57 protein-coding genes, 1 tRNA gene, 1 other RNA gene and 2 pseudogenes are annotated in these 57,025 nt (G+C 41.7%); 33 read left to right on the forward strand and 28 right to left on the reverse strand.

The window, feature by feature from the left end; all coding sequences use genetic code 11:
* The 9 genes and pseudogenes from HWQ43_RS00775 to HWQ43_RS00815 all read left to right on the forward strand — a co-directional run.
* Positions 1-450: ATP-binding protein (locus tag HWQ43_RS00775; protein ID WP_292728914.1), on the forward strand; the 450-nt coding region annotated here is incomplete at its 5' end.
* Between the two features lie 74 nt (positions 451-524).
* Positions 525-1,175: a response regulator transcription factor gene (locus HWQ43_RS00780; protein ID WP_292728916.1), complete on the forward strand. Its 651-nt coding sequence runs from the start codon at positions 525-527 to the stop codon at positions 1,173-1,175.
* Between the two features lie 413 nt (positions 1,176-1,588).
* Positions 1,589-3,094, forward strand: coding sequence for a GMC family oxidoreductase N-terminal domain-containing protein (locus HWQ43_RS00785; RefSeq protein WP_292728918.1), 1,506 nt, complete (start codon positions 1,589-1,591; stop codon positions 3,092-3,094).
* Between the two features lie 68 nt (positions 3,095-3,162).
* On the forward strand, positions 3,163-3,570 hold the full coding sequence (locus HWQ43_RS00790) for a hypothetical protein (protein WP_292728920.1): 408 nt from the start codon (positions 3,163-3,165) through the stop codon (positions 3,568-3,570).
* A 151-nt stretch (positions 3,571-3,721) separates the two neighbouring features.
* Complete coding sequence (locus HWQ43_RS00795; protein ID WP_292728923.1) at positions 3,722-4,777, forward strand: catalase family protein; 1,056 nt, start codon at positions 3,722-3,724, stop codon at positions 4,775-4,777.
* A gap of 308 nt (positions 4,778-5,085) precedes the next feature.
* A complete protein-coding gene (locus HWQ43_RS00800) occupies positions 5,086-5,376 on the forward strand; it encodes a hypothetical protein (RefSeq protein ID WP_292728925.1) in 291 nt (96 codons plus the stop codon).
* A gap of 3 nt (positions 5,377-5,379) precedes the next feature.
* The gene (locus HWQ43_RS00805) at positions 5,380-5,544 is read left to right on the forward strand and encodes a hypothetical protein (protein ID WP_292728927.1); all 165 of its coding nucleotides are present in this window, start codon (positions 5,380-5,382) and stop codon (positions 5,542-5,544) included.
* A 90-nt stretch (positions 5,545-5,634) separates the two neighbouring features.
* Positions 5,635-5,850 carry a hypothetical protein gene (locus HWQ43_RS00810; protein ID WP_100899550.1) on the forward strand — a complete coding sequence of 72 codons (216 nt, stop codon included), beginning with the start codon at positions 5,635-5,637 and terminating at the stop codon, positions 5,848-5,850.
* A pseudogene (locus tag HWQ43_RS00815) lies at positions 5,843-6,191 on the forward strand (hypothetical protein). Before HWQ43_RS00810 ends, HWQ43_RS00815 begins: the two are co-directional and overlap by 8 nt.
* Before the next feature lie 183 nt (positions 6,192-6,374).
* On the opposite strand, the gene HWQ43_RS00820 reads toward HWQ43_RS00815, so the two are convergent.
* Complete coding sequence (locus tag HWQ43_RS00820; protein ID WP_292728932.1) at positions 6,375-6,671, reverse strand: type II toxin-antitoxin system RelE/ParE family toxin; 297 nt, start codon at positions 6,669-6,671, stop codon at positions 6,375-6,377.
* On the reverse strand, positions 6,668-6,892 hold the full coding sequence (locus HWQ43_RS00825; RefSeq protein WP_292728935.1) for an addiction module protein: 225 nt from the start codon (positions 6,890-6,892) through the stop codon (positions 6,668-6,670). Before HWQ43_RS00825 ends, HWQ43_RS00820 begins: the two co-directional genes overlap by 4 nt.
* Before the next feature lie 15 nt (positions 6,893-6,907).
* On the opposite strand from HWQ43_RS00825, the gene HWQ43_RS00830 reads away from it, so the two are divergent.
* Positions 6,908-7,072 carry a hypothetical protein gene (locus HWQ43_RS00830; protein WP_292728937.1) on the forward strand — a complete coding sequence of 55 codons (165 nt, stop codon included), beginning with the start codon at positions 6,908-6,910 and terminating at the stop codon, positions 7,070-7,072.
* 4 nt (positions 7,073-7,076) lie between these two features.
* Here the strand turns inward: HWQ43_RS00830 and HWQ43_RS00835 are convergent, their stop codons facing one another.
* From HWQ43_RS00835 to HWQ43_RS00845, 3 genes are all read right to left on the reverse strand, one after another.
* Complete coding sequence (locus HWQ43_RS00835) at positions 7,077-7,418, reverse strand: XisI protein (protein WP_292728939.1); 342 nt, start codon at positions 7,416-7,418, stop codon at positions 7,077-7,079.
* Positions 7,406-7,822 (reverse strand): XisH family protein, encoded by a 417-nt coding sequence (locus tag HWQ43_RS00840; protein WP_292728942.1) that lies wholly within the window; start codon positions 7,820-7,822, stop codon positions 7,406-7,408. The genes HWQ43_RS00835 and HWQ43_RS00840 overlap by 13 nt, the downstream gene beginning before the upstream one ends.
* A gap of 68 nt (positions 7,823-7,890) precedes the next feature.
* Positions 7,891-8,049: a hypothetical protein gene (locus HWQ43_RS00845; protein ID WP_292728944.1), complete on the reverse strand. Its 159-nt coding sequence runs from the start codon at positions 8,047-8,049 to the stop codon at positions 7,891-7,893.
* Between the two features lie 280 nt (positions 8,050-8,329).
* On the opposite strand from HWQ43_RS00845, the gene HWQ43_RS00850 reads away from it, so the two are divergent.
* On the forward strand, positions 8,330-10,090 hold the full coding sequence (locus tag HWQ43_RS00850) for an AIPR family protein (protein WP_292728948.1): 1,761 nt from the start codon (positions 8,330-8,332) through the stop codon (positions 10,088-10,090).
* 126 nt (positions 10,091-10,216) lie between these two features.
* Here HWQ43_RS00850 and HWQ43_RS00855 read toward each other — a convergent pair whose 3' ends face one another.
* From HWQ43_RS00855 to HWQ43_RS00875, 5 genes are all read right to left on the reverse strand, one after another.
* The gene (locus HWQ43_RS00855) at positions 10,217-10,528 is read right to left on the reverse strand and encodes a HigA family addiction module antitoxin (protein WP_292728950.1); all 312 of its coding nucleotides are present in this window, start codon (positions 10,526-10,528) and stop codon (positions 10,217-10,219) included.
* Between the two features lie 75 nt (positions 10,529-10,603).
* Positions 10,604-10,882 (reverse strand): type II toxin-antitoxin system RelE/ParE family toxin, encoded by a 279-nt coding sequence (locus HWQ43_RS00860; protein ID WP_292728953.1) that lies wholly within the window; start codon positions 10,880-10,882, stop codon positions 10,604-10,606.
* A gap of 58 nt (positions 10,883-10,940) precedes the next feature.
* Positions 10,941-11,516 (reverse strand): Uma2 family endonuclease, encoded by a 576-nt coding sequence (locus HWQ43_RS00865; RefSeq protein WP_292728955.1) that lies wholly within the window; start codon positions 11,514-11,516, stop codon positions 10,941-10,943.
* A 53-nt stretch (positions 11,517-11,569) separates the two neighbouring features.
* Positions 11,570-15,556 (reverse strand): magnesium chelatase subunit H, encoded by a 3,987-nt coding sequence (locus HWQ43_RS00870; protein ID WP_292728958.1) that lies wholly within the window; start codon positions 15,554-15,556, stop codon positions 11,570-11,572.
* 319 nt (positions 15,557-15,875) lie between these two features.
* Entirely contained in the window at positions 15,876-16,478 is a 603-nt protein-coding gene (locus HWQ43_RS00875; RefSeq protein WP_292728961.1) for a hypothetical protein, read from the reverse strand.
* Positions 16,479-16,516: 38 nt separating this feature from the next.
* On the opposite strand from HWQ43_RS00875, the gene HWQ43_RS00880 reads away from it, so the two are divergent.
* Positions 16,517-16,657: a hypothetical protein gene (locus HWQ43_RS00880; protein WP_292728964.1), complete on the forward strand. Its 141-nt coding sequence runs from the start codon at positions 16,517-16,519 to the stop codon at positions 16,655-16,657.
* Between the two features lie 259 nt (positions 16,658-16,916).
* Here the strand turns inward: HWQ43_RS00880 and HWQ43_RS00885 are convergent, their stop codons facing one another.
* Together HWQ43_RS00885 and HWQ43_RS00890 are read right to left on the reverse strand one after the other, a co-directional pair.
* The gene (locus HWQ43_RS00885; RefSeq protein ID WP_292728967.1) at positions 16,917-18,218 is read right to left on the reverse strand and encodes a response regulator; all 1,302 of its coding nucleotides are present in this window, start codon (positions 18,216-18,218) and stop codon (positions 16,917-16,919) included.
* Between the two features lie 115 nt (positions 18,219-18,333).
* Positions 18,334-20,763, reverse strand: a complete 2,430-nt coding sequence (locus HWQ43_RS00890) for an ATP-binding protein (RefSeq protein WP_292728970.1) — start codon at positions 20,761-20,763, stop codon at positions 18,334-18,336.
* A 188-nt stretch (positions 20,764-20,951) separates the two neighbouring features.
* Here HWQ43_RS00890 and HWQ43_RS00895 point away from each other — a divergent pair, with 188 nt between their 5' ends.
* Entirely contained in the window at positions 20,952-22,286 is a 1,335-nt protein-coding gene (locus tag HWQ43_RS00895; RefSeq protein WP_292728973.1) for a lipid-A-disaccharide synthase, read from the forward strand.
* A gap of 51 nt (positions 22,287-22,337) precedes the next feature.
* On the opposite strand, the gene HWQ43_RS00900 is transcribed toward HWQ43_RS00895, so the two are convergent.
* The 6 genes from HWQ43_RS00900 to HWQ43_RS00925 form a co-directional block, all read right to left on the reverse strand.
* Positions 22,338-22,724 carry a hypothetical protein gene (locus tag HWQ43_RS00900; RefSeq protein ID WP_094351141.1) on the reverse strand — a complete coding sequence of 129 codons (387 nt, stop codon included), beginning with the start codon at positions 22,722-22,724 and terminating at the stop codon, positions 22,338-22,340.
* A gap of 141 nt (positions 22,725-22,865) precedes the next feature.
* Positions 22,866-23,555, reverse strand: a complete 690-nt coding sequence (locus tag HWQ43_RS00905) for a Uma2 family endonuclease (RefSeq protein WP_292729050.1) — start codon at positions 23,553-23,555, stop codon at positions 22,866-22,868.
* A 168-nt stretch (positions 23,556-23,723) separates the two neighbouring features.
* A tRNA-Phe gene (locus HWQ43_RS00910) sits at positions 23,724-23,796 on the reverse strand.
* 74 nt (positions 23,797-23,870) lie between these two features.
* Complete coding sequence (locus tag HWQ43_RS00915) at positions 23,871-24,740, reverse strand: metal ABC transporter permease (RefSeq protein ID WP_292728980.1); 870 nt, start codon at positions 24,738-24,740, stop codon at positions 23,871-23,873.
* A gap of 12 nt (positions 24,741-24,752) precedes the next feature.
* Complete coding sequence (locus tag HWQ43_RS00920) at positions 24,753-25,529, reverse strand: metal ABC transporter ATP-binding protein (protein ID WP_292728983.1); 777 nt, start codon at positions 25,527-25,529, stop codon at positions 24,753-24,755.
* Positions 25,530-25,621: 92 nt separating this feature from the next.
* A complete protein-coding gene (locus tag HWQ43_RS00925; protein WP_292729053.1) occupies positions 25,622-26,563 on the reverse strand; it encodes a metal ABC transporter substrate-binding protein in 942 nt (313 codons plus the stop codon).
* Positions 26,564-26,966: 403 nt separating this feature from the next.
* Here HWQ43_RS00925 and HWQ43_RS00930 point away from each other — a divergent pair, with 403 nt between their 5' ends.
* Positions 26,967-28,589 (forward strand): iron uptake porin, encoded by a 1,623-nt coding sequence (locus tag HWQ43_RS00930; RefSeq protein WP_292728986.1) that lies wholly within the window; start codon positions 26,967-26,969, stop codon positions 28,587-28,589.
* 243 nt (positions 28,590-28,832) lie between these two features.
* Here the strand turns inward: HWQ43_RS00930 and HWQ43_RS00935 are convergent, their stop codons facing one another.
* Positions 28,833-29,456, reverse strand: coding sequence for a TenA family protein (locus HWQ43_RS00935; RefSeq protein ID WP_292728989.1), 624 nt, complete (start codon positions 29,454-29,456; stop codon positions 28,833-28,835).
* A 36-nt stretch (positions 29,457-29,492) separates the two neighbouring features.
* Entirely contained in the window at positions 29,493-30,263 is a 771-nt protein-coding gene (locus HWQ43_RS00940; RefSeq protein ID WP_292728991.1) for a pentapeptide repeat-containing protein, read from the reverse strand.
* 625 nt (positions 30,264-30,888) lie between these two features.
* On the opposite strand from HWQ43_RS00940, the gene HWQ43_RS00945 reads away from it, so the two are divergent.
* Both HWQ43_RS00945 and HWQ43_RS00950 read left to right on the forward strand, forming a co-directional pair.
* Complete coding sequence (locus tag HWQ43_RS00945; RefSeq protein WP_292728994.1) at positions 30,889-31,155, forward strand: type II toxin-antitoxin system HicA family toxin; 267 nt, start codon at positions 30,889-30,891, stop codon at positions 31,153-31,155.
* A complete protein-coding gene (locus HWQ43_RS00950; RefSeq protein WP_292729055.1) occupies positions 31,139-31,351 on the forward strand; it encodes a type II toxin-antitoxin system HicB family antitoxin in 213 nt (70 codons plus the stop codon). The genes HWQ43_RS00945 and HWQ43_RS00950 overlap by 17 nt, the downstream gene beginning before the upstream one ends.
* A gap of 358 nt (positions 31,352-31,709) precedes the next feature.
* Here the strand turns inward: HWQ43_RS00950 and HWQ43_RS00955 are convergent, their stop codons facing one another.
* Positions 31,710-32,771, reverse strand: coding sequence for an L-histidine N(alpha)-methyltransferase (locus HWQ43_RS00955; RefSeq protein WP_292728996.1), 1,062 nt, complete (start codon positions 32,769-32,771; stop codon positions 31,710-31,712).
* 214 nt (positions 32,772-32,985) lie between these two features.
* Between HWQ43_RS00955 and HWQ43_RS00960 the strand changes: the two genes are divergently transcribed.
* The 4 genes from HWQ43_RS00960 to HWQ43_RS00975 all read left to right on the forward strand — a co-directional run bounded on the left by HWQ43_RS00960 (position 32,986) and on the right by HWQ43_RS00975 (position 37,761).
* A complete protein-coding gene (locus tag HWQ43_RS00960; protein WP_292728999.1) occupies positions 32,986-34,764 on the forward strand; it encodes an ABC transporter ATP-binding protein in 1,779 nt (592 codons plus the stop codon).
* 86 nt (positions 34,765-34,850) lie between these two features.
* Complete coding sequence (locus tag HWQ43_RS00965) at positions 34,851-36,653, forward strand: ABC transporter ATP-binding protein (RefSeq protein ID WP_292729002.1); 1,803 nt, start codon at positions 34,851-34,853, stop codon at positions 36,651-36,653.
* A 176-nt stretch (positions 36,654-36,829) separates the two neighbouring features.
* Positions 36,830-37,084 (forward strand): TIGR03643 family protein, encoded by a 255-nt coding sequence (locus HWQ43_RS00970; protein WP_292729005.1) that lies wholly within the window; start codon positions 36,830-36,832, stop codon positions 37,082-37,084.
* Between the two features lie 143 nt (positions 37,085-37,227).
* Positions 37,228-37,761 carry a dihydrofolate reductase family protein gene (locus tag HWQ43_RS00975; RefSeq protein ID WP_292729008.1) on the forward strand — a complete coding sequence of 178 codons (534 nt, stop codon included), beginning with the start codon at positions 37,228-37,230 and terminating at the stop codon, positions 37,759-37,761.
* Positions 37,762-37,814: 53 nt separating this feature from the next.
* Here HWQ43_RS00975 and trxA read toward each other — a convergent pair whose 3' ends face one another.
* Both trxA and HWQ43_RS00985 read right to left on the reverse strand, forming a co-directional pair.
* Positions 37,815-38,153 (reverse strand): thioredoxin, encoded by a 339-nt coding sequence (trxA, locus tag HWQ43_RS00980; RefSeq protein WP_292729011.1) that lies wholly within the window; start codon positions 38,151-38,153, stop codon positions 37,815-37,817.
* Between the two features lie 239 nt (positions 38,154-38,392).
* Positions 38,393-38,709: pseudogene (locus tag HWQ43_RS00985) on the reverse strand (hypothetical protein).
* Between the two features lie 433 nt (positions 38,710-39,142).
* Here HWQ43_RS00985 and HWQ43_RS00990 point away from each other — a divergent pair.
* Complete coding sequence (locus HWQ43_RS00990; protein WP_099101757.1) at positions 39,143-39,358, forward strand: hypothetical protein; 216 nt, start codon at positions 39,143-39,145, stop codon at positions 39,356-39,358.
* Between the two features lie 158 nt (positions 39,359-39,516).
* Here the strand turns inward: HWQ43_RS00990 and HWQ43_RS00995 are convergent, their stop codons facing one another.
* From HWQ43_RS00995 to aroB, 3 genes are all read right to left on the reverse strand, one after another.
* A complete protein-coding gene (locus tag HWQ43_RS00995; protein WP_292729017.1) occupies positions 39,517-39,795 on the reverse strand; it encodes a hypothetical protein in 279 nt (92 codons plus the stop codon).
* Positions 39,796-40,106: 311 nt separating this feature from the next.
* A complete protein-coding gene (locus HWQ43_RS01000; protein WP_292729020.1) occupies positions 40,107-40,685 on the reverse strand; it encodes a Uma2 family endonuclease in 579 nt (192 codons plus the stop codon).
* An 82-nt stretch (positions 40,686-40,767) separates the two neighbouring features.
* Complete coding sequence (gene aroB / locus HWQ43_RS01005; protein WP_292729023.1) at positions 40,768-41,859, reverse strand: 3-dehydroquinate synthase; 1,092 nt, start codon at positions 41,857-41,859, stop codon at positions 40,768-40,770.
* 213 nt (positions 41,860-42,072) lie between these two features.
* Between aroB and petL the strand changes: the two genes are divergently transcribed.
* The 10 genes from petL (at position 42,073) to ssrA (ending at position 49,311) form a co-directional block, all read left to right on the forward strand.
* Positions 42,073-42,168: a cytochrome b6-f complex subunit PetL gene (gene petL / locus HWQ43_RS01010; protein WP_084227316.1), complete on the forward strand. Its 96-nt coding sequence runs from the start codon at positions 42,073-42,075 to the stop codon at positions 42,166-42,168.
* Between the two features lie 269 nt (positions 42,169-42,437).
* Positions 42,438-42,878 carry an ATP synthase subunit I gene (locus HWQ43_RS01015; protein WP_181929325.1) on the forward strand — a complete coding sequence of 147 codons (441 nt, stop codon included), beginning with the start codon at positions 42,438-42,440 and terminating at the stop codon, positions 42,876-42,878.
* Positions 42,879-42,938: 60 nt separating this feature from the next.
* Positions 42,939-43,700 carry a F0F1 ATP synthase subunit A gene (gene atpB, locus HWQ43_RS01020; protein ID WP_012411161.1) on the forward strand — a complete coding sequence of 254 codons (762 nt, stop codon included), beginning with the start codon at positions 42,939-42,941 and terminating at the stop codon, positions 43,698-43,700.
* 149 nt (positions 43,701-43,849) lie between these two features.
* Entirely contained in the window at positions 43,850-44,095 is a 246-nt protein-coding gene (gene atpE / locus HWQ43_RS01025; RefSeq protein WP_013192016.1) for an ATP synthase F0 subunit C, read from the forward strand.
* 182 nt (positions 44,096-44,277) lie between these two features.
* On the forward strand, positions 44,278-44,709 hold the full coding sequence (locus tag HWQ43_RS01030) for a F0F1 ATP synthase subunit B' (RefSeq protein ID WP_094351161.1): 432 nt from the start codon (positions 44,278-44,280) through the stop codon (positions 44,707-44,709).
* Between the two features lie 187 nt (positions 44,710-44,896).
* Entirely contained in the window at positions 44,897-45,469 is a 573-nt protein-coding gene (locus HWQ43_RS01035) for a F0F1 ATP synthase subunit B (RefSeq protein ID WP_292729031.1), read from the forward strand.
* Positions 45,466-46,020 (forward strand): ATP synthase F1 subunit delta, encoded by a 555-nt coding sequence (gene atpH / locus HWQ43_RS01040; RefSeq protein ID WP_292729033.1) that lies wholly within the window; start codon positions 45,466-45,468, stop codon positions 46,018-46,020. Before HWQ43_RS01035 ends, atpH begins: the two co-directional genes overlap by 4 nt.
* A gap of 182 nt (positions 46,021-46,202) precedes the next feature.
* On the forward strand, positions 46,203-47,723 hold the full coding sequence (gene atpA, locus HWQ43_RS01045; RefSeq protein ID WP_292729036.1) for a F0F1 ATP synthase subunit alpha: 1,521 nt from the start codon (positions 46,203-46,205) through the stop codon (positions 47,721-47,723).
* A gap of 95 nt (positions 47,724-47,818) precedes the next feature.
* A complete protein-coding gene (locus HWQ43_RS01050; protein ID WP_292729039.1) occupies positions 47,819-48,766 on the forward strand; it encodes a F0F1 ATP synthase subunit gamma in 948 nt (315 codons plus the stop codon).
* Positions 48,767-48,920: 154 nt separating this feature from the next.
* Positions 48,921-49,311: a transfer-messenger RNA gene (gene ssrA, locus HWQ43_RS01055) on the forward strand.
* Between the two features lie 277 nt (positions 49,312-49,588).
* Here the strand turns inward: ssrA and HWQ43_RS01060 are convergent.
* Positions 49,589-50,044 carry a helix-turn-helix domain-containing protein gene (locus tag HWQ43_RS01060; protein ID WP_292729042.1) on the reverse strand — a complete coding sequence of 152 codons (456 nt, stop codon included), beginning with the start codon at positions 50,042-50,044 and terminating at the stop codon, positions 49,589-49,591.
* 1,084 nt (positions 50,045-51,128) lie between these two features.
* Between HWQ43_RS01060 and HWQ43_RS01065 the strand changes: the two genes are divergently transcribed.
* Both HWQ43_RS01065 and HWQ43_RS01070 read left to right on the forward strand, forming a co-directional pair.
* Positions 51,129-52,847, forward strand: coding sequence for a diflavin flavoprotein (locus HWQ43_RS01065; protein WP_292729044.1), 1,719 nt, complete (start codon positions 51,129-51,131; stop codon positions 52,845-52,847).
* A gap of 133 nt (positions 52,848-52,980) precedes the next feature.
* The gene (locus HWQ43_RS01070) at positions 52,981-54,693 is read left to right on the forward strand and encodes a diflavin flavoprotein (protein WP_292729047.1); all 1,713 of its coding nucleotides are present in this window, start codon (positions 52,981-52,983) and stop codon (positions 54,691-54,693) included.
* A gap of 353 nt (positions 54,694-55,046) precedes the next feature.
* Here the strand turns inward: HWQ43_RS01070 and HWQ43_RS01075 are convergent, their stop codons facing one another.
* The gene (locus tag HWQ43_RS01075; RefSeq protein ID WP_366932766.1) at positions 55,047-56,831 is read right to left on the reverse strand and encodes a HEAT repeat domain-containing protein; all 1,785 of its coding nucleotides are present in this window, start codon (positions 56,829-56,831) and stop codon (positions 55,047-55,049) included.
* Between the last annotated feature and the right edge of the window lie 194 nt (positions 56,832-57,025).

Below are 57,025 nucleotides of genomic sequence, written 5' to 3' on the forward strand. Positions count from 1 at the left end.
AAGATTTGCCTGCACTGCCTCCTGCTATTTTTTAGTTCTATCGAACTCACGTTAAAAACAGGGCGCATCTTGGCGCGTTCCGGGCTGGCGGATGCCCGTCGCTCAGTAGAAGCGCTCCGCCCGCAGATATTAGAAGAAGGGGATTTACATAGCGCACTCGATCGCCTCGCGGCTCAGATGTTTTCTCATACCTCAGTGCAGGTCGTCTGCGAAGCGATTGGCGAACCATATACTTTACCGAAAGAGGTGGAAACTAATTTATTTCGCATCGGGCAAGAAGCGTTAACCAATGCCTTTAAGTATGCCAATGCCAGCGAAATCCGCCTTGAGTTGCGGTATGAATCATCGCAAGTCGTCTTGCAAATCAAAGACAATGGGCAAGGGTTTGAAAGCCAAAGTCTATCCGTCGGTCGCGGCTTTGGGTTACTGGGAATGACCGAACGCGCCTAAAGTATTGGAGGAGAATTGACGATTGTGAGTCACCTTGGACAAGGTACAGAAATTGTAGTGAGAGTACAAACGCCATGACGCACAGCTTAACCGCGACACCTTACTCTTCTGCAATCCGCATCTTGATTGGCGATGACCATCCATTTATGCGAGAGGGTCTAACAGCCGTACTCGATTATCAACCGGATATGACCGTAGTTGGGCAAGCCTGCAACGGCTACGAAGCAGTAGAATTGTTCTGCCAACATCAACCCAATGTCACATTGATGGATTTGCGGATGCCGGAACTCAGTGGTGTAGAAGCGATCGCTACCATTTGCGCTGAGTTTGCCGACGCTCGAATCATTGTCTTGACGACCTATGACGGCGACGAAGACATCTATCGGGGACTGCGAGCGGGCGCAAAAGGTTATGTCTTAAAAGATGCAGAACCAGACGAACTACTGACAGCAATTCGGTCAGTTTACAGAGGTCAGCAGTACATCCCTCCTGCCGTGGGCGCAAAACTAGCAGAACGGATGCGGAGTCCAGAACTAAGCGATCGCGAATTGGAAGTGTTGCGCCTGATGGCAACAGGCAAGAGTAACTTAGAGATTAGCACTACTTTGGCGATCGCTGAGGGAACGGTCAAATTCCATGTGAAAAATATTTTGAGCAAACTGGGAGTGAGCGATCGGACTCAAGCAATGATTGTTGCTCTTAAGCGCGGTATCATTACACTTTAAGAATTCAGCCAAAGCAACAGAAGAATAAATTCAGAATTATCACCTGCTCTTAAGGATAGGTTATTTCTAGCCCTAAGAGTAAGTTGATCCCTATCCCTGTTGTTAGTGCAAAAACTCCCCGCAGGGGATGCGACAAAGTGGGGTCAATTTTCATATTCTCAGAATCAAGAAACGATATTCAATTTCTTACTGTTCTTTCTAGCATTTTCATCGCCAAAATGCTATCAACAGACCGCATAAAACAAAGATGAGTCAGACAAGCGATCGCGACAGGCTGCTCATGCCAATTTCAGAACACGACCATACCCAAGGAAAAATCGATGCGTCAGTCCTTTTAGTGTAATACGGTGACTATCAATGTCTTTGCTGTAGTGAGGTAGGATGATTCAAGAAATTCAGCAACAGATCCAATTGTGCTTTATATTTCGTCATTTCCCCCGCACACAACTTCATCACCACATACAAAACCAGAGATTCACATTCCGTTAGACTGCACAACTCTACCTGGCACTGAGGTGGACTGGGGATACTTCTCTGAACCAGAGCCGTATCTCAACAATCGCCAAATCTTTTGTCCTCGTGGTAAAGTCTTGGGGGGCAGCAGTTCGATTAATTTCCTGGTGTATATCCGGGGCAATGCTCACGATTACGATCGCTGGGAGTCACTAGGGAATCCTGGTTGGAGTTACCAAGATATCCTGCCCTACTTCAAGAAATCTGAACACCAGCAACGCGGAGCTGACGCATATCATGGCGTAGATGGGGAATTGAGCATCACTGATGTTATCTCCCCTGCTCCCATCTCCCAACGATTTGTTGATGCAGCCGTGGCATTGGGATACGATTACAACCCTGATTTCAATGGCATAAAGCAGGAAGGAGTGGGGCCGATTCAGTTGACGGTCAAAGAGGGGAAACGGCACAGTGTTGCTGCGGCATTTCTCGTGCCGATTTTGGATCGCCCGAACTTAACGGTGCAAACGGGTGCGTTGGTGACTCGGTTATTGTTTGAAGGCACTCGCGCCGTTGGAGTGGAATATCTGCGTGAGGGAATGCTGCATCAGGTCAGAGTTAATCAGGAAGTGATTGTCAGTGCGGGTTCGTTTGACTCGCCCAAGTTGCTAATGCTTTCTGGCGTTGGGGATACAGCAAAATTACAAGCAATGGGAATTCCTGTGGTGGCTCATTTACCTGGTGTGGGTCAAAATCTGCAAGACCACATTCTCGTTTCTGTGCCCTACGAAGCAACTCAGGATTTACACACGGCAACGACTAGCAATGGCTGTGCTGAAGTTGGATTGTTTTTGCATAGCGAGAACAATCAGGAGGCTGCGCCAGATTTAGAATTAATCTTTGGCCCGTTGATGTGGGCACCTCCTGGCTATCCTAACTCTGGTTTGGGCTTTACGGGTCTAATCGCTTTAGTTCATCCTGAAAACATTGGCAGTGTGTCTTTGCGCTCTACCGATCCCAGAGACACGCCAGTGATTCGGCTAAACTATCTGCAAAGTCAATCTGATGTGCAAAAGCTCGTTGCCGGAGTTAAATTAATGCGCCAATTGTTCCAGACCAGTGCTTTTGATGAATTTCGCGGTCGGGAAGTTGCTCCGGGCGCTGATGTAACTGACGATGTAGCCCTTGAAGCATACATCCGGGAAAACTGCGGTACGGTGTTTCATCCAATCTGCACCTGTAAAATGGGCACAGATTCAATGGCAGTTGTAGACTCCCAACTGCGGGTCTATGGAGTTGAAGGCTTACGGATCGTCGATGCCTCCATTATGCCAACTCTAAATACAGGGCATACAAACGCGCCCACAATTATGATCGGCGAAAAAGCAGCCGATTTAATTAAAGCAGCAGATAGCGTTTCCAAGCCAGCACAGAAAGCACAAGTGACTCATACCTATTCGCAATAAGCTTTTGCTTCACTACGCTAACGCAATTACTTTTTGTAATGGGAATTTTACCCCAAGGTAGAAGAAAAATGAAGATTGCTCAATATGGAACAGCGATCGCGGTTCTTCATACGATCGCTAATGGACTACATGGTTTAGCACATGTGGAAATCCCAGTAGCCCTATCTTTGCTTCAGAGTTCGTTTGTGGGGATTGTGATTTTTTTGACTCCCATCATTGCAGCCGTATTACTTTGGACACAGTTCTACCGCATTGGTAGTTGGCTGTTGCTCAGTTCAATAGCAGGATCGCTCCTTTTTGGAATCTACAATCATTTCATCGTCATTAGCCCCGATCATGTGTCTCAAGTTTCCTTGGCAGGTTGGGGTCTGCTTTTTCAAGTTACAGCCATTCTCATATTAATAGTAGATGGATTCGGGTGCGGAATTAGCGTTTGGGCATTGAAAACAATCCAGCAACCAGAGGAGGTCTTATAAGTTCGTAACCATCATCGTTCCTAGAGATCGCAACACTGGGGGCAGTAGCATTGTAAACTCACAATCAACAGGTAGTTAGGGTTTATCAAAATCCATCTGCAACCCTCATTTTCTCAGTGTTGAAACACTTACACTATAGGGAGAAAGAACCATGAGCCAATCTAATCTATCCATTACTGCCCAAGAAGTAGCTACCAATACTATCTTGGACACTGCTGCTCAAGAAGCAGCTACTGATACTATCGTGGACATTGATCTTAACGTTCAAGCCCAGAAGGGCCCAGACCTACGAAAAGACCATCCTAAAAGTCACGGCTTGGTTTGGGGAGAGTTCAAAGTTGAGGAAAATATTCCTGAATCGTTGAAGGTGGGTATATTTGCCCAGTCAAAAACCTACCCGCTTTGGATGAGGCTCTCCAATGCTTCCTCAGTAGAGAAGCGCGGTAAGCTCAAGTCGGATCTTGATCCCGATGTTCGGGCACTCGCGATCAAACTCTTACAGGTAGAGGGTGAAAAAGTGCTGGATGATGAGCAGGAAACCCAAGACTTTTTGATGATTAATCATCCGGTCTTCTTTGTCCACGATGCCCAAGGGTTTGCCAACCTGACGAAAGCAAGCGTTGGTCAAGCAAATGAAGAAGAGCTGCGCTCGCTAGAACCCACGTTTGAAGTTCTCAAAGCGGTTACGAGCAAACAAGTTGCAAATCCACTGCTGATCCAATATTGGAGTACAACTCCCTATAAACTTGGCTCTGTGTCCATCAAGTTTTCTGTAAAACCTCATCAGCAAGATACTCCCAGTTCACCCCCCACTTCAGAGACTTACTTGCGTGAGGCAGTCGTCAAATATCTGTCGGAAGAGGGCAAAGATGCAACCTTTGACTTCTTGGTGCAGCTTTATGTCAACGATGAGAAAACTCCAATTGAAGATCCAATGCAGGAGTGGCAAGAGAAGGACTCACCGTTTATCAAGTTTGCAACCATCACAGTTCCAGCTCAGAAATTTGACTTCGAGGAGCGGAAGCGACTGGATGAGGGTCTATCGTTCATGGCTTGGCATACCCTCCCAGAACACGCACCCTTGGGTAGTGTCAATTTAGCTCGTAAAAAAGTTTATCAAGAGATAGTAAAGGCTCGACGGAGTAACATACACCACCGCCTTGAAGAGCCGCAAGCATATAGTTCAGTTTTAGACGATCCTGAATAATCTTGCTTGCCAACTACTTCTGCCAACAATTGGTGGAAGTAGTGTCTCACAATATCTAGAATACTAACGATTGCTCTTTCTCATTAATGGATTTAAGCAATGCAAGACGGCGTTGAGCTTTGTCTACAGCAGCAGAACCGCGAGTTTTTAGAGACATGGGAGATATTTATTGAATAGTTCTATCTCAACATAGCGGAATGCCTTTCTACGTGAGATGAGTAATTTTGTGGATTTAATTAAGAGTTGATATTGAGAGTTTCTCTGTATTTTTACTAATCCATCCAGATATATTTGTCGGTTGTTTCGGGATGAACGCAATCATTTATGTAACAGCGATCGCCGAAATAGCAAATGCTGTCGCCGAAATAGCAAATGCTGTCACCGAAATAGCAAATGCTGTCACCGAAATAGCAAATGCTGTCGCCGAAATAGCAAATGCTGTAGCCGAAATAGCAAATGTAGTTGCCGAAATAGCAAATGTAGTTGCCAAAATAGCAAATGTAGTCGTCGAAATAGCAAATGTAGTCGCCGAAATAGCAAATGCGATCGCCTTGCAGAAAACCTCAAAAATAAAGCGATCGCCTGTTGTCCAAGAGTGAGCGATGTCTACGACGGGCTACGCCTACGCCTTACAGAAAATCTCAACAACAAAGCCTAGACCCGTAACGGCTTGCTGTTTGTTAGAAATCGCTTGTTGTGGAAGAGTGAATGCGATCGCAATGGTTATTCTGATAAACAAGCAGATATCAGGTAAGTCGCAGACATGATTATTCTAGTTGTAGCTTGAGGCGATCGCAGTGAAACCCAATGAATAAACTATGATCAAGAAGCAGACTTGATTTACTAGAGTGCTTTGCATGGTTTCAGCAGAATTAATCTCCACTTTGCGAGAACTTAGTCGAGCAGATAAGTTTTATATTATGCAGGTTTTAATCTCAGAGTTAGCCCAACAGGAAACCGAGCTGATTAAGCCCGATCAGTCCTATCCTGTGTGGTCGCCTTATGATGCAGTTGAAGCAGCAGATACTATGTTAAAAGTGCTAGAAGCTGCTAAAACTCAAGACCATGCGTAACGCACAACGGTATTCCTTTATCCCGATTGATGTTGCATTGGGCGAAGCCAGTTTCCGCCCCTATCTACCCCTTACTTTGATCTACCAGCAAAGTTCTGCGATCGCATCCGGTCTGTTGGATACTGGAGCAAGCGTGAATGTGCTTCCCTATCCAGTAGGAGTTGAGCTTGGGTATGTGTGGGAACAGCAGACAACTGTTACAACTTGTATTTGCATGGACACAGGCTACAAACGTACCGCTAATTTTGGGGCAAGTTAACTTCTTTATGGAGTTTGATGTTTGTTTCTACCGTTCCCATTTACAGTTTGAGATCAGCCCTAAATCGTTAGCCTTAGAGTAGTGGACGGAAGGCTTTGGTGTGGGTCATTGTAAAGAGCGATCGCCTTACAGAAAACCTCAAAAACTAAGCGATCGCCTGTTGTGGAAGAGAGGTGCGTTAGCGTAGCTCACCGTAGATATCGCCTTACAGAAAACCTCAAAAACAATAGCGGCTTGTCGCTAGACATCGCCCGTAATTATAGTGTTAGGTTCGCGTCTGCCACGATTTTGGATCTTTGCGACCATGAAAAATTGCCGTCACTATTACTCGACTCGACACAATCCGATAGTACACAGCATAGGGAAATCGCCGCACTACTGCTCGTCGAATATCACCGTAGACAATTACATAGGATTCTGGCATCTGAGAAATTCGATTCACCGTTTCGTCTACACAGTCTAAAAACTCGTCACCCAGACCGGGTTTCTGACTCTCGTACCAACTGTGTGCATCATTGAGTTCTTCTCGAACCTCTGGGCGAAACACCAGGACATAATTCATTGTTGCCCCTTAATTGATGCTTTGATTTCCTCCCAAGTCAGTACATTATCTGGATTTGAATTATAGTCAGCAGTTCGACGATCAAGCTCTTGCTTTTGTGCATTGGTTAAATCAGGGTAAACTTGCTCTGCTGCGATGCTATCCCAAATTGCCTGTACAATACGGATTCTATCTTCAACACTAAGAGTTGCGATTTCGTTCAAAGTAGCTGTGATATCCATACTGATTAATTTGGAGTGAGGAAGCAACTGGTACACTTTAAATATAGCGGACAAGATTTTGTCCATCAAATCAAACGCTGCATTTGCTTTGATGCCCAACAGTGCGATGTCTACGACGGGCTACGCCTACGCCCTACAAAAAACCTCAAAAATAAAGCGATCGCTTGGGTAGAAAAATAACCTACTAAGCTGTTGCAAATTCTGTAAATTTTCTCACATCTGGAGGCTGAAAAGCTAACACAATATCGTTGCTACTTACACCTAATTTCATTAATTCAGTCGCTATTCCTTCTTCTGTCCAGTCTTCTTCTATGAAAATTTTCTCATTTTTAATCCGAATATGAACATGAGTATATTTAAGTCTTTTGCTACCTTGCCAATCTACAGTTAACCAGAGATAATGATCATGGTTTTCATCAAATACTAAACAATTTTCAGCAATTTTATCAGGTGATTGACGAGATAAATTATCATATTCAGTTAGCACCTGTTTAATTAACTCTCGATATTGTGTTAATTTATCCATAAAGTAATTTCCTCCCTTTCATTGTTAAAAACAATAAATTCAATTTGCTGAAGTTTAACTACTGCTTGAATAGATTTTCTTTGAAAGAAAGTATCAAATACTGTATCTCTGATTGCTAGATAAATTTTATAGTTTTTACTGGCTAGTTGTAAAATATCGCGGTATAGAATATATTGACCTAGAGCATTTTCAAAATCTCTCATGGGAGAAGGACTGATAAAACTCTTGATTTCTACAACTATTTTTCGTCCTTCTTGTTCTGCTAACAAGGCTTTTTCTACAAATAAATCAGCATAAAGTTCTGCATCTTCATACTGCAAAAAATAAGGGTCAGCTATAATTGTCCAGCCATCTTTAATTAAGGCATTTTTAACAGCATCATGGTAAATGTCTTTTGCTGGCATTTCCTTCGTAGTAATATTGGCTAGATATTAAGTTCAGTTATTATAATTATACTCACTGGCCGATAACTTCAATATCTCATCCCCTTAAAATTACACTCCCAAAGAGCGATCGCCTTGCAGAAAACATCAAAAACTAAGCGATTGCCTGTATGGAAGAGTGAGTGCGATCGCTTTACAGAAAACCCCAAAAATAAAGCGATCGCTTTGTGTAGACATTCAATTCTCAATAGCTGCTCAAATTTCTTCGCGTATGAGTCGTGAATTAGATTCTAGGATTTATTCTGGGGTTTTGCCAACAGCTAATTTCTTTAGAATCAACTCAACAGTAATGCATATTCTAACAATCACGGGTTTCCAGATCATCGTTTTATGATTAATTGTTTGAAAGGCTTTTGCATTGTTTTTGGTTATTTATGTTATTATATATACTTGAATTAGTAGCCTTTTTGTGTACATTTACTATCAGCCACAAGCATCACTGATTAAGCATATTACGGAGGTATTTTTGTGGATAGAATTACCAAAAGTTTGATAGAAGCTTTTCTAAAAGAACATGAAATAGAATCAGAAGGAGAAGCAATAGATTTTGAAAAATTTTGTAACTACTGCGTAATTTCACGAGAGTATCCTGAGACTTTTAAAGTAGAAGATGTTTCTGTAGGCAGTTCAAATGATACCGGACTTGATGGCATCGCTATTATTGTAAATGGTAAACTTGTAGACTCTATTGAAGAAGTTGATGATTTAGCTGATATCAATAAACGTATGGAAGCAACATTTATCTTTATTCAGTCTAAAACATCAAACACTTTTGATAGTGGAGATATGTTAAAGTTCTTTGAGGGAGTTTCAGATTTTTTTGCGGAAGAAGAACCAGTTTTAGAACGCAATGAAATGGTTGAATATAAAGCAAAAATAGCTACACATATATATTCAAAAAGTAGTATGATGCTACGGGGAAGACCTTTATGCAAGATGTACTATATCACAACAGGTAAATGGACTGATGACAAAAACTTAGTCAGGCGTATGAGTGCTAAAAAACATGAAATTGAAGATAAAAACATATTTGAAAAAGTAGAAATTCAGGCACTAGGTGCTGATGAAATTAGAAAGCTATATCAAAGTACAAAACTAGCATTAAGTACAGATATTATTTTTGCTAGCAGAGTAGTATTACCTGAAATCTCAGGAATATCTGAATCGTATATAGGTACTCTACCTTTTTCGGAATTCAGAAAACTAATAGTTGATGAGTTCGACAATATTAGATTATCCATTTTTTATGATAATATTCGAGCCTTTCAAGGAAGTAATGATGTTAATCATGATATCGAGTCTACATTAAAGTCAGGAGAATTAGATAGATTTTCAGTCTTAAATAATGGAATAACAATAATAGCTAAATCATTAGATACTGTTGGCAATAGATTTAACATTCGAGATTATCAAATAGTTAACGGGTGTCAAACAAGCCACGTTTTGTTTAACTGTAGAAACTTAAGTGGTATTAATAATTTACAAATTCCAGTAAAGATAATTGTTACAGACAAAGATGATGTAATAAATAGCATAATTAAAGCAACTAATCATCAAACACCAGTTAAAAAAGAAGAACTTGCAGCGTTATCTGAATTCCAAAAGAAATTAGAACAATGCTACAACTCGTTTGAATCTTTTCATGCTGGAGAACAGTTATATTATGAAAGACGTTCAAAACAGTATCACGATAGAGCAGATGTACCGAAAAATCGCGTTATTACAATTCCCGACCAAATTAAAACTTTTGCTGCTATGTTTCTTGACCAGCCTCATAGAGTATCACGTTCCTATGGAGATTTATCTAGAGAAATAGGTAGTAAGATTTTTGGTGCTAATCATAGTCCAACAAGCTATTATGCAAGTGCTTTTGCTTACTATCGACTTGAAAATCTTTTTAATCAGAGAAATAGAAACAAGTTAGACCCTAAGTATAAAAAATGTAAATATTATTTACTTATGGCTATGAGGTATTTGACCGCAGGAGCAGATATGCCAAGCCTGGATAATCAAAGAAAAATGGAACAGTATTGTAATAAAATTATATCTGTGCTTAATAGCCAGCAAGAATATTTGCAAGTGTTTGAGAAAGGAACTGAGATTATTGAAGAGCAGTTTCTACATTTAAATATTAATATAGATAATCGTGACGTAATCACAACTGTAAGTTTTGTTGAACAGTTGAAAAAAAGACTAGAAAGCGAATTTTCAAAAAGAAATTCTAAATAAAGTAAATTGTATAGAACAGGACAAGATCAAAAAAATAATAGCAATTTATCTCTACTAACAAAACAATAGAAAACAAGCCTGCTTTCACAGGCTTGTTTTCTATACTCTATATAATTTCAATTTCTTCTAAACCAATGTCATAACTTGCTCATATTCTTCTTTATGGCTTTGCAAAGCATCCCAAAGATCGACTTTTTGCTGAAGATTAAGCCAAAGTCTTGGCCCATTTCCTAAAGCTTTACCAAGACGTATTGCTATATCTACTGTAATTGATCTCTGGCCATTAATAATTTCCTGAATTGTTTGATTAGATACTCCTAAAACTTCTGCAAAATTTGCGGTAGTAATATCTAAATCATCTAAAATATCTGCAATTACTTCGCCAGGATGTATTGGTCTTACTAATCTATCATCAGTAATATCTTGCCAATTATCCATAATTAATACTTCTTACTTAATAATTGGGTTAACTTATTTAGCATTGTCTAGCCAAATCTAATATTAACACAGGAGCTAATGATAATCTTCAAGGTTGACATCATAAGCATCGCCATCTTCAAATCTAAAAGTTATACGCCAGTTTGCTGATACCTTAATTGACCAAGTTCCTTTCCTGTCTCCTTTTAATTCATGTAAATCATAACCCGGTAATCTAATATCTTCTACAATTAACGCTGAGTCTATAACTTCAAGTCTAATTCTAATTTTCTTTTCTAAGTTTGCAGGAACTCCTTTATTAAAATTTTCTCTAAATAAATTTTCTAATGCTTTATTTTGAAATGTTTGAATCATTTCAATTTCGACCTTCCTAACCTACATAAATTATTTGACAATGGATGCCTTCATTCTGTTACCACACTAGTCCAAGATTTAACGTAAAGCCATTTAACACATCTTCTCCTGACAAAGTAAGAGGCGATTCCAATACCTCAACCTCTTGTCCTTGACGATAAATCTCTACTTGCCGCGATTTACTATTAATTAACCAACCCAAACGCACACCATTATCTATATATTCCCTCATCTTTTCCTGAGCAACTTTCAAACTATCACTTGGCGAAAGTAACTCAATTACAAAATCAGGAGAAATGGGAGGAAACTTTTGTTTTTCTTCTTCAGTTAAAGCATCCCATCGTTCTAACTTTATCCAAGAAGCATCAGGCGAACGATCTGCACCATTAGGTAATTTAAAACAAGTAGAAGAATCAAAAGCGATGCCAGTACCATCGATATCTGTCCAATTCATTAATTGTTGAGTGATTCTGGCATTCTTATTTCCGGTTTCTCCCCCTGTAGGTGGCATGATTATTAATTCTCCCATAGCAGTGCGTTCAAACCTCAAGTCACGGTTTGCCTGACATAGATTAAAAAACTGCTCATCTGTCAGTTCCAATACTGATTGAAGGTTGACCGTTAAAGCATTCATAGTCATATCTCAGATTGAAAAGTTAGGGCAGGCATAAAGCCTGCCCATTAATCCTAGTCTATCCCTTCAATCCGGTCTTCAACTTCTTGGTATAACTCGCGCAGACGATCTAAATTATCCTCGCTAGTTTCCCAATAACCGCGTCCATTGACTTCCAACAAAGTTGATACAATCTTGCGGAAAGAATGGGGATTGAGATTCAGCAACCGTTTCTGCATTTCTTCATCTTTGATGAAGGTTTCGTTAGTATCCTCATAAATCCAGTTATCCACAGCGCCGGCTGTCGCACTCCAACCTGTTGTATTCACCAACCGCTTGGAGAGTTCGCGCACACCTTCGTAACCGTGAGACAGCATACCCTCGTACCATTTGGGATTTAACAATTTGGTACGCGCATCTAAACGCACGGTTTCTGATAATGTCCGCACTTGGGCGTTAGCTGTGGTTGTATCTGCAATATAAGATGCTGGTTTTTTACCATCACCCCGCAGACTTGCCACCAGCTTAGTGGGATCTGAATCGAAGTAATGAGAAACGTCAGTTAAGCTAATCTCCGAAGAATCCAAATTTTGGAAAGTTGCATCAGCAGTTTTCAATGTACTTTCAAAAATCTGCCGCGATTCGTCCATAATTCCGGGGTTATCAGAATTGAAGGAGAAAGATTTCCGGTTGAGATACATTTCCTGCAACTCGGCTTCGCTATCCCAAGTGCTGTTTTCTACCGCCAAGTTGATATTTGACGAGTAGGAACCAGAAGCGTTGGAGAAAACGCGCGTCGCTGCTTGACGCAGATTAATCCCCATTTCTTCAGCTTGCTGCAAAGCGTGTTTGCGAACAAAGTTCATTTCTAAAGGTTCATCCGCCTCAGCCGCCATTTTCACGCCTTGGTCTAGCAGGTTCATTTGGTTGATGAACAAGTCGCGGAATACACCAGAACAGTTGATTACCACATCAATTCTGGGGCGTCCCAACTCTTCTAGAGATATCAATTCCAACTTGTTCACCCGTCCCAAGGCATCGGGAACTGGACGCACACCCACCATCCACATAATTTGCGCTAGGGATTCACCGTAAGTTTTGATGTTATCGGTTCCCCAGAGGACACAGGCGATGGTTTCTGGCCATTTTCCATCATTTTCAGCCTTGTTACGTACCAAAAGCCGATCTACGACGATTTTGGCTGATTGGACTGCTGCCGTTGTTGGGATGGATTGCGGATCTAAAGCATGGATATTCTTACCTGTAGGCAATACATCCGGGTTGCGGATGGGATCGCCACCAGGGCCAGGTAAAATGTACTCACCTTCCAGCCCTCTGAGTAATGCTCCTAGTTCGTTGTCGGCACAAACTTGTTGCAAGCAGAATTCCAAATACTCAAGTAGGGGTTTTAGGGCGGCGGTGTCAACTTTGGGATAACCTGCTTTATGCAATGCTTCTACCCAAGGTTCCTTTTTGCCCATGTTGAAGAAATTCAACCGGGAAACCAGAGAAACTCGTCCATCGGCGTCGATTTGCTCTTGGACAAGGGCGGTAACTGCTGCACGGGTTGCCAAAGTGATATCTTGCAATAACTGGACATCTTCTAAAATGCCCCGATCGCTATTTTGGTAAATATCATCAATGTTACGCCCAATGCTGTTAGCGATAATTCCCGGTAAGCCTTGAAGTCCTTCTTCTTGACGATCTAGACTAGCAATGTTGACGAGAGTTGCGATCGCTTCTTCTGCACTTGGCGGTTTACCAATGACGTGCAACCCACAAGGCAACAACCGCGACTCGATTTCCATCAACTTGCGGTAAACGTTGCCAACAATATTATCCCGCTCATCGGTACTCATGTCTCTGGCATCGGTTTCTGGCAGGTTAATATCCTTATCCAGATTCACGATCCGGCATTTATCCATGATGCTGTTAACAATGGAAACACCGCGTCCACTATCTTTCAAGGTTTGGTAGGAAGCAATTAACTCGCTGAGTTCCTTCAAACCTTTATACAAACCAGCATTTTCTGCCGGCGGTGTCAAGTAGGAAATTGTTTCGGCATAACTCCGGCGTTTGGCAATTGTCGCTTCACTCGGATTATTTGCTGCGTAGTAATACAGGTTGGGAATTGAACCAATCAAGTTATCTGGATAACAATCACCAGACATCCCCATCTGTTTACCTGGCATGAATTCTAAGGAACCGTGTGTACCAAAGTGCAGTACAGCATCAGCTTTCCAAACTTGCTCTAGGTAAGTGTAGTAAGCAGCAAAACCGTGGTGAGGACTCGCTGAACGGGAGAACAACAGCCGCATCGGGTCGCCTTCGTAACCGAATGTAGGTTGTACACCGATGAAGACATTACCGAATTGCTTACCATAAATTAGCAGATTTTGCCCATCGCTGTTGAGATGTCCGGGAGGTGGGCCCCAGTTTTCCTCTAATCGGTGAGAGTAAGGGGTAAGTGCCTCATACTCAGGAACCGACATTTTGTAAGCAACGTTCAGTTCTGGGCTGTTGTACTGCGCTTGAGCGTCATGGATGACTTCTTGCATCAACGCTTCGGCTGATTCTGGCAATTCTGGTAAGTCGTAGCCGTTATTTTTAAGGGCTTTCATTACCTCGTAGATGGAGCCGAATACATCCAAGTAAGCGGCGGTTCCCACGTTGCCTTTATCTGGCGGGAAACTAAAAACGGTGATGGCGACTTTTTTATCGAGCTTCGGCTTGCGGCGGAGGTTAGCCCATTTTAAGGCGCGTTCGGCTACAGCTTCAACCCGATCGCGGAGTGCGATCGCTTTCCCAGTAGTTCCATCTCTACCCGATAAGATAATCGGCTCAATTGCTCCATCCAATTCCGGAATTGCAATTTGCAAAGCTACTTGAATTGGATGTAACCCTAAATCGCTATCCATCCACTCTTCTGTGGTTTGGAATACTAAGGGTAACGCCACCATATAAGGACGATTTAAGCGTTTGAGTGATTCAATTGCCTTGGGATGATCTTGTCTAGCTGGGCCACCCACTAAAGCAAAACCAGTCAGCGATATTACTGCATCTACTAACTGTATCTTGGTAATTGGTTCGTAGAAGTAAGCATCAACAGGCTTGGAGAAATCCAAACCACCAGCAAACACAGGTAATACCCGTGCGCCTAGTGCTTCCAACTCCTGCACCATTGCGACATAATGGGCATCATCGCCTGTAACTAGGTGAGTACGTTGCAATACTAACCCGACACAAGGAGCTAGGGGATCTTTTAGATCACTAGAAATATCCTTACGAGCTGTATACCAATTGAGGTACTCTCTGACATCTTCAAACATACTGGGAGCCAAAGGATGCCAAATCCCTAAATCGGGATAAACCACCGGCTGTTCGTATGTAGAAGGTGCAAAATTCTGTTTTTCTAAACCTTTAAATACATATTTATCAGCTAGCATCAGCAAGAAGTTTTCCAGGTTTTCTGGAGAACCACCTAGCCAATACTGAAAACTGAGCATGAAATTTCGGGCATCCTGTGCCTTATCCATCGGTAAAAACTTCAGAACTTGCGGTAGGGTTCGCAAAAGCTTCAGCATCCCATCTTGGAATCCCGCACCGGATTTTTCTTTGCGTTTCCGCATGAATTGGGCGATCGCACTTTTTGACTGACCCAACTGTGCCAAGGAAAAGCTGCCCATTTTACTCAGGCGCATTACCTCTGGCATTGAGGGAAAGACAACGGAAACATCCAAGCGATCGCGGTGTGGTTCTACTGCTGCTACAACTTTCTGTGCTAAGTCTTCGATGAAAATGAGGGAAGCGATGAAGATATTCGCATTCTCAATTTCTCGTTTAAACTCCTCGTAATTTTCTGGGTCGCGGAGTTCCTCAATCAAGTACCCGCTGATTTCAATCGCCAAGTTTGGATTGTTCGCGTTAATCGTGCGAACCGCTTGCGACAAAGCACTCTGGTACTGGGACTCAAGCACGACATAGACCACCTTGATTAAACTACGACCGCGTAAGTTATCAGGCGCAATGTGTCTAATGGTGGACTTGACGTGTGTGAACATGCTTCTTCGGCTCCTTTGATGCGTGTTCTCTCTGTAAGTTCCTAGCGGCATCATCAGCCACAGGTAACTTGTGATCTTTTAGGCAATATCTGTTTTTTATCAGAAAACGCTTGCCCAGTAGGCATTTTATCGCCTATATGACACAAATCGATATAAAAAACGAAATATTTCTTCGTAATTGTTGACTTTATATAAAAGTGTTTACTCACTTATATGTAAATTTTTTGTAATGTCATTTTATGGCTAAATAACTATTTGACTATATACTATTTAAAAAAAATAAAACCCATGTAAGCGGTTTGTTAAAATCAATTCTGAATCAACCTTCCCGCACCATCCAAACTAACATTCCCAAAAGTATTTCCACTGGTGGAACGGTATAATCATTCAAGTCAATACTCAGTGTTTGCTCTTCTAATTTCAAAAATCGCCAAGCCGTACCGCTGCTGATGCTGCCATAAATTGTTTTAATCGGTATATTATTGATTTCATTAAATTTTTGGGCGGCAATCATTTCTGCTGCACATTGCCCTAAACCAGGTTTTAAATCACCTTTTTTCGCTTCAATAATTACGATCGCAGGAGCTTCAATAAATATTTGTTCGGGTGAGCGGCTAATTAAAAAATCACATACTCCATTTAAGCCTAGCTCCGATGCAACGGTAAAATCTTCACCCGAAAAAAAGCTGACTTTGCGTTCAAGAATTTTCCGAACTTCTACGAGTATTGGACTAATAATTAACTCTGAACGAGCTTTTTCTGAACCAGTTGCTGTTGCTAGTGGTAGTCCTTCGCTTAGTGCTTCTTTGAGGTAAAAACTAGGTTCTATAGACTGCATTTCTGGTAAAAACCGTCCACTTTCAACTATCGTTAAGTTAAAGTCGCGTTTGACTTTTGACAGCGAGAAGTCACTATAAGACATTATAAATATGATATTACTCTACGAGTATTGATCCTATCGTGTTTATAGGTGTTTTCTTGGGGATGGGAGCGACAAGAGCGATCGCCTTGTCCAAATGCTGTGTCAAAGAGGCCGCGATCGCCATTTCTTACCCAGAAGTCGATAGAGTTCAGGAAATGCGATCGCAATTCCTTGATTAAGCATATTTACTGTAATTCATTGAGCTTTTTATTCAAGCCCTTCTTGCAGAATATCTTGATAAATCACAGATTTGCGCATAGTCTTACTCCGCAAAATTCTTTTAATTAGATATTTATTTAATGCTAACCCAGCTAATACTGCTGTTGATGCAGCAACATTACGGTGGATTCTGGTATCGTTTAGTGCTTCAATAAGTAGAATTCAGCAATTGCAAGTATTTTCTGAATGCCAATGCAGTTTAGGATTTAGTATTCTAATTTATCGGATAGGTAATTCAATCACAAACTCTGTACCTTCACCTTGTGTTGAATGGCAACTTAGCTTACCGCCATGATTGTTAACTACAATTTGGTAAGCAATAGATAAACCTAGCCCTGTTCCTTTACCGATAACTTTTGTAGTGTAAAAAGCATCGAATATCTTTGTCCGATTTGCTTCGCTGATTCCTGACCCATTGTCTGCAATTCTGAGAATAACTCGCTCTGCAATGGCTTCCGTTTTAATCCAAATCATCCCAATATGTCTAAAATTTTCATCGAAATGTTGATTTTTTTGTATTTCTTCAACTGCATCTATCCCATTACTAATCAAATTCATAAAAACCTGATTTAGTTCGCTTGCATAGCACTCAATAAGTGGTAAATCTCCATATTCTTTGATTAATTTAATTGTTGGACGATGAGCATTTGATTTAAGTCGATGCCCAAGAATGAGTAGCGTAGTTTCTAATCCTTCATGAAGGTTAGCCAGCTTTTTCCCTGCTTCTCCGTATCGAGAGAACTTATTCAACGATGACACAATTTCTGTAACGCGATCTGTACCTAACTGCATAGATTGAATAATTTTGGAGAAATCATTTAACAAATAGCTGATGTCTTTTGTTTTAATAGCATTTTGGATTTCATAAGGTGGGTCGGGCAGATACTTTTGATATAGTTCCAGTAAATTAACAATCTCTTGAAAATACTGTTCAATAAAATTCAAGTTGCCAGCGATAAAATTGATAGGATTATTTACTTCATGGGCAATTCCTGCTGTCATTTGACCCAAGGTGGCAACCTTTTCTGCATGAATCAGTTGGGTTTGAATCTGTTGTAATTCGGCGTTTTTGGCAATCAAGGTTTTTGTCAAATTTCTCAGTTTCAGTTGCTGCTCTATTCGCACCAACACCTCTTCATATTGAAAAGGTTTAGTAATATAATCTACGGCTCCTAGTCGCAATCCTTTAACCTTATCAGCAGTATCTGAAAGAGCAGTCATAAAAATGATCGGAATATCCCGGACACGAGGATTGCTTTCACTTTTTAGGTATTTACAAGTTTCAAAACCATCGATACCCGGCATCATTATATCAAGCAAGATTAAATCAGGTAAATTATCATTGTCTAATCTCTGAATGGCTTTTTCACCACTGCGAGCTGCCCAAACTTCAAAGCTCGACTGATCCAAAAAGCTCGACAAAACTTGTAAGTTGGCAGGGTTATCGTCAACGACTAAAATAATTCCTCTGCTAGGCTCGCGATTTAGGGAATTTCTTTGATCGCCTATCGTTGCTGTCATAATATTTCTAACCTATATTGATTCACGTTGCTTCTCTGCGAGACGCCAAAGGCGAACATTCTAAATTCAAAATTCACGCATTACAATCCGTATAAATAAATTTAAATAAAGAAGTTTAGAGAAAATAATCATTTTCTTTTTCGATCAAAAACTTGAGGATTAAATCTTCATCAAACTGCCTGGCTAGCTGCCGCAATTGGTTAGCAAAGGGAGCGAATTTTGTGTCTGTTTCTTCTAGTTTATCTGCCCATTTGAGAATGTCATTGAAGTTACCTTTACTCGCTAAATTCATCAGTTCCCGCAATACATCGGGCGAAGGAGGAGTCAATTTATCTGATGAGCTATCAAGTGTTGTAGCCGAAGAATTGATTATTTGTTTCTCACTCTGCTGGTAAATCCATACCAAATCTAAATGACACTCTAATTGATGTAGTAATTCATCTACCTGTACAGGTTTGCTCAAAAAGGTGTCACCTCCTGCTTGCAGACTGCGATGTTGATCGGCTTCAAAGACACTAGCAGAAGAGACGATAATCTTGACATCCTGGATACCTGGGGTATGACGCAGGTGTTTAATTAATTCAAACCCATCCATTTCTGGCATCAGCAAATCTGTAATCACCAAGTCTGGTTTAAGGGCGATCGCTTTTTCTAAACCTTCTTTACCGTTGCTGGCTTCAACTACGTTGAAACCCAATGGTTGCAGTAAATTTGTAATTACTGTGCGATTCTCCCAGCGATCGTCAACCATCAGGATAGTGCGGGGACTACCTTCAAAACCAATGATTTGTCCCTTGGATGCAGCCATAGCAGACTCTACCCATTCGCTGGCTTCGGCGATCGCAATTTCAAACCAGAAAGTACTACCTTGACCGAGCTGACTTTTAACCTGGATATCGCTACCCATCATCTGCACCAACTGCCGAGTAATAGCTAAACCCAGCCCTGTCCCTTCTATCTGATGCTTTTTCTCACCTACTTGTTCAAATGGCAAAAAAATGTTGTCTAATTGGGTTGGAGTTATACCAATTCCTGTGTCTTTTACACTAAAGTGAATGTGATATTTCTCTGTCTGCCCATCAGCAGGAAGTCGATCGATTACCTCAACCTTGAAGCTAACCTTACCCTCATCGGTAAATTTAATGGCATTTCCCAGCAGATTCAAGAGAACCTGACGTAACCTTTTGACATCGACATGAACAGCTGTGGGTAAGTTGCTGGCGAGTTCATAGACAAATAAAATACCTTTTTGCTCTGCCCGAATCTGGCAAATTTCCGCAATTCCCTGTAAAAAAGACGAAAAATGCACATCTTGAGAATGCAGTTCCAGTTTTCGCGCTTCAATTTTGGAAAGATCCAAAATGTCATTAATTAAAGTCAGTAGATGAGAGCCACACTGTTCAATGATGTTTACATGATATTGCTCTGGCTCCGGCAAACCTTTAGAACGCAGCAAAATTTGAGCGCAACCCAAAATACCATTCAAGGGCGTTCGCAGTTCATGGCTCATGTTGGCTAAAAATTCGCTCTTAGCATGATTTGCGGTATCATCTGCTGCTTTAGATTTTTTCAGTTGAGCTTGTTCAAAGGCTTGTACCTGCCACAAGACAGCAATCATCGTCACTGTCAATCCGCCCACAATTAGGGCAATCAGATCGAGAAATTGTAGCCGAGATTCAATATTTTGGCGCGGAATTACCAAAGCCACAGACCAATTAGCTTCTCGCAACGGCACATAAGCAACATACTTTTTGGTGCCGTCAATTTCCATCAACTGAATTCCCTGTTGTTTGTTTATCATTCGCTGCGCGATCGCATTTAAATTACGATCTGGAATTTTCAGCAGGCTGGGTGCAGGTTTTTCTACCGTTGACATTAACGTTGAGTTGGGATAGACGATTGCTTCTCCTTGGGAATTCAGGGCGAACGCATAGCTGTTCTTGCCATAGCGCAGCGAGTTGACCACCTTAGCAATGCGATCAACTTTAACATTGCCGTGGAAAACCCCAATTGGTGAACGATTGGTAGGAGAATTTGACCAGATTGGAGTGGCGATCGCAATTAAAGGAATGCCTGTGGAACGGCTGATAAAGGGATCGGAAATGTTGCTTTTTCCGGCTAATGCTTTTTGAAAGTAGGCTCGATCTTTAATATTCTTATTTGACCGACCAACCTTAGTATTAAAATACGAACCATCCGGGGTAGCTATTTGGAAAAAGAAAAATTCATTGATCCGCTCAACTTCTGACTTTAAATAGGGTTCCGCCACAGACCAGTCTAAGGAGCGTACAGTTGAAGTATAAGCAAGGGTTTGCACCTCTACTTTGCGAACATGCAACCACTCTTCAATTTCATCAACCCCTTTCTGTACCTCTAAAAAAGCTTTTCCTCTCAAGTCTTCTAGCGTTATTTTCCGAGCAGCCTGATAGCTAAAATAGGCAGAAATACTCACAATAAGAGTAGTGCCACCGAGAATAAATCGGATCAGCAAATTCCGCGAGGAATACATTTTGGTGTCAGATGGGCTGTAGTTGCCTTTTATCACAGGGTTCACCCTCTAAACAATGAGTTAGCAAAAAAAAGGGGCTATATTTTAGATTGCCCAAAAAATTATTAATAATCGCAGCTATGATTGTTACCCATAGCTACAACCCAAGTGAATTCTGGCTCCTGACTCCTGAATTCTGTTTTGATAACATAAGAACGAATTAGGTAATATTTGCCTCTTGACTAATGACTCAAGTAGATATTCTTATCCTTTCAAATGGCCCAGGTGAAGTAACAACCTGGGTGCGTCCAGTAGTAAAGGCGTTGCGGCAAGAACTAGGGGATGATCCTTCTTTAATGAGGATTTCTGTGGTGTTATCACCTTGCTCAAATGCCAGTGGGAAAGAAGCAGCGATCGCTCTTTCTTTCCCCGAAGTAGATAGAGTTCAGGGAGCAGAACATTTTTGGCAATTTTTGCTTTGGGGCAAAACATTTGAAAATTGGGATTGGAGAAGTCGCGGTGTAGTCGTTTTTCTGGGCGGCGATCAAATTTTTCCAGTGATTATAGGCAAAACGCTCGGATATCGCACAGTTGTTTACGCCGAATGGGAAGCTCGTTGGCATAATTGGATTGATTGCTTTGGTGTGATGAAACCCGAAGTGGCAGCCAAAGTCCCAGCAAAATATGCTCACAAATTCACCGTTGTCGGTGATTTGATGCTAGAAGCTAGTAGTCAAGAGTCATTAGTCATTGGTCATTTGTCCTTAGCAAACGACAAAGGACAAATGACTAATGACATAGACGCGTCAGCGACTTCCCACAGCGTAGGACAAAAGACTGAATTAATTGGTTTACTCCCTGGTTCAAAAGCAGCAAAATTAGCCCAAGGAGTACCATTATGTTTAGCTATTGCCGAATACGTTCATACAAAAAGACCGCAAACCAAATTTGTGATTCCTGTAGCCCCAACTTTGGATTTACAAACTTTAGCTGGTTTTGCCGATCCCCAAAAGAACTCTATTGCTGAAATCTTTGCCTTTAGCGGTGCTTCCTTAATTATCCCAAACGATCCTAAAAGCAAGGCATTGCTCAAAACAGCAACGGGCTTAACTGTGGAACTGTGGCAAGAAAACCCTGCATATCATTTATTATCCCAGTGCTGCATCTGCTTAACTACGGTAGGGGCAAACACTGCTGAACTTGGTGCTTTAGGAGTGCCAATGATTGTTTTACTACCAACCCAGCAACTTGATGCCATGCGTTCTTGGGATGGTTTACCTGGATTGTTGGCAAATCTGCCGGTAGTCGGTACACTATGCGCTAAGGTGATTAATTGGTCATTTCTGAGATTTGTGAGACACAAAGGTTTATTAGCATGGCCAAATATCTGGGCACAGGAAGAGATAGTCGCAGAAATTATGGGTAAACTTCAACCGCAAGAGGTTGGGGAAATGGTTTTAGACTTTTTGGCTAATCCAGAAAAATTGGATGATATGCGTGCTAAACTCCGTAATATTCGCGGTGAAAGCGGTGCAGCGCAGAAGATAGCACAGATTGTTGGTGAGGAAATTGGGAATTAGGGAAAGATGAGGGAATCATCAAAGCAACATCTCCCTCATTTTTACTCTGGCTTAATCTGAAGATTCTCCATCCCTGCGCCCAAGTTCAAAAATGCCAGCACCCATACAGGCTAATATACCTGTACTAATTCCCCAACTCTCACCTAAACTAATTTCCAGACCCCAGTTACATAAAGCGCCGACTACCAAAAAAGGCACAATGCTAAACAGTGAGGCGTAGAAAGCGTTTTGGGATTCTCTGGCTTTACGAGTCTTTTCAAATTCTGACTGGCTGGTGTAGAGCGATCGCTCGGCAAAGTTAAACCAGCGATTGAGTTGCTCGATTACCCATTCATTGACTCTGGAAAAACCTAGATATAGCGCCAATGACCACAAACTCGCTCCAGCGATCGCGATCGTGTCTAACTCAAAACGGAAAGGTAAAATTTCAGTCAGCATTGCTTAGGTGAGTCTTGCAAAGGGTTAACTTTAGCTGTCAGTAGATGCTAAATAAACCTCTTGTGCAATTTTAAGCATAAAAGCTAACAAGATTTCAACTACTTAGCAACTTCCCGCTTTTTAGCTTGAAGCAAACCTAATTTACGGATTGCCGGGTAAATTATCGGGGTCGATACCAAGAGAACGTAAATGCTGTGCAAACTTTTCTGCTTTTTCTTCTGCCGTTAAATACCGATTTCCTTGTTCGTCATACCAAGATAGAAATTCCTGACCAATTCCACCAATAACACCTTGATGTCGTCCAATTCCTAAACCAACCTCTGGCATCCAATGGGGTTCGCCAATTTGTAATTGATAATTTTTATCTACCAATTTGTAAATTTCAAATGGTTGGTGTCGATCGCGTTGCCAATATTCGGGGTTGTAAATAATGTAGTAAAGTACGCCAAGTTTCCGATAAATTTCTAACTTTTCGTCGTATTCACTTCCTGGGGAATGGGATACCATCTCCAATGTTAGTATCGGTACTACCTCATTTTCTTCCCAGACAGCGTAACTTCTACGCGATTTACCACCTTTTTTGCGATCGACTCCCAAACTCAGAAACCCATCTGGTACTATGGGGACTCTCGCATTAGCCCCTGTTGTGTGGTAGATTGCCATGTCTACGCCGAAAAACCAATCGGTGCGCGTTGCCCAAATCGAGGTTAATAGGAACAGTAGAATGTTGGGCAGAAAATTTTGATCCTCATTATCCACAGGTATATCGTCCGAGCAGGCTAGTTCTTCAGTGCTTGGAAGCCCAACGACTTTAAGGTTTTCTGACAGCATGACTATTACCGCGGTGGCTTCGGTTTCTTTGATTATAGGTAAATTCAACTTGCTAAGGGTGTAGGGAAGCAACGCATTCTAATAGCGTTCTCCACCCCAGCTAAAAACAACTTGCAGGCAACTCTTTTGCTTATGCAATATGTCAGAAGTGTTTTTCGCTGTAAAGTATGCCAGGAACCGGACTTGAACCGGTGACACGAGGATTTTCAGTCCTCTGCTCTACCAACTGAGCTATCCCGGCTGGGGCTTTTGTGAGCCACGATTAATCAATGTAGCAAAGATAAAAGAATATAGCAAGTCTTTGGAGAAAAATAGTTATGCAGCTTTCAAACTCAACTTAAACCAGATGAAAACGGCTACAAATAGGAGAAACTGGACAAGAACAATACTTGGTCCAGAAGCAAGGTTGAAAAGACCTGAGACCATGATGCCAGCAATGCTGCTGATGGAACCAACTATCACCGACATGACTAAAAAACGGCTAAAGTGGTGACTCATCAGTTTGGCGGTGGAGGCGGGAATGACCAAAAAGGCGTTCACTAGTAAAACACCGACAGCTTTAATCGCTACAGCAACGGCGAGTGAAAGTAAGACCACAAAAGCGTAGCGGTACAATTGGACGGGAACGCCTTGAACTTGGGCGACATCGGGGTTAAGGGTCAATAAAATTTGCTGTCGCAGAGTTGATAGTAAAAATATGCTACCTCCCACAAGGACTAGCAGCGTCAAAATTAAATCTGTGGTGTCGATCGCTAGAATATCCCCGAACAGTACAGCCATCAAATTGCCACGATATCCTTTAATTAGGCTCGTGAGAATTAAACCGATCGCTAATGCCCCAGATAGCACTATGCTAAGTACGCTATCGCTAGCTAAGTCGGTTTTGTCGATGAAGTAGAGGACAATAACCCCAAAAACTAAAGTAAAAGGTAATAGCATCCAAGTAGGATTTATTTGTAGCAGCACACCTAACGCCACACCTACCAATGCTGCATGACCAACCGCGTGGCTGAAAAATGACAACTGGCGCAACGTGACAAAACTACCCAACATCCCGCCAAGTATTCCCATCAAGGCAGCACCGACGATCGCACGCTGTATTGAGGCAAGTTGTAACAACTCTAGCAAGTCATTACTACTAGCGATCGCTAGCCAATTTATCTGACAATCATTGAATAAATTCATATTTATGGAAATTTAATGTTGGTGCTGGTAGCGGCTGAAACCTGGGCCGTAGGTTGCTAACAGGTTTTGCGGTGAAAGGGCAATTTCTGGCTTACCAGTACAAACAATGCTTTGGTTCAGGCAAAGCACGCGATCGCAATGCCGATTTACCATATCAATATCGTGAGAAACTTGTAATACTGTCCAATCTTCCTCTCGCTTTAATCCATTTAACAAAGCGTAAAAGTCTGCTGCACCTTGCACATCAACACCAGCAAAGGCTTCATCTAGTACCAAGAGTTTCCGAGGCATTACCAAACAATAAGCCAATAAAACCCGCTTCAGTTGACCGCCACTAAGAGTACCAATAGCTTGATGCTGTAAATGATAAGCATCAGTTCGCCGTAAAGCTTCTGTTACTGCTGCCGATTTTTCCCGGTCTTGTCTCCACAGCTTGGAAAAAAATAAATTCTTTCTTTTCCCTTCCTTAGTCCATCCCAGTCCGACTAATTCGCTGACAGAAATAGGAAAGCTACGGTCAAAAATGAAGTTTTGCGGCATATAGCCCAACGTGTGGCGTAAATGCCCCAATCTGGAAATTGGACGACCCAAGATTTCAATCGTCCCAGCACTTCGAGGTATCAAATCTAAAACCGCTTTTACCAGGGTACTTTTACCAGCGCCATTGGGGCCAACAATGGCTGTATCTGTTCCTGGCAATAATTCAAAGGAAACATCTCGAACAGCTAGATAGCTGCCTTGATAAACAGTTAATCCTTCTACTTTCAAAATAGGAATGTCATTGGTCATTGGTCATTGGTTATTAGTCATTGGTCATTAGTCATTGGTCATTAGTCATTGGTCATTTGCAAAGGACAAAGGACAATTGACAAATGACATATCTATTTACATGATGTTTCCAAAGTTTGCAAATTAGCTTTCATTGCCTTGAAATAATGCTGTGGATCTGTTTCGCCAGTTTCTAGAGAATCCAGAGTATGCAAATTTAATTTCAAGTCTTTAGAGAGGCTGTTCAGCAGTTTATTATCTACTCCTGGTTCGCTAAATAAAGCTTTAACTTTGTATTTTTTCACAGCGCTGACGGCATTTTGAACATCTGTTGGTGAAAGTTGATCTTCGGGAATTTGCACCACAGCAACTTGCTTGAGGTTGTAGCGTTTGGCTAAATATGGAAACGCATCATGAAAGGTAATAAAGGTGCAACTGGGATTTTTCTGCAAAGTCTGCTGAAATTCACTGTTTAAACTTTCTAATTCTTTAATATAAGCTGTAGCATTTGCTTCGTAAGTAGCTTTGTTCGCCGGGTCGGCAGCAATTAATCCATCTCGAATATTCGTTACCTGCTGTTTTACTAAAACTGGATCTAACCAAACGTGAGGATTACCCTGACTATGTTCCTGGTCTTTTTCATCTGGTGTCATTTTGACAACAGGTGAAATTTCATTTAATGGTTTAATACCAATACTTGCATCAATTTCAGTTAATTTGGGATTTTGGGCATTTTTGACAGTACCTTCCAGAAATTCCTCCAAGCCTAAACCATTTTTTACTAAAACCTTAGCAGTAGCGATCGCTTTGACATTTCCTGGTGTCGCTTGGTATTCATGTACCTCCGTACCAGGTGGCATTAGTATTTCTACATCTGCCACATCCCCAGCTACTGCCTTAGTAAATAAATATATCGGCAAAAATGTCGCTACTACTTTAGTTTTTCCCCACTGTGGCTGTGAGGTAGAAGCAGCTTCCTGTGCTTGCGGCGACTGTTCGGAAGTTGTTCCCTGATTTGGATTCGATTGGCTACACCCAGTAGTCATCGATAACATTAGCAGAGCAATTATGGACAAGATGCCGCTTCTTTGCTTACCTGTTCTAATTTCTCTACAATTCACAATCACGATATTTCTCCTCAAAACGGATGCTTGTTCTACCTCTGTCATCATCACTATTGGCAATGGGAAGTATTCTAAATTTATACTATAATAATTCTCATTCTCATTTTAAGTACATAATATCATTCTGAGTTTGCAGTGTAATGAGTAACAACAAAACTTTTTCAGACGGTACAGCCCTCTGCAATTTAGTTTTCCCTAAATAATTAGGATTTCTTGACTTTTTTTATTAAAAAGGTTGCTTACTTCTGATAAGATTGCTGAGAAAGATTCTCATAAAATACACGTTTAAAAAACGTGGTTTGGGTGTGAGTTGGAGATCAGTGTGAGGAGAGAAATGGAAAAATTCTGGAAATATCTGCTAGTTAGTCCAGCAGTCTGCGGTTTCATGCTATTTGTGAATACTGCTACATTTGCAGGTGAAACATCAGGTAAATCTGAAATTAATCAACCGCAAGTTTTAGCTAATCCAGATGCAAGAGCTACGAACATCGCCCCAGATCAGAAAATGGGACAAGTTACCTCCGTGTCTCAATTTTCTGATGTACAACCCACTGACTGGGCATTTCAAGCATTGCAATCCTTGGTTGAGCGGTATGGCTGTATTGCAGGATACCCAAATAGCACTTATCGCGGTAATCGGGCATTAACGCGATATGAGTTTGCTGCTGGTTTGAATGCTTGTCTCGATCGCGTTAACGAACTTATTGCTACAGCCACTGGCGATTTAGTTAGTAAACAAGATTTAGCCACATTACAAAAGCTGCAAGAAGATTTTTCCGCAGAACTGGCGACACTCCGAGGTCGTGTGGATGCAGTAGAAGTACGCAGTGCTGAATTGGAGGCGAATCAGTTCTCAACCACAACTAAATTGCAAGGACAAGTTGTTGCAGTTGTCAGCGATGTGTTGTCAGGAAATACAGTCAACGGTGCAGAAATTACAGACGAGAATACAACTTTAGGGGTACGGGCACGGCTAGAATTAGTAACCAGTTTCACAGGGAAAGATACCCTATTCACCAGAATTCAGGCTAATAATATTCTCAGCCCTAACATTGGTACGCCAGAAGGTAACTTATTTTTTGCTGGCGAGGATGGTACTACTGATGCTGCGATAGATGCCTTGTTCTATAGATTTCCCTTGGGTGAAAAAACAGAGGTTGTCGCTATTGCCAATGCCGGTGCAGCAGACGATCTTACCAGCACTGTCAATCTCTTTGATGGTGATGGCGCTTTTGGTGCTTTGTCTACCTTTGGTACACGTAACCCAATTTATAACCAAATAAATGGTGCGGGGTTGGGAGTAACATACGAGTTCAGCGAAAAATTGGCATTAAGTCTAGGGTATTTGAGTGGTACAGCTAATAACCCTACACTCAATAATGGCTTGTTCAATGGTTCTTATGGTGCGTTAGCACAGCTGACAGTTAAACCAAGCGATCGCATTTCTATCGGTTTAACTTACATCAATTCCTACAATCAACCACTACTCACAGGTAGCAATGCCGCCACTTTCCAGGATATAGCAGCTATCCAGGGTTTACCAGAAGATCAAGTAGGATTTTCCAGTAATTCTTACGGCGTCCAAGCATCCATTGGCATTACTGATAATATCGTCTTGGGTGGTTGGGCTGGATACACCAACAGCCAAAGCTTGAGAGGAACACGTGGAGACGTTGATATTTGGAACTATGCTGTCACCTTGGGATTCCCTGACCTCGGTAAAAAAGGTAACTTAGCAGGTATCATCGCTGGTATGGAGCCGAAAGTGACAAGTTCTGACATCGCAGGGTTAGATAGCGATCCTGATACATCCTATCATCTTGAAGCGTTCTACCAGTATAAGCTGAGTGACAATATCACCATTACTCCTGGAGTCATCTGGTTAACATCTCCAGATCACAACGACACTAATGATGATGTTGTTATTGGTGCATTGAGAACCACATTCAGTTTCTAATTTTTTAAAATATTAAAAGAAGACGCAAAGGATAAATTTGCGTCTTTTCTTTTGTGTGCAGTTTTAAAAATAAAACTCAGCATTTTTAGTGGGCTTGATATCTTAAAACAATGTAAGTTTGATGGTTAGGAAACGTCAAATAATACCAATTTGAAAAATGATTGCGACAGATGGAAAACTGAAACACTTATCTAATGGATGTTTCACAATCCAAAATGGTATAAGATTCCTGTATGAATTTGCTCAACTGAACATCCACGCAGCCTGAAAAAAGTCGCGTTCACAAAACATCGCATAACGATAAGTTGAATGCACAACAGAATCAGTAGCGGCATAATTGTCAACCAAATTTTCTAATTGTTGTATTAGTGGTTGAAAATCTGCGCTGCTATAAGTACGAATCCAGTCTGCATATTGATGATTAGGAATACCGTTACAAGCCAATTTTTCTCCTAAAAAGGCATACAAACGCATACAAGGAGACATTGCCGCAGCAGTCAAACCTACATCTTTGCTCCAAGCAGTTGCTAACAAAAAATCAGTATAGCGGCGGGTGGCAGATGCAGGTTCTACAGCATACAAATTGACTCCCCACTCATAAGCATAGGCACTATGCAGCCTTAGTTCTTCTAAAACTCCACTAGCTAAATTATGAAATGTGGTGAAACCTAACCAGTCTGGTGCTTTAGCTGCGGCGATACTGTAAGCACGGGCAAAAGCTTCTAAGAAAAAAGCATCTTGCCCTACGTAGTAAGCAAATTTAGCTCGCTCAAGAGTACCATCGCCAATGCCTTGAACAAAAGGATGCTCTAGGCAAGCTTGGGCTAAGTCTTGATTTGCTGCCCATAATTCGTTAGATAAAGTCATTTGTTATTTGTCATTTGTCAACTGTTATTATCCCCTTTAAAAAGGGAAGAACTGGAGCAAGACTGAGCCAATACTTCCCAAAAAGTCAACGAAGCTGGGTTTACCAGTACTTACCTTCTCATTGATGGGTGTTTGTAGTTCTTTTATAAAAGTTTGGGCTGTTAGGGTTCCAGTGCTGTTGTTTTGGGCTGTAAACAATTTTTCCGCAACTTGAGCATCTTGAAATGCACCTTGTCTATCTAGTATTTGGTAACGGGCGACACCACGAGCGAGATAAGCATCCGCATATTCTGGTTTAATTGCGATCGCTTGATTAAAATAACTAATTGCTTGCTGTTGGTTGCCTTTTTGCCCTTCTGCTACACCCAAAGCATAAAATTCTGCTGGTGAAGCAATTTGTGATGGTATAGCAACTGCACCTTGGAAGTTAGTCCCATTTAAGTAAGCGCCAGTTAGTTCTGCATTTGCTAAATAAGTATTTCTCAAATCAGCACCCGTCAAATTTGCCCCATTAAATTTAGCGTTGCTCAGGTTAACGCCAAATAAACTTGCGCCACTTAAGTTTGCACCCCGCAAATCTGCACCGCTCAAGTTTGCACGGCTGAGGTTAGCACCTGTGAGATTAGCGCCGCTCAAATTTGCTCCAGATAAGTCAGCCATCACTAAACCTGCACTCGTCAAATCACAGTTTTGACATTGTTTGGTTGCCAATAACTGTTTAACATGTTCAGAATTTGCTGCTTGTACGGTTGTTGTCAAACTAATCGTGGTTAGAAATGCAACTGCACTTAGAAGTTGGCTTTTCATATTTATGTAATATTTTTTACTCAATCACATTATTAACTGAGATGGATTTATACCTCAGCATTATGATATGAGCAATCTCAATAATTTGCCCTCTGTAGTTGCCTAGATCACTTATAAATTGGTGATACCTTTTCTATGGAACCTTACGCTAAAGGATTCTAGAAAAGTCGTGAAAGTATAAATCGAGCCGATATTAAGACTGACAACCCCAGTAAAAAGGGTAAATGAGCATCATTCGTCAAGACAAATGATACACTCCACTAGAGGCGAAACTGGTATCACAAAATTAAACTCACTGCAAAATATCGCTTCAAAGAAAGCATCTGTAACATCCAAATAATTAGTATTTTTTAAAATCAAGTAAATTAGTAGAGCATTATCCAAGCCTAAAGTTTGCCCTATAACTGGACTAGTACCGCAAGGCGGAATTAAAAATTAAAAATTAAAAATGAATACAGCATAAGGGTTTCGTTGATTTGGAATGATTGGCTTATTTTCGCTGTGTTGTACTAGTGATTGTCATCAGGGATGCTCTAACTCAGGAGCAAAATGATAGATTTGCTTTTGGATACCCTGATTTTAAATAAATATGAGACTATAGAAACATTAAAGCAGTCAGAAAAACGTGAGTCAGCAAGACAAACTCTTAGACAAAATTCTCTCTGGGACTTCTGATACAGATATCCCTTTCGCCCAACTGTGGCAACTTTTATATACACTAGGCTTTGAAGAACGGATTCGTGGCGATCATCGTATTTTTGTCAAAGCCGATGTTGAGGAAATATTGAACCTGCAACATAAAAAAGGAAAAGCCAAAAGTTATCAAATTAAACAAGTTCGGGCAGTGATTCTCAAATATAAGCTAGGAAGTAAAAATAATGTTTTGGTATGAAATTATTCTCTACTGGAGTGAATTAGATCGAGCCTTTATTGCTGAAGTCCCAGAGTTATCAGGCTGTGCTGCTGACGGTGATACTTATCAAGAAGCCCTGCATAATGTAGAATTAGTTATGCAGGAATGGATAGAAACTGCTAAAGATTTGGGGCGTCCAGTTCCTGAACCTAGACCACGTTTGATGTACATTTAATTGATACACAAACCAAGTTAAATTGATTTTTTAGCATCATCAGAAATATTTAATACCATATTAGATACGGATCGGAAAAATTTTCGCTAAAAGACCTAAAAAATTCTACTGGCTGCCATTATGGTATCTAAGTTATAGCGATTCTCATTTGAATGGGTACACGGTATTGCCCATTATTGTCAACTTAAGCTCAAACGCTTGTACCACAAGTCGAATTACCCCCCTTAATCCCCCCTTATAAAGGGGGGGAAACAATAAAATCCGGTTCTCTCCCCTTTATAAGGGGAGGGTTAGGGTGGGGTAAAAGAATATTTGATACATTAATCATAACTTTTCAAACATCCTCTAAGTGAAGAACTTAGTTACTGGCAACCTTACAAATCACCATAATATGTGATTTATATTTGTTAGTAGTATAGTGAATAAGTTCTAGTCCAGAACGTTCTATTTCTTGCAAAAGTTTAGGCAGTTCATACTTGTGATGTCGCCAAATAGTAATCTCTTCACCTTTAGAAAGTTCAATATTTTTATCTATACCCATCTGACTAAAATTTATAGTGTAATCATGACGTAGTTTCAGATTAGCAACAATACTATCTGTTTTTAAATCGTATTTTCTCACTAGTTCACAATCTTCCGATTTAATCCCAATCTTCTTTTTAACCCATCCATATACTTCTTCTACATGATACTTGCAACCACCTCTAACTATTCCGTCCCATGTAGAGTTAGAACCAATTTCGTTAGTAAATACTAAAAGATCATTTTTTACCATGCTATCTCTAAAATTTTTGAACACCGCATCTCTATTTTGATGATTTCCAATGGTAACTCCTAAGTGTAAAAATATTTTCGCTGTGTCGTCAATTTCAAGGCTAGCTTGATTTTGGAATAAAATTTTGGGTACACAACTACTTTCTATGTCAATTGTGGAACTGTTAAATTCGACTAGTGGAAACCATTTTCTAAAATTGCTTTTGGAGACATGAAGCAATTCTTCACTAATGTCTAAAGCAATATATTTATTAACCTTTCCTAATTTGTTTAGTCTGCGAATAAACTTTTTCACTGGATAGGAATTACCTGCGCCAACGTCTATAATATTTACTCTATCCCCAGTTTTGATATTACCATTCAAATATTTAAAATTATCTTTTAAAAGGTCAATTTCTACATTTGCTCTTCCATACCATCTAGGAATAGCATATTTTAGATAAAAATCGTTCCAAATCTTTGCACCTCTTCCTTTATACGAATACTTGAGAGGTATTTCTCGTCTGACTTCTAATGCATCAATTATCCCTAAAACTTCTTCTTCAGAAAAAAGAGAGTAGAACTCAGAACTTGGCTTTGCTGTGCGACTGATAGCAGATGAAATATCTAAGGGAAGTTGGGAATTGCTATGAAAATTTTGAGCCATTATTCTTGTTCTTTGGTTTTTTTCGGTCTTGAAATTGATTAGCCGCAATGCTTGCTAGAAATGTATTCTCCCATGCCACTGTCCCAAAACCTGGAATCTTCATTACAAAGAACAGGGCTGTTTTCTATATCACATTCCCCATTCTCAAAGAATAAATTGGTTTTTTACAATCAAAATACGAGATAATTTTCCAATGATACAGGGGTGAATTGCAGTGGTTCAACAAGCAGAACTCCAGGAAACTTCGTCGATAAAGTCAACCCAGCGTGTGCTTAAGAGTTTAAGCACTTACCGGTGGACTTCACTGGGAGCATTAGTCAGCCTGTTGCTGTTGACGATCGCAAATGCTGTAACCCCACAATTATTTCGGTGGGGAATCGATCAAGGGATCACGCAAAAAAACCTCCAAATTGTGCTATATAGTGCCGCCTGGATGGTAGTTGCTGCGATCGCTCGTGGTGTATTTAACTTTGGACAAAGCTATCTAGCAGAAGCAGTGTCTCAGGGTGTTGCTTATGACCTGCGAAACAAAATTTTCAGCAAGATTCAAAATCTCAGTTTCAGCTTTCATGACCAGTCGCAGACTTCTCAACTACTAACCCGCGTCACCAGCGATATTGAGCAGATCCGCACCTTTGTTGGCACTAGCTTAATTCAAGTCGTCGGCTCAATTGTGACATTGGTGAGTATTTCGGTAGTTTTGCTGCTGATGAACTGGCGATTAGCACTAATTACCCTCACAGTAGTGCCCATCGCTGCATGGTTGATGGCGCGATTCATCAACCAAAATAACAAGCTTTTTCGGCAAGTACAAGAGCAACTGAGCAACCTGAATGCTGTATTGCAAGAGAACTTGCTAGGAATCCGGGTAGTTAAAGCTTTTGTGCGGGAGTCAACCGAAAGGTCGCGTTATACAGCTCTGAATGATGGCCTAGTCAAGGCAAACATGAAGACCATTAGCGCCATCCGTGATACTTTCCCGTTGATCTTTTTGCTGAGTAATTTGGTAACACTGGCCGTTTTCGCCTATGGGGGAGCGCAGGTGATTGGAAATCGGTTCTCCATTGGCGAACTGGTGGCGTTTAACTCCTACCTAGCATTGATTCTCCAACCGATTTTGTTAATTGGATTTGCCGCACCCGCGATCGCTCAAGCAGCTGCTTCCGCCGAACGAGTTTATGAAGTTGTGGATGCAGAGGTAGAAATTCGCGATCGCCCCGGTGCTGTGCCCTTTGACACCTGCGGTGGTAGAATTACCTTTGAAAATGTTTCTTTTCGCTATCCCGGAGCGACAACCGAAACTCTGAAAGAAGTATCCTTTGAAACCAAGCCTAACGAGCTAATCGCCGTTTTAGGAATGACTGGTTCGGGAAAAAGCACAATTATGAACCTAATTCCCCGCTTTTACGATGTCACCAAGGGAGCAGTTCGTATTGATGGACGAGATATAAAAAGTTTCACACTCAAAAGCCTCAGATCGCATATTGGTATTGTCTTTCAGGAAACCACCCTTTTCTCTGGCACAATCCGCGAGAATATTGCTTACGCCAAACCTGATGCCACCTTAGAGCAGGTAATTGAAGTTGCAAAAACCGCCCAAATGCATGATTTTATTAGCAGTCTAGCCGATGGCTACGAGACGATTGTGGGTGAACGGGGCGTAGGCTTATCTGGTGGACAAAAGCAGCGAATTGCGATCGCTCGTACCTTACTAACCGATTACAGCATTCTGATTTTGGACGATAGTACGTCGGCTGTTGATGCCAAAACTGCTGCCCAAATTCAAGCCGAACTAGATGGCTTAATGCGTCAAAAAGCTTGTACAACCTTTGTAGTGGCTCAACGCATTAGCACCGTTAAAAATGCCGATCGCATTTTTCTCATGGACAAAGGACGATTGGTAGCACAAGGCACTCATGAGGAATTGATGCAAACCAGTCCACTCTACGGTGTAATTTTGGAATCTCAGGTAAAGCCTAAGGAGAAAAAATGATCTCCAATTAACATAATTAATTTTGCTTACGGCCTTGTAATAAAGACTTTTAATCTAAACTCCAAAATCTAAAATCCAAAATTTTTATGAGAGGCACCATTCCCGTTGTTGCATCTGAGGAAAACGCGAGTCAGAAACTTTCCACCCTGCGGCGCTTTTTACAATATGTGCTACTTTATCGCAAAGAAATTCCCATCGCCCTGACATTAGTATTAATTGGTGCCATAACTCAGGCAGTTGGGCCATTCTTTCTCGGCTGGTCGATCGATCATCTGATTGCACAAGGGAATTTGCAAGGACTGCTGGTATTGTTAGGGCTACTAGGGTTGAACTATGGACTTGGTGTCTTAGCAATTCGGGGTCAAATTATTCGAGTCGGCTGGATTATGCAGCGATTGCTGGCTCAACTAAGGCAAGATATTTTCATTAAAATCCAAAGTCTGCCACTCAGCTTTTTCGATCGCAGCGAAGCAGGCGATTTAATGAGCCGATTGCTGAATGATGTCAACACCGTGAATCAAGCATTTGGACTGACGATCGCTCAAATGCTGGGCAACACTTTCAGTTTAATTGGCATTGTGATTGCCATGCTCTCAATCAACCTGCAACTTGGTTTGTTGAGCAATCTGGTTGTGCCACTGATGATTTTTACCACAAGCTTATTTGCGCGTTGGGCAAGAGCTAGATTTCGCGTCACCCGACAAACCATTGGGGAACTTTCTGCCAAGTTAGAAGAAGATATTGGCAGCGTGCGAGAAGCGCAAGCATTTAATCGCGTACAGATGAATATTGAAGAATTCGATGTTCTTAACGCCGCTAATAGAGATGCCAACGTTGAAGCTGTAGCAATTACTTCAGCCTTTTTACCCTCCATCGATTTTCTCAACACATTAGCAACGGCAGGCGTGCTAGCCTATGGCGGTTATCTAGCGGTAACAGGAGCTGCAACAGTGGGTGTAGTGACATCCTTTTTACTTTACGTCCAGCAGTTTTTCCGTCCTATTCAAATTCTCAGCCAGTTTTATACTCAAGCTCAATCTGCTTTCGCCGGATTAGAAAGAATCTTTCTATTATTAGATGAACCGTCAGAACTTAAAGATGCACCCGATGCCACAGAAATGCCGCCTATTCAAGGTGAGGTGACATTCGAGAATGTCAAATTTGGCTATAACCCAGATCAACTGGTTCTCAAAGGAGTGAATTTGCACGCCTATCCAGGGCAGATGGTTGCATTAGTCGGGCCAACCGGTTCGGGAAAAAGTACAATTATTAACTTGATTTTGCGCTTCTATGATGTATCAAGCGGTGCAGTCAAAATTGACGATCTTGATGTGCGTAGCGTGACTCAAGCAAGTCTGCGCCGTCAAATTGGCATCGTCCTGCAAGATAATATTTTGTTCATCGGTACCGTCGCCGAAAATATAGCTTTTGGCGCTCCTTACGCCACTCAAGCTGATATCGAAGCGGCTGCACAACTGGCAAATGTGCATGAGTTCATTACCTCACTACCACAGGGTTATACAACTCAATTAGGCGAACGGGGAGCGCCTTTGAGCCAAGGACAGCGACAACTAATCAGTATTGCTCGTGCGGTATTAATTAATCCCCAAATTCTGATTCTCGATGAAGCCACCAGCAGCATCGATACCCGTACAGAAGCGCTAGTACAAAGTGCGATCGGTCGTTTGCTTCAAGGTCGTACCAGTTTCGTAATTGCCCATCGTCTCAGTACAGTTACTCAGGCAGATCAGGTTTTAGTAATTCAGCAGGGACAAATTGTAGAACAGGGTACTCACGCCCAACTCGTTAATCAGCAGGGTGTTTATGCCAACCTTTATGCTCTCCAACTGGGTGCAGTAGACACAATGGTTCTTCAAAACGAAAAGTAAAATATATTTGAAGAAGGATACAGAATTCAGAATTAATTAGTGATGGGTTTGAATCCCCCACTAAATTTAAGATTTGGCGGATTTATTAAACCCACTTATCACTCGCTAATAATATAGAATTTATTCTGAATTCTGACTCCTGATTCCTAAATTCTTTTTTTATTTTCCAGGAAAAAATGAAGCTACCTAACCTAGATTCGGAAACCATCGATCGCATCATTGAAATGGCATGGGAAGATAGAACATCTTTTGATGCGATTGAGGCTCAGTTTGGGCTACTGGAGAAACAGGTAATCGCCCTAATGAGGCGCGAAATGAAAGAATCTAGTTTCAAGATGTGGCGAGAGCGAGTCACCAAACGCAATACAAAGCATTTATCTCAGCGAGAATTTATTGCAGGTCGATTTAAATCGCATAATCAAAAAACGTAAGTAATTGGGTAAGCGTAGGCGTAGCCCGTCGTAGACATCGCTGTTTTGTGATATAAACCAACAAAGGCTAAAATACTGTAAAAAGAAGTAAGCCTGTGTTCGCTTGCACTCATTGAGTGAAAACTACCAAATTCACAAGCACAATGACGAAAGTTACACTCTACATTGCAGCTAGTTTGGATGGCTACATTGCTCGCAGCGATGGCGGAATTGAGTGGCTATCAATCCTTGATACAGAAGATGAAGACTACGGTTACACTGATTTTTACGAATCGATTGATGCGATCGTCTTAGGTAGCAAAACGTATGAAGTAGGGCTGGGTTTTGATCGATGGCCTTATCCAGAAAAAAAATCTTTCGTATTCACCCAACGTCATCTCCAATCCGATCGTGAGGACGTTGTGTTTGTTTCTGACCCATTAAAACAAGCGTTAGCTAATATAGAGGCTCAAGGTTTTAAAAATATCTGGCTAGTTGGTGGCGGAAAATTAATCAATTCATTTCTTCAGCACAGCTTGATTGACGAATATATCATTTCAACTATTCCAACTATCTTAGGTGGCGGTATATATCTTTTTCCACCACCTACCCATGAAGAAAAATTGGAGCTTATTACCTCAAAACAATATCCAAGCGGTTTACTTCAAGCACATTATAGGCGAAAACAAAATATTTAAAAGAATTCGTAATTCTTAATGATGTTCTCTACGAATTACGAATTACGAATTATCTAAAGAAGCTTCTGAACAGCATTGCTAAAGTCTTCGTAAGGAGAAACCCCCACAATGGTTTCTGCTAAAATACCATCTTTGAAAATTAAAACTGCTGGAATACTGCGAAGACCAAATTTTTTGAAAATGGGTTTATTGCTGTCAACGTCTACCTTAACGACTTTAGCGCGACCTTTGTATTCTTCAGCAAGTTGCTCCATTAACGGACTGACTAAGCGACAGGGGCCACACCAAGTAGCAGTAAAATCAACAACAACAACTTTCTCTTCACTTCCATTTAAAACAACATCAAATTCACTTTCTTCAACGTAAGTAACTATGTCAGTATCAGTAGACATTTTTTAATTCCTTAGTGTCAAACTAAAATTTCAGCAAAAAGCTAACTATACAAACTATACTCCTTTATGAGTGCCAGATTTATTAGTTACCTACATTCATTGGGAAACTCCCGCAGATGATTTTTGCTTGATGACGTATATTTAATCACTTAATAATATTTGTACATAGGGTGCGATCGCATAACACACCCTACCAACCAACCTAATCCAAAAACCAATACCTTCAAGGCGTAGAAGCGTCAATAGTCATCCTGCTGGCCAAATAGTTCTAACAACCCAATTCAATTGTGCCGACAAAAAAAGTATAAGTAGCATATTTTATTGGCATCTTTTGTCTGGAAGGTGCATAAAAAGCTGCTATAATGCTCTCAATAAAATGGCTGATCATGGCAAAACGCTCAATCCAAAAAATTGGATTCAGGCTGCTTGGTACATTAATATTAGTTATTACGGCATAAATATTCCACGATTCCAATCCAATTGCACTTGTTATAAGCACTGTAGATATAATTTTTACAAAGGTATAAATCTTTTTCTTGATAAACTTTAAATCCATACTGTTCACAAAAATAATGTTTAATATATTTACAAAACTTGAATGTTTAATATATTTACAAAACTTGGAAAATAACAGACAAGTTAATGTGTGTTGTCTCAAAATTTGCCTTAAGTCAACCAATTTTATCTCATGATTTCCATTTTTGTAAAAGCCGATAAAAATATAGATATGTTACAGAGTTAAATTATCAGAGCTAGCTTTATTCGTACGTTTGTAGTACGGGCGTACATCCAGGCGCATCTAAGATGAGATGTTTTTTAAGTGGAAGTACCTGAAGTCAATATTTCCAAAATTTTGAGAAGAGAACAGGCTAAAAACTATGAACGATCAAGATTAACTCGCCAGATATTTAAAAAATGACAAAAGTGTGGAATAATACATAAGTGGAAAATTTAATTGCACTCCATAGATTGATAATAAATGTAAAGCCATGATTGCTCAACATTACAACTCAATTCATGTTGAAAATGACTTGCTTAAACAAATCAAAATTAAAGAAAATCAGCTAAAAATTGCCCAAGAGTCTGAGATGCTTCATGTAGCAGAAGAATTACAGAGTCAATTATTAAAGCTACAGTCTCAATTATCAGAGCCGCAAGAGCAAGACGTTGAAATTCAAGCGTTAATGAGTTTGCTAGACGAATAAGATTGTAAAATTTTGCAACAAAATTTATTGAAAATAGAAAACCTCTGTTATCTAAAAGCAAAGTATAGTGGTTGTGATGACTGGGTATATAGCTTATGTGCTACAGATCAAGTAATTAACAGCACAAGCAGGAGCCATAGAAGAGTGATGATTCTCGCTTAGATAAGAGGTTGGGGTTTTTGCTGAGTATGTGGTTTTTTGCTTTGCGGTACTGAATCGATTTTAAGAATAGGTTTAATTGGGCGCTGTTGCCTTTGATTAAGAATTTGAATTTCTCTCTCAATAGAATCTTTTCCTTGTCTAAAAAATTCTTGAGAATTATATGGAACCAAGTCACGGGATAAATGTTGAGCTTGTCTTGGAGTCAAACTAGGAACTGCTTGTTCAGCATTGGCAGAAATCTGTACAGCCAGTAAAAAAGCTGTTGAAAGAACCAAAGGTTTTATTTTTATACATCCGGTGAATATTAGGTTGAACATAGTTGATACATCTGTTGCGTGAATACAGTTTCCAACCATATTAGTGTTGGTCTGATTATAAACAAAGTATACTTATTCCCTTACTAATTACCTCTTACAAACGGATGAATTAATCAGCTAAACTATTAGTACAGTAGAACTTACATACAGCTACCATATAAATTAACCAGATAAGTTGCTTAAGCAACTGGTTAAAGTTAGACAAACCTTCCACTACTTGAAATTTCGATGGATGGTAAAAGCAAGAGAATTGTGCTAAATATAATATGCTATTCAGTAGTGAATGGTATTTTCGCCTTTTGAAACACCTGCTCAACAGTAAATTGCAGTCCTTCAAACAAAGAATCTGTGAGTAGTTCTTCTCCCATATAAGTTTGTGGTGCTGCATCTGGATAAAAAACAGTAATGCTTCTGGCTTTACTATCTAATACCCATACCCGCAGCACCTTAGCATCCAAATAGTATTTGGCTTTAGCCGCCATTTGTCCAAAGGTTTGCCCTGGTGAAATAATCTCAATCACCAAATCAGGAGGAACAGAACATGCTCCTTCTTGCTCCCAATCTGGGGGTAAACGTTCATTAGAAATATACAAAATATCCGGTATTGGCATCCAATCTCGCCCTCGACGAGTTAATGCGACAGCTAATTCTGGGCAAACTTCTCCTTTCCCCTCACAGCATTGCTCAATTAAATTGAGAAGGGCGCGGGTAAGTTTCGAGTGGAATTTTTTTGGTGACATCTTAGGACTTGCTTGACCATCAACAAGTTCGTAGGTGATATCTCCCTCGCCTGGTGGAAGATTCAAGAACTCTTGCAAAGTTAATTGATTTTTGGCTTGGAGTATCATGGCTCATTAATTCGTAATTGAAGGACAGAGCAACTAACTTTTATTCTGACTCCTAAATTCTGACTCCTCTTCTTCAAATTGTTCACATTCCTCGCAAAACTTGCCGAATAATATCTGATGGCACTTCATCGGTAATTGTTACTACACCAATCTCTGTTGGTAAAACAAACCGCACTTTCCCCGCTTTGACTTTCTTATCTAACTGCAACGCCTCAATAATTGCTTCAATATCTAACCCATCCGGTAACTGAGTCGGTAAACCCGCTTTTTGAATTAAAGCATTTTGACGTTCTGTGTCTTCCTTTTGCCACAGTCCTAAATCCACAGCAATTTGACCTGCTGCTACCATACCAATAGCCACCGCTTCACCATGATTTACTAGACGATAACCAGTCAAACTTTCCACTGTATGACCAATGGTGTGTCCATAGTTGAGAATTGCCCGTAATCCGCCTTCTTTCTCATCTTTGCTAACAACATCAGCTTTAGCTTGACAAGAGCGCGTTAATATGATTGTTATTAAGTCAGGTTTTACATAGCGGAGTTGGTCGAGGCGTTTACTTGCTTCTAACTGGGCAAACAATTCGGCATCCCAAATCACACCGTACTTAATAACTTCTGCCATCCCTGCCCGCAACTCACGCATAGGTAGAGTTTTTAACACATCTGGGTCAATCAAAACCAAACGCGGTTGATGGAATGCCCCAATTAAGTTTTTACCGTGGGGATGATTCACACCAGTTTTGCCACCAATTGCTGAATCTACCATCGCCAACAAAGAGGTAGGCACTTGGACAACATTAATACCGCGTAGCCAAGTTGCGGCTGCAAAGCCAGTCATATCGCCAATTACACCTCCTCCCAAAGCCACCATCGTAGAAGAACGTTCTAGGCGGTTTTCCAAGGCTACATCGTAGAGTTTTTGGATGGAATTGAGGGTCTTGTAGCGTTCACCAGGCGGTAGAGTGCAGCTAGCAACTTCAAATCCAGCAGATTTTAGGGATGTAATTGCTCTTTCGCCAAAATGCTTAAAAATCGTTGGATTAGAAACTAGTAGTACCTTCTTGCCTAGATTGAGACTGGCCATCTGTTGACCCAGTTGATCTAAACTCGAAGGTGCGATCGCAATCTCATAAGACTGCTCTGGTAAATTTACATTAATTACAGAAGTCATTGCCCAACCCCAAACAAGCGCTTGTGGGCTGTATTGTATCGCAATCTAGGAAATGGGCATAGGGCATAGGGCATTGGGGATTGGTAAGAAGCAGGGAAGCAGCAAAGAAGTTGTAGTAACTATTTCTCCTCTACCCTCATGCCCAATGCCCTATGCCCAATACCCAACAACTAATGATTCAATAGATTTAGGAAGTATTCTGGAGAGCAATAAATGTTTGCAATTGTATCTTATGTCGTCTTCTTGGGTTTATTCTTTGGCTTATCTGTAGGTTTGCTGTTCGGTCTGCGAACTGCCAAGATAATTTAATCGAGAGGTATATTCAACCCAAGATTCTTGTGGGGTGGGCATCTTGCCTGCCCTCAATTTATCAATATCCTATAAAATCCTAACTTTTTCACCAAGCCCACCTCGGCGGACTTGGTAAAAGCGCTGTAGGCTTTTGTCTGTCAGCACTTACTCTCTGATGTTGACAAGAAGTTAATTGTTTTTTCCTAAAGTATTGTTACCGCATCGTGATATGATTCAGCTGACTGAATGTGCAGTCATCATATTTAACTGTACTGGTTTCAAGTCCCGTGAGCTTGTCTGACGAATCAATTGCGCCCACTCCGACAACGCAACAAGATGCTAAAACTGGTTCTGAAGACACAGAATCAGGTAACTCCATGCAAGAGTTCTATCAACTCTTCCAGCGATTGTTGGTAATCACGCTTGTCTTGACGGGGGTTATTTTTATCTCTGTGTGGATTTTTTATTCCTTAAACATTGCCCTAAATTATTTAATTGGGGCGTGTACAGGTGTGGTTTACTTAAAAATGTTGGCTAGAGATGTTGAGCAGCTCGGTAGTGAGAAAACCAGTTTGAGCAAAACTCGTTTTGCTCTATTTTTGGGAGTGATGATCGTGGCAACTCAATGGCGTGAGCTACAGATTCTGCCCATTTTTTTGGGATTTCTAACTTACAAAGCCACGCTCTTCGTCTATATGGTGCAAATTGCGTTCATTCCTGATTCTTAAAAAGTCAGGCTCACAAAGATAGTAATCCCATCCTCGCTCGTTGGGGAAAATGCTTGAAGAATGCAAATGCTTAGTGTCTTAAACGCCTTTAATTCTTTTCCCCTCGCCGAATTAGAAGTAGGACATCATTTCTACTGGCAGTTGGGCAATCTTAAAATTCATGGGCAAGTTTTTCTCACCTCATGGTTTGTGATTAGTATTCTAGTAGTGGCTTCAATCGCAGCTACTCGAAACGCACAAAGAATTCCCAAGGGCATCCAAAATTTGATGGAATATGCCCTAGAATTTATCCGTGATTTGGCAAAAAACCAACTTGGTGAGAAAGAGTACCGCCCTTGGGTGCCATTTATTGGCACATTGTTCTTGTTTATTTTCGTATCGAACTGGTCAGGTGCGCTAATTCCCTGGAAGCTCATCAAGCTACCTTCGGGCGAATTGGCAGCTCCCACCAATGACATCAATACGACTGTCGCATTGGCATTGCTGACCTCCTTAGCGTACTTTTACGCAGGTTTTAGCAAACGGGGTTTAGGCTACTTTAAGAAATATATAGAGCCAACACCTGTTTTGTTGCCGATCGCAATTCTAGAAGATTTCACCAAACCCCTCTCCCTAAGCTTCCGGCTATTTGGTAATATTTTGGCGGATGAATTGGTGGTAGCGGTGCTGGTGCTGCTAGTTCCTCTATTTGTACCTCTGCCTGTAATGGCCTTGGGTTTATTTACCAGTGCCATTCAAGCCCTGGTTTTTGCCACCCTAGCCGGAGCATACATTCATGAGGCAATGGAGGGGCATGGTGGAGAAGAACATGAGGAGCATTAAACTTCTCAGTTGATAGCACAGTTCCAAGAGCATGTTCGCTCAAAACATCGCAAAGCGCGATTTAAAGAACCCGGTGCAGCGTGAAAACCACGTTTCTAATCGTTAACGTAATGTCTGTTAGTTTTGTAATCAAAGCAAGGAAAATCAACATGGATCCATTAGTTCAGGCTGCTTCAGTTCTCGCTGCTGCTTTAGCGATTGGTTTAGCTGCAATTGGCCCTGGTATCGGTCAAGGTAACGCTGCTGGACAAGCAGTAGAAGGTATTGCTCGTCAACCTGAAGCAGAAGGAAAAATTCGCGGTACTCTGCTATTAACCTTGGCATTCATGGAATCCTTGACTATCTATGGTCTAGTGATTGCCCTGGTATTGCTGTTTGCTAACCCCTTCGCCTAATACCTGAAAGTTTTTGTGAGTGTGGAGACGTGAACCATCACGCCTCTACAATCGGAACTTTTTGGATATCTTAATAGTTCTAATGTTCAGTTGACCCTTATTGGCTATGGGTCTCTAAAATATGAAAGGTTGGATGATGTTGCTAGCCACGAAAACTGCTACTCCAGCCAAAGAGGAGACAAATGTTTGATTTCGATGCTACCTTGCCCTTCATGGCATTGCAATTCCTGCTACTAGCAGCTTTGTTGAATGCAATTTTCTATAAGCCACTGACCAAGGTACTAGACGATCGCGATAATTATATCCGAACGAATACCCTGGAGGCCCGGGAGAGCTTGGCTAAAGCCGAGCGTTTAGCCACCGAATATGAGCAGCAACTCGCAGACGCTCGCAGACAATCGCAAGCGACTGTAGAAGCAGCTCAACTGGAAGCTAAAAAAATTACTGCCGAGAAAATTGCTGAGGCCCAAAAGGAAGCTCAGACTCAACGAGAACAAGCTGCTGTTGAAATAGAACAACAAAAGCAGGAAGCTTTTCGCACCTTAGAGCAACAAGTTGATGCTCTAAGCAGGCAGATTCTAGAAAAACTATTGGGGCCAACTCCAGTTAGATAAGCTAACTAGACTGGTTCTGTGAAAGCATACGCGCAACTGGCCCCTAGTCCAGAGCGCTTAATTAAGTGTCAAAAAAGGCACTTTTTCCCCTTCTGGGGAAAGATACTTAATTTCCCTTCGGGGAAAAGATACTGAATTTCCCTACGGGAAAATACAACGTATTAGCAAGCGAGCAGCGCACTTGTAAATGGGTATCATGGGGACATTCTTATTACTTGCCGCAGAAGCGAACGCTGTTCACTCTGAATTGGCAGAAGGCGCAGCAGAAGGTGGTTTCGGTCTAAACCTAGACATTTTTGAAACCAATCTGATCAATCTAGCGATTCTGATTGGCATACTATTTTACTTCGGACGTAAGGTTTTAAGCAATATCCTGAACGAGCGACAATCCAATATTGCCACCGCAATTCAGGAAGCAGAAGGGCGCTTAAAAGAGGCAAAGACTGCCCTTTCCCAAGCGCAAGAGCAATTGAAGCAATCTCAGGCAGAGGCAGAACGCATCCGCCAATCTGCCACAGAAAACGCTCAAAAGACGAAAGAAGCCTTGTTAGCGAAGGCAGTGCAAGACGTAGAACGCTTGAAACAAACAGCAGCAGCAGATTTAAACACTGAAACCGATCGAGCGATCGCTCAACTGCGGCAACGGGTAGCTACACTAGCATTGCAAAAAGTCGAATCGCAACTCAAAAGCGGGATTGCCGACGATGCTCAACAAAGTTTAATTGACCGCAGCATCGCACAACTGGGAGGCAACGTATGACAAGTCAGGTAGCGTCAGCCGAAGTAGCCCAACCCTACGCACAGGCACTTTTGTCAATAGCGCAATCGAAAAATTTGACCGAAGAGTTCGGGGAAGATGCGCGTACTTTCCTGGGACTGCTCAGGGCAGACAAACAGCTACACAACTTCTTCAGCAACCCGTTTATTCAATCTGAGAACAAAAAAGCTCTCATCAAACAAATACTCGGTGAAGGCTCTAATACCTACTTACGCAATTTTTTGCTGATACTGGTAGATAAGCGGCGCATTGCATTCTTGGAAGATATTTTTCAACAGTATCTGGCGCTGTTGCGGCAGCTGAATCAAACCGTATTAGCGGAAGTAATTTCAGCCGTTCCCCTCACAGAAGCTCAACAGCAGGCAATCATCCAAAAGGTCATCGCCATCTCCAATGCTCGCCAGGTAGAACTAGAAACCAGGGTAGACAGCGAGTTAATTGGTGGTGTGATCATTAAAGTAGGTTCACAGGTAATTGACGCTAGTATCCGAGGTCAGTTGCGCCGCCTTTCATTGCGCTTAACTAATAGTTAGGAGTTAGGAGTTAGGAGTTAGGAGTTAGGAGTTAGAAGTTAGGAGTTAAGTAAATAGTAATTTATTTTGACTTTTAACTTGTAATTTTTGCATTTTTAACTCATCACTCTTAACTCATCACTCCTAACTGTTAACTCCTAACTCTTGAATTTTTCCGTCTCGAAAGCAAACAAGATACACACATGAGCATATCAATTAGACCTGACGAAATTAGTAGCATTATCCAACAACAAATCGAGCAATACGATCAAGAGGTCAAAGTTGCTAACGTTGGTACCGTTCTCCAAGTTGGTGACGGTATTGCCCGGATTTATGGTCTGGAAAAGGCTATGTCTGGGGAACTTTTGGAATTTGAAGATGGCACAATTGGCATCGCCCAAAACTTAGAAGAAGACAACGTGGGCGCGGTGTTGATGGGTGAAGGGCTAGAAATTCAAGAAGGTAGTTCTGTAACTGCCACTGGTAGAATTGCCCAGATACCAGTAGGAGAAGCCCTAATTGGCCGAGTTGTAGATGCCTTGGGTCGTCCTATCGATGGTAAGGGAGACATTAAGTCCCCAGAAAGCCGTTTGATTGAATCTCCAGCACCCGGTATCATTGCCCGTCGGTCTGTACATGAACCCATGCAAACGGGTATCACAGCTATTGACTCAATGATTCCCATTGGTCGTGGTCAGCGGGAATTGATTATTGGTGATCGCCAAACCGGTAAAACTGCGATCGCGATCGACACCATCATCAACCAAAAGGAAGAAGATGTAATTTGTGTATACGTTGCGATCGGTCAAAAGGCTTCCACAGTTGCGAACGTGGTACAAACATTGCAAGAAAAAGGCGCAATGGATTACACCATCGTCGTCGCCGCTAGTGCCAGTGAACCTGCAACCCTACAATACCTAGCTCCTTACACAGGTGCAACTATTGCTGAGTACTTCATGTACAAAGGCAAAGCTACCCTGGTAATTTATGATGACCTTTCCAAGCAAGCTCAAGCTTATCGCCAAATGTCCCTACTGCTACGTCGTCCACCAGGACGCGAAGCTTACCCCGGAGATGTATTCTACATTCACTCCCGCTTGTTAGAAAGAGCCGCAAAGCTGAGTGACGAATTAGGTAAAGGCAGTATGACCGCCCTACCAATTATCGAAACCCAAGCTGGTGACGTTTCAGCATACATCCCCACCAACGTAATTTCTATTACTGATGGTCAGATATTCCTATCTTCTGACTTGTTTAACGCTGGTATCCGTCCCGCTGTAAACCCAGGTATTTCAGTATCCCGTGTGGGTTCTGCCGCTCAAACCAAGGCAATGAAAAAAGTTGCCGGTAAGATTAAATTGGAACTAGCCCAATTTGACGATCTGCAAGCCTTCGCTCAATTTGCTTCTGACTTAGATAAAGCCACTCAAGACCAGTTAGCGCGGGGTCAACGGTTACGCGAACTCCTCAAGCAGCCACAAAATTCTCCCCTCTCGGTATACGAGCAAGTAGCAATTTTGTACGCTGGTATTAATGGTTACTTAGATGATGTACCTGTAAATCAAGTAACCACCTTCACTGCTGGTCTACGTGAGTACTTAAAGACTGGAAAAACCCAGTATGCACAAGGAGTACAAGCATCTAAAGCACTAGGTGACGCCGAAGAAGCTGCTTTAAAGGAAGCACTCACCGAATACAAGAAGACCTTCAAAGCTACAGCGTAATTAGTTATTAGTCATTAGTCATTAGTCATTGGTAAATAACTAATGACTAGTGACAAAGGACAAATGACAAATGACTAAGGACTAAGGACAAGAATATGGCCAATTTAAAAGCAATACGCGATCGCATTCAGTCGGTCAAAAACACCAAAAAAATCACAGAAGCCATGCGTCTCGTAGCTGCGGCTAGAGTGCGCCGGGCGCAAGAACAAGTGCTAGCAACTCGTCCCTTTGCCGATCGCTTGGCACAAGTATTGTATGGTTTGCAAACCCGTCTGCGCTTTGAAGAAGCAAACCTACCACTACTGAAAAAACGCCAAGTTAAGTCAGTTGGGTTGTTGGTAATTTCAGGTGATCGCGGTCTATGCGGCGGCTATAATAATAACGTTATCCGTCGTGCAGAAAACCGCGCCAAAGAAATTAAGGCAGAAGGTTTAAACTATCAATTTGTGATCGTTGGCCGCAAAGCTACACAGTACTTTCAACGCCGCGATCAGCCAATTGATGCCACTTATAGCGGCTTAGAGCAAATTCCCACCGCAGCGGAAGCCAATCAGATTGCTGACCAACTACTTTCCTTGTTCCTTTCGGAAGAAGTTGACCGCATCGAATTAATCTATACCAGATTCCTTTCATTAGTTAGCTCCCGTCCTGTGATCCAAACCCTACTGCCTCTTGATCCACAAGGTCTAGAAGCAGCGGATGATGAAGTCTTCCGCTTGACAACCCGTGGCGGTAAATTTGAAGTCGAACGGGAGAAAGTGACTAGCCAAGCCCGCACGTTGGCTCCTGACATGATCTTCGAGCAAGATCCAGTGCAGATTCTCGATTCTCTATTGCCCCTGTATCTGAGTAACCAGTTATTACGGGCGCTACAAGAATCGGCAGCTAGTGAACTAGCAGCGCGGATGACAGCCATGAGTAATGCCAGTGAAAATGCTGGTGAACTGATTAACACCCTCACCCTGTCTTACAACAAAGCCCGACAAGCTGCAATTACCCAAGAACTACTTGAAGTTGTGGGCGGTGCTGAAGCACTAACTTAGGTATAACTAATTATTTATTTGTAGTGCGTTGTAATATATAGCCAATTGCTAATTATTTTAAGATTAGCAATTGGCTATTTTAGTATTTGGGCAAAATTTTTTTCATTAACACATTTCAAGAATTGCGTATTATAATTGAAGTTATGAAGCGCATGGGTCCGTCACGGTTTCGACAGGTTGGCGAACGCTGCTCTGTGATTCAGGTCGAGAGTGAGTCTCCTCTCGGAAATCAAAGGCTCAAACAAAAAGTAAATGCGAATAACATCGTTAGCTTTGCTCGTAAGGATGCTCTAGTAGCAGTCTAAAACACCTCTTATAGGTTCGAGCGTCTTCGGTTTGACTCCGTTAAGGACTGAAGACCAACCCCCAACGGATGCTCTAGCAAGCGTTCTCTGGTTGGCTTGCTGGCTAAGATCAAATCAGAGCATCCTACGTTCGGGATAATGAACGATTCCCGCCTTGAGGATTAGAAAGGCTAAACCTGTGAATGAGCGGGGGGTTAATACCCAATTTGGACAGCAGTTCGACTCTGCTCGGATCCACTAAAAATAGTTAACAAGTCCACTTGGCACTGTAATGTGTAAGTGGGCTTTGTTTTATGGGAAACTCCCATCAGAATTTTCTATAATGCACAGCTAACTTGAGTTCAACGGCTAATATAGCAATACCGTTCAGTTAAGCCCAAGTAACAGAAAGAAGCGCAACAAGCACTATCTCTGCAAAAAGCAGGAACTTGTCAAGAAGATAATCGTGATGGTCATCCACGATCTAGCGATCGCATCTCAAAGGAAACGAGTGATTCGAGTCTAATGGTTTAATTAGCTAATGATGCTGTTTCTGGATTTGTGTGCGTGCGCTTCCAAACCTTCTTCCCCTTTTTTTCAGTACGCGTCGTAGTCGATCTGCACTCAAGTTTACTTGACGTTCAGATGCTAATTTTTTTGCTAATTGTTTAGAGTTATACGTCTCTGATTCTTGAGCTAGACAATTTTCGAGATAAACCAAATCTGATTCTGAATATCGAGGTTTTCCTCCTCGACCAGGAGCATCCCATAAACCTGCTAAACCCATTTTTTCCCAGCGATGAAGGGTTTGACGCACTGTTGAAATCGCCCAGTTCAAGCCTTTTGCAATTTGCTCATTTTTTAAACCACGAGTATTCAGCAGTAAAACTTGGGCACGATCCTTAGTACGTTGAGGAACATTTTTGGCTTTTCTCAACTCTTCTAAAGTCAGCTTTTCTTCTTCTGTGAGAAACACTTTTAATCGGCATCCCATAAACAATAACCTTTTACACAATCAATTTTTTTCACTCTTGTATCTATTTACATCTGTATACTGAATTAGTTAGGTATTTCATCATACATTCTAAAAAACTGAACTACAAGTATTAAGGATGTCGGCGTCTAATAAGGCTGCTACACGATAAGTATTGGCTTGAGAACACTATCAAAGTTTGCAATTTTTCATCAACAATGGATTTTTATAAAAAGTTAGGCATATCGAGATTACACCATTAATCTATATAGGCAAATTTATCCGACAGCCTGAAGCTGTAGCTTATAGCTATGACAAGAAAATTTGTTGGCGTTATCTTGATTAATGTTTAAAGTCGATAATAAAGGACTGTATCATTAAATTCTTGACATTATTCCTATGCTTACGGAGGTTTATCGAAACTTTAAAAATCTTTTTTACGCTAGTTTCCATTTGGATGGGCGGAAGAAGATATATAAGCCTAGTTCCTTTTTATTCAACTACTTTATGGAAATTTGACTTAATTATCTCTAAAAAAATATCTGTTTTATCGACTTTACATAAAGTTTATATTCTATGCCACCATATTTCTGATTAAGCCAACAACATATTGAATACCCATTGAATAAACTAATGCTAGCAGCTTGTTTGATGATTTTTGGAACCTAATCAGATTTGTCCCACCTTTCCTACTTTTCCCACCTTTCCTACTTTTTCTAATTAAGGGAGTACCCAAAAAAATAAATTTTTCTACTTAATAAATATATGCTCTGACAATATTAAGCATTACAAGTAATTTTGATTTGGTAGCTCGGTCAGTAATCTAATATTGTTTAAATTATGCTTTTCTAGTTAAAAATATAATCGTTATGATATTTTTGGATTAAGATAAAACCAGATAAATAGCCAAAATAAGCATTCAGTAAAATTTAGGTATAGATTAATATTTAGTAAATTTTTTGAGTCATGTTTTTTGCTAAAAAACAGCAATAATTGATACAAGTTAAACTTTTCAAAAACTGATATTTATTACAACTTCAAATAAAAATAATAGGGAGAATGGGGGCAGAAGAAAAACCTGTTAATTTGCGCTCGGAGACGAATAATGGTAGCGATCGCAGAGAACGTTCAACATCGGCTAACTATACAAACTGTAGAAATTGCCCCTAACACAACGGCGATTCGCTCTCTTGACTGGGATCGCGATCGCTTTGATATCGAATTCGGACTGCAAAACGGTACAACCTACAATTCATATCTAATTAGGGGCGAACAAACAGTTTTGATTGATACTTCTCACCAGAAGTTTCGCGATCTGTATTTAGAGACCCTTAAAGGTCTTGTTAACCCCAAAACAATTGATTATATAATTGTTAGTCACACAGAGCCAGACCATAGCGGCTTAGTAGAAGATGTCCTCCAGTTAGCTCCTAGAGCTACCGTCTTAGCCTCAAAAGTTGCGCTTCAGTTTCTGGAAGGGTTAGTCCACGATCCTTTTAGTAAGCGGGTTGTGAAAACTGGCGATCGCATCGATATCGGCAAAGGACACGAAATGGAATTCGTGAGTGCGCCTAACCTGCACTGGCCGGATACAATCTTTAGCTTTGACCGCAAAACCCAAATTCTTTACACCTGTGATGCTTTTGGGATGCACTTCTGTGATGATCGCACCTTCGACGAAGATTTAGAAGCGATCGAAGCTGACTTTAGATTTTACTACGACTGCTTGATGGGTCCTAACGCTCGTTCGTTGCTGAATGCGATGAAGCGGATGGGCGATCTCGGAAAGATTAATATTATCGCCAATGGTCACGGTCCGTTATTATACCACCATTTAGATGTTCTGACAGGGTGTTACGAAAATTGGAGCCAAAAACAAGCTAAAGCAGAAACAACAGTTGGCTTGTTTTTTGTCTCAGAATATGGATATGGCGAGCGCCTTGGTCACGCAATTGCCGAAGGTATCCTAAAAACTGGCGTTGGCGTAGAAGTACTGGATCTGAGTACTGCTGAAAGCCAAGAAATTCAAGAACTAGCCGGGAGAGCAGCTGGCATCATTATTGGTATGCCCCCGACTACTTCCGCCGCCGCCCAAGCTAGTATCAGTTCGGTGCTAGCTGTCGCCAAGAACAAGCAATTTCTTGGGCTGTTTGAATGTTACGGTGGGGATGATGAACCCATTGATACACTCCGCAGACAATTTCTTGACTCTGGCATCAAAGAAGCTTTCCCACCCATTCGGATTAAAGAGACTCCCAGCGCATCAACATTCCAGTTGTGTGAAGAAGCGGGTAAAGACATCGGACAATTGCTAGTGCGCGATCGCAACATCAAGCAAATCAAGTCCCTTGATGTCAACATGGAAAAGGCGCTGGGTCGCATTAGTAGTGGACTATATATAGTCACCACGAAAAAAGATAATGTCTCAAGTGCAATGCTGGCATCCTGGGTAACGCAAGCGAGTTTGCAACCATTAGGATTCACAATTGCCGTTGCTAAAGACCGCGCCATTGATTCCTTAATGCAAGTAGGCGATCGCTTCGTCCTCAACGTTTTGGAAGAAGGCAATTATCAAGAACTCAAGAAACACTTCCTCAAGCGCTTGCATCCTGGTGCTGACCGCTTTGCGGGAGTGAAAACTCAAACCGCAAAAAACGGTTCGCCAATTCTGGCAGATGCTTTGGCATACATGGAATGTGAAATACAAACCAGCATGGAATGCAGCGACCATTGGGTTTTATACTGCACCGTCCAAGAAGGTCGTGTCTCCAAAAACGATGGATTGACAGCCGTTCGCCATCGCAAAGTAGGTAATTACTACTAAGAAAGAGGCAAGAGGTAACAGGTGACAGGGGACAGCAAAGAAAACTATCCCCTGTTTCCTATGATCTATACCCCATAACCTATTCCCTGTTCCCTATCCCCTATCCCCTATTCCCTAACTTTATCCAACAGCTATGACCAATTCCAAGCCACGCGACGTACAAGTTTTACCAATTGCTACCAATACTAAAGCTATCAGAGCGCGTAGTTGGTCACGTCTGCGGTTTGAAATTGAATACGCACTTGAAAGAGGCACTACCTCCAATTGCTATTTAATTGAAGCTGATAAAACCGCACTTATTGATCCACCACCAGAAAGCTTTACCGAAATTTATTTAGAGGCATTGCGGCAGACTATAGATTTGCAACGTTTGGACTATATCATCCTGGGTCATTTTAGCCCCAATCGAGTTGCAACCCTCAAAGCAATTTTAGAACTAGCACCACAGGTAACTTTTGTCTGTTCTCTTCCCGGTGCGAACAATTTGCGTGCTGCTTTCTTAGAACAAGATTTGAAAGTCTTGGTGATGCGGGGGAAAGAAACTCTGGATTTAGGTAAGGGCCATGTTTTGAAATTCTTGCCCACACCCAGTCCGCGTTGGCCGGAAGGACTTTGTACCTACGATCAGCAAACCCAAATTCTCTACACAGATAAGTTATTTGCAACTCATCTTTGTGGTGATGAAGTGTTTGATGATAATTGGGAAGCGCTCAAAGAAGACCAGCGTTACTACTTTAACTGCCTGATGGCTCCCCAAACTCCTCATGTGCAAGCAGCTTTGGAGAAAATATCAGATTTGCAGGTGAGAATGTATGCTGTGGGTCACGGGCCCTTAGTACGCACCAGCTTAATCGAACTTACCAAAGCTTATGGAGAGTGGAGCCGTTCTCACAACGATCGCGAAATTTCCGTTGCCCTACTTTACGCTTCAGCTTACGGGAATACGGCGACTTTAGCACAAGCGATCGCTCTGGGATTAACTAAAGGTGGAGTCGCAGTCAAATCGATTAACTGCGAATTTGCTACCCCTGATGAAATTCGCATCAACCTCGCACAGTCAGAGGGTTTTATCATCGGTTCTCCTACCATCGGTGGTCATGCGCCAACTCCCATTCATACTGCTTTAGGTATCGTGCTATCAAGCGGTGACAACAGCAAACTCGCTGGGGTTTTTGGTTCTTATGGCTGGAGTGGCGAAGCATTTGACTTAATTGAAGGTAAACTGCGGGATGCTGGATATCGCTTTGGTTTTGACACCCTGAAGGTGAAGTTTAAACCAGATGATGTCACTCTCAAATTCTGTGAAGAACTCGGTACAGACTTTGCCCAAGCACTGAAAAAGGCTAAAAAGGTACGCGTACCCCAACAAGCCGCTACTCCAGTGGAACAGGCTGTTGGCCGGATCGTTGGTTCCGTTTGTGTGGTGACAGCGAAACAAGGAGAAGTGTCTACCGCGATGTTAGGTGCTTGGGTTTCTCAAGCTACCTTCAATCCACCCGGAATAACAGTGGCGATCGCTAAAGAGCGAGCGATCGAATCTTTGATGTATCCAGGCGGTAAATTTGCCTTAAATATTCTACCTGAAGGCAATCATCAAGACTACATGAAACATTTCCGCAAATCTTTCGCGCCTGGGGAAGATCGATTTGCCAACTTTAGTACAGCAGTTGCAGATAATGGTTGTACCGTCCTTACCGACGCATTGGCATATTTGGAATGTTCAGTCAACCAACGTCTGGAATGTGGCGATCATTGGGTTGTGTATGCAACCGTGGACGAAGGGAAATTACTCAAGCCTGATGCTGTGACTGCCATCAACCATCGGAAAACAGGCACTCATTATTAGATAGTCAGAAGTATAAGTTAACGAAACCGCCTTAGCTCGAATATAGCCAAGGCGTTTGATGAGAAAATTCTCTTTTTTCTGGGATGGGCAAGATGGCCATCCCAGTTTTTGGCGTTGCTGAATCTAAGTATGAATCATGCGATCGCCTCAAGCTTGCGTGTGCTACGCGCCCGCAGCGCCTTCTCTACGAGACGCTACGCGTTGGCGGAAGCCTCTCGCAGAGAAGGCGGTTCGTTAAAAAATTGACTTGAATAACAAAGTTTTAGGCTTAACTGAACCGTATTGTTGTATATTTCATAATATTGGTTAATTTGTTGACGAACTTCTGTGTTGTTCATATTTTTGAGACTCTTTTAGTTTTCTAATTCTGCCAACTTCTGTTGAGCAAACTTCCGCACTTCTTCATCTAGGTCATTCTCTGCTCTGTCGCGCAACAGTAAAGTCTGCGGATGCTGAAGAAATTGCTTAATAATTATCTCTAGTGCAACGCGCCGAGGATTGGTTTCATAGTCTCGCTTACGCTCAAAGGGGTCATTGATAGCGCAGTTGTAGTAAATTTCAAACAACTCAGGCTGATTTCTGAAGTGTTTCGCTAATGCTTCGATGGCTGCACCTCGGACATCCCATTGATTATCAGTAGTGGCACGTTCTTTGAGAAACGAGCGGGTGTTCGGGTCATCTTTGAAATTGCTGGCTAATGCTTTGATGGCTACACCTCGGACATAATCATATTTATCAGCAGTGGCGCGGTCTTGAAGAATCGAGTGGGTATCTGGGTCATCTTTGAAATTGCTGGCTAATGCTTGGATGGCTACACCTCGCACATAATCAGATTTATCAGCAGTGGCACGGTCTTGGAGAATCGAGCGGGTGTCTGGGTGATCTGGGAAATTGCTGGCTAATGCTTGGATGGCTGCACCTCGCGCATAATCAGATTTATCAGCAGTGGCACGGTCTTTGAGAATCGAGCGGGTGTCTGGGTTATCTAGGAAATTGCTGGCTAATGCTTTGATGGCTGCACGTCGCACATACCATTTATTATCAGCAGTGGCACGGCCTTTGAGAATCGAGTGGGTGTCTGGGTTATCTAGGAAGTTGCTGGCTAATGCTTTGATGGCTGCACGTCGCACATACCATTTATTATCAGCAGTGGCACGGCCTTTGAGAATCGAGTGGGTGTCTGGGTTATCTAGGAAGTTGCTGGCTAATGCTTTGATGGCTGCACGTCGCACATACCATTTATTATCAGCAGTGGCACGGTCTTTGAGAATCGAGCGAGTGTCTGGGTCATCTTTGAAATTGCTGGCTAATGCTTTGACGGCTGCACCTCGCACATACCATTTATTATCAGCAGTGGCGCGTTCTTTGAGAAACGGGTGGGTGTCCGGGTCATCTTTGAAATTGCTGGCTAATGCTTCGATGGCTGCACATCTGACATTCCATACATTATCAGCAGTAGCGCGGTCTTTGAGAATCGAGTGGGTGTCCGGGTGATCTTTGAAATTGCTGACTAATGCTTTAATCGCTGCACACCGCACATTTTCATTATCAGCAGTGGTGAGGTCTTTGAGAATCGAGTGGGTGTCCGGGTGATCTTTAAAATTGCTGACTAATGCTTTAATCGCTGCACGCCGCACATTTCCATCATCAGCAGTGGTGAGGTCTTTGAGAAACGGGTGGGTGTCCGGGTCATCTTTGAAATTGCTGGCTAATGCTTCGATGGCTGCACATCTGACATTCCATACATTATCAGCAGTAGCGCGGTCTTTGAGAATCGAGTGGGTGTCCGGGTGATCTTTGAAATTGCTGACTAATGCTTTAATCGCTGCACACCGCACATTTTCATTATCAGCAGTGGTGAGGTCTTTGAGAATCGAGTGGGTGTCCGGGTGATCTTTAAAATTGCTGACTAATGCTTTAATCGCTGCACGCCGCACATTTCCATCATCAGCAGTGGTGAGGTCTTTGAGAAACGGGTGGGTGTCCGGGTCATCTTTGAAATTGCTGGCTAATGCTTCGATGGCTGCACATCTGACATAGTTTTTATTATCAGCAGTGGTGAGGTCTTTAAGAAACGAGCGGGTGTCTGGGTCATCTTTGAAATTGCTGACTAATGCTTCGATGGCTGCATCTCGCACATACTGATAATTATCAACAGTGGCGCGGTCTTTAAGGCAGTGTAAGGCATCACGGTTATCTTTCCAAATTGCGGCGATTGTTACAACTGCTTGAATGCGAACTTCCTGAACTAACTTGAACCTATCCCACTAATAATAGTTTGTTAATCCAGATATGAATTGTAGCAAGGTCAATGAATGCGTCAAAGTAAACT

The sequence above is a fragment of the Nostoc sp. JL31 genome, assembly GCF_017114965.1.
In the GTDB taxonomy this organism is placed as follows: Bacteria; Cyanobacteriota; Cyanobacteriia; order Cyanobacteriales; family Nostocaceae; genus Nostoc; species Nostoc punctiforme_A.

Coding starts and splice junctions, on each gene's coding strand:
- HWQ43_RS00865 (WP_292728955.1), bottom strand. CDS start 11,516: ATGAATGCTTTAACGGTCAACCTTCAATCAGTATTGGAACTGACAGAT.
- HWQ43_RS00840 (WP_292728942.1), bottom strand. CDS start 7,822: ATGCCAGCAAAAGACATTTACCATGATGCTGTTAAAAATGCCTTAATT.
- HWQ43_RS00805 (WP_292728927.1), top strand. CDS start 5,380: ATGTCTACGACGGGCTACGCCTACGCCTTACAGAAAATCTCAACAACA.
- HWQ43_RS00885 (WP_292728967.1), bottom strand. CDS start 18,218: ATGACAGCAACGATAGGCGATCAAAGAAATTCCCTAAATCGCGAGCCT.
- atpE (WP_013192016.1), top strand. CDS start 43,850: ATGGATCCATTAGTTCAGGCTGCTTCAGTTCTCGCTGCTGCTTTAGCG.
- HWQ43_RS00835 (WP_292728939.1), bottom strand. CDS start 7,418: ATGGATAAATTAACACAATATCGAGAGTTAATTAAACAGGTGCTAACT.
- HWQ43_RS01030 (WP_094351161.1), top strand. CDS start 44,278: ATGTTTGATTTCGATGCTACCTTGCCCTTCATGGCATTGCAATTCCTG.
- HWQ43_RS00780 (WP_292728916.1), top strand. CDS start 525: ATGACGCACAGCTTAACCGCGACACCTTACTCTTCTGCAATCCGCATC.
- HWQ43_RS00915 (WP_292728980.1), bottom strand. CDS start 24,740: ATGAATTTATTCAATGATTGTCAGATAAATTGGCTAGCGATCGCTAGT.
- HWQ43_RS01070 (WP_292729047.1), top strand. CDS start 52,981: ATGACCAATTCCAAGCCACGCGACGTACAAGTTTTACCAATTGCTACC.
- HWQ43_RS01035 (WP_292729031.1), top strand. CDS start 44,897: ATGGGTATCATGGGGACATTCTTATTACTTGCCGCAGAAGCGAACGCT.
- HWQ43_RS00875 (WP_292728961.1), bottom strand. CDS start 16,478: ATGTCTTATAGTGACTTCTCGCTGTCAAAAGTCAAACGCGACTTTAAC.
- HWQ43_RS00955 (WP_292728996.1), bottom strand. CDS start 32,771: ATGGCTCAAAATTTTCATAGCAATTCCCAACTTCCCTTAGATATTTCA.
- HWQ43_RS00825 (WP_292728935.1), bottom strand. CDS start 6,892: ATGGATATCACAGCTACTTTGAACGAAATCGCAACTCTTAGTGTTGAA.
- HWQ43_RS00855 (WP_292728950.1), bottom strand. CDS start 10,528: ATGGATAATTGGCAAGATATTACTGATGATAGATTAGTAAGACCAATA.
- trxA (WP_292729011.1), bottom strand. CDS start 38,153: ATGTCTACTGATACTGACATAGTTACTTACGTTGAAGAAAGTGAATTT.
- HWQ43_RS00990 (WP_099101757.1), top strand. CDS start 39,143: ATGATTGCTCAACATTACAACTCAATTCATGTTGAAAATGACTTGCTT.
- HWQ43_RS00970 (WP_292729005.1), top strand. CDS start 36,830: ATGAAGCTACCTAACCTAGATTCGGAAACCATCGATCGCATCATTGAA.
- HWQ43_RS00920 (WP_292728983.1), bottom strand. CDS start 25,529: ATGACCAATGACATTCCTATTTTGAAAGTAGAAGGATTAACTGTTTAT.
- HWQ43_RS00895 (WP_292728973.1), top strand. CDS start 20,952: ATGACTCAAGTAGATATTCTTATCCTTTCAAATGGCCCAGGTGAAGTA.
- HWQ43_RS01050 (WP_292729039.1), top strand. CDS start 47,819: ATGGCCAATTTAAAAGCAATACGCGATCGCATTCAGTCGGTCAAAAAC.
- HWQ43_RS00930 (WP_292728986.1), top strand. CDS start 26,967: ATGGAAAAATTCTGGAAATATCTGCTAGTTAGTCCAGCAGTCTGCGGT.
- petL (WP_084227316.1), top strand. CDS start 42,073: ATGTTTGCAATTGTATCTTATGTCGTCTTCTTGGGTTTATTCTTTGGC.
- HWQ43_RS01065 (WP_292729044.1), top strand. CDS start 51,129: ATGGTAGCGATCGCAGAGAACGTTCAACATCGGCTAACTATACAAACT.
- atpH (WP_292729033.1), top strand. CDS start 45,466: ATGACAAGTCAGGTAGCGTCAGCCGAAGTAGCCCAACCCTACGCACAG.
- HWQ43_RS00925 (WP_292729053.1), bottom strand. CDS start 26,563: ATGTTATCGATGACTACTGGGTGTAGCCAATCGAATCCAAATCAGGGA.
- HWQ43_RS00935 (WP_292728989.1), bottom strand. CDS start 29,456: ATGACTTTATCTAACGAATTATGGGCAGCAAATCAAGACTTAGCCCAA.
- HWQ43_RS00965 (WP_292729002.1), top strand. CDS start 34,851: ATGAGAGGCACCATTCCCGTTGTTGCATCTGAGGAAAACGCGAGTCAG.
- aroB (WP_292729023.1), bottom strand. CDS start 41,859: ATGACTTCTGTAATTAATGTAAATTTACCAGAGCAGTCTTATGAGATT.
- HWQ43_RS00800 (WP_292728925.1), top strand. CDS start 5,086: ATGAACGCAATCATTTATGTAACAGCGATCGCCGAAATAGCAAATGCT.
- HWQ43_RS00810 (WP_100899550.1), top strand. CDS start 5,635: ATGGTTTCAGCAGAATTAATCTCCACTTTGCGAGAACTTAGTCGAGCA.
- HWQ43_RS00870 (WP_292728958.1), bottom strand. CDS start 15,556: ATGTTCACACACGTCAAGTCCACCATTAGACACATTGCGCCTGATAAC.
- HWQ43_RS01060 (WP_292729042.1), bottom strand. CDS start 50,044: ATGGGATGCCGATTAAAAGTGTTTCTCACAGAAGAAGAAAAGCTGACT.
- HWQ43_RS00795 (WP_292728923.1), top strand. CDS start 3,722: ATGAGCCAATCTAATCTATCCATTACTGCCCAAGAAGTAGCTACCAAT.
- HWQ43_RS01000 (WP_292729020.1), bottom strand. CDS start 40,685: ATGATACTCCAAGCCAAAAATCAATTAACTTTGCAAGAGTTCTTGAAT.
- HWQ43_RS00905 (WP_292729050.1), bottom strand. CDS start 23,555: ATGCTGTCAGAAAACCTTAAAGTCGTTGGGCTTCCAAGCACTGAAGAA.
- HWQ43_RS00940 (WP_292728991.1), bottom strand. CDS start 30,263: ATGAAAAGCCAACTTCTAAGTGCAGTTGCATTTCTAACCACGATTAGT.
- HWQ43_RS00820 (WP_292728932.1), bottom strand. CDS start 6,671: ATGAATTATGTCCTGGTGTTTCGCCCAGAGGTTCGAGAAGAACTCAAT.
- atpB (WP_012411161.1), top strand. CDS start 42,939: ATGCAAATGCTTAGTGTCTTAAACGCCTTTAATTCTTTTCCCCTCGCC.
- HWQ43_RS00900 (WP_094351141.1), bottom strand. CDS start 22,724: ATGCTGACTGAAATTTTACCTTTCCGTTTTGAGTTAGACACGATCGCG.
- atpA (WP_292729036.1), top strand. CDS start 46,203: ATGAGCATATCAATTAGACCTGACGAAATTAGTAGCATTATCCAACAA.
- HWQ43_RS00790 (WP_292728920.1), top strand. CDS start 3,163: ATGAAGATTGCTCAATATGGAACAGCGATCGCGGTTCTTCATACGATC.
- HWQ43_RS00860 (WP_292728953.1), bottom strand. CDS start 10,882: ATGATTCAAACATTTCAAAATAAAGCATTAGAAAATTTATTTAGAGAA.
- HWQ43_RS00975 (WP_292729008.1), top strand. CDS start 37,228: ATGACGAAAGTTACACTCTACATTGCAGCTAGTTTGGATGGCTACATT.